Annotated in this window: 42 protein-coding genes and 9 pseudogenes (1 of these 51 running past the window's edge); 35 read left to right on the top strand and 16 right to left on the bottom strand. The window is 61.2% G+C overall.

Translation table 11 applies throughout. The annotated features are described in order from the left end of the window. Together KHO31_RS39525 and KHO31_RS39530 are read left to right on the top strand one after the other, a co-directional pair. Positions 1-392: pseudogene (locus tag KHO31_RS39525) on the top strand (hypothetical protein); the annotation flags it as partial. Positions 393-419: 27 nt separating this feature from the next. Beyond that, entirely contained in the window at positions 420-668 is a 249-nt protein-coding gene (locus tag KHO31_RS39530) for a hypothetical protein (RefSeq protein WP_236071548.1), read from the top strand. Between the two features lie 345 nt (positions 669-1,013). Here KHO31_RS39530 and KHO31_RS30795 read toward each other — a convergent pair whose 3' ends face one another. Beyond that, positions 1,014-1,529, bottom strand: coding sequence for a hypothetical protein (locus KHO31_RS30795; protein WP_201084359.1), 516 nt, complete (start codon positions 1,527-1,529; stop codon positions 1,014-1,016). Positions 1,530-1,862: 333 nt separating this feature from the next. On the opposite strand from KHO31_RS30795, the gene KHO31_RS30800 reads away from it, so the two are divergent. The 6 genes and pseudogenes from KHO31_RS30800 to KHO31_RS30825 all read left to right on the top strand — a co-directional run. Further along, on the top strand, positions 1,863-2,120 hold the full coding sequence (locus tag KHO31_RS30800) for a hypothetical protein (protein WP_201084360.1): 258 nt from the start codon (positions 1,863-1,865) through the stop codon (positions 2,118-2,120). Continuing rightward, positions 2,120-2,485, top strand: coding sequence for a plasmid mobilization protein (locus KHO31_RS30805; protein ID WP_201084361.1), 366 nt, complete (start codon positions 2,120-2,122; stop codon positions 2,483-2,485). The genes KHO31_RS30800 and KHO31_RS30805 overlap by 1 nt, the downstream gene beginning before the upstream one ends. Before the next feature lie 35 nt (positions 2,486-2,520). Further along, entirely contained in the window at positions 2,521-2,724 is a 204-nt protein-coding gene (locus KHO31_RS30810; RefSeq protein WP_211624840.1) for a hypothetical protein, read from the top strand. Positions 2,725-2,728: 4 nt separating this feature from the next. After that, complete coding sequence (locus KHO31_RS30815; RefSeq protein ID WP_211624843.1) at positions 2,729-5,995, top strand: LPD7 domain-containing protein; 3,267 nt, start codon at positions 2,729-2,731, stop codon at positions 5,993-5,995. Between the two features lie 586 nt (positions 5,996-6,581). Continuing rightward, positions 6,582-7,765, top strand: a protein-coding gene (locus tag KHO31_RS30820) for an IS3 family transposase (RefSeq protein ID WP_211624845.1) whose coding sequence is annotated in 2 segments (ribosomal slippage) — positions 6,582-6,840 and positions 6,840-7,765 — 1,185 coding nt in all. Because the reading frame shifts where the segments join, the coding sequence is not laid out codon by codon here. A gap of 31 nt (positions 7,766-7,796) precedes the next feature. Further along, positions 7,797-7,967, top strand: a pseudogene (locus KHO31_RS30825) (transposase); the annotation flags it as partial. Between the two features lie 146 nt (positions 7,968-8,113). Here KHO31_RS30825 and KHO31_RS30830 read toward each other — a convergent pair. The 6 genes and pseudogenes from KHO31_RS30830 to KHO31_RS30855 form a co-directional block, all read right to left on the bottom strand. Beyond that, positions 8,114-8,359: pseudogene (locus tag KHO31_RS30830) on the bottom strand (DDE-type integrase/transposase/recombinase); the annotation flags it as partial. Between the two features lie 47 nt (positions 8,360-8,406). Then, a complete protein-coding gene (locus tag KHO31_RS30835; protein ID WP_211624847.1) occupies positions 8,407-9,867 on the bottom strand; it encodes an ISKra4 family transposase in 1,461 nt (486 codons plus the stop codon). A 587-nt stretch (positions 9,868-10,454) separates the two neighbouring features. After that, positions 10,455-11,771, bottom strand: a complete 1,317-nt coding sequence (locus KHO31_RS30840) for an MFS transporter (protein ID WP_211624849.1) — start codon at positions 11,769-11,771, stop codon at positions 10,455-10,457. Positions 11,772-11,809: 38 nt separating this feature from the next. Then, on the bottom strand, positions 11,810-12,994 hold the full coding sequence (gene argE, locus KHO31_RS30845; RefSeq protein WP_211624851.1) for an acetylornithine deacetylase: 1,185 nt from the start codon (positions 12,992-12,994) through the stop codon (positions 11,810-11,812). Positions 12,995-13,111: 117 nt separating this feature from the next. Continuing rightward, complete coding sequence (locus KHO31_RS30850; RefSeq protein ID WP_211624853.1) at positions 13,112-14,299, bottom strand: pyridoxal phosphate-dependent aminotransferase; 1,188 nt, start codon at positions 14,297-14,299, stop codon at positions 13,112-13,114. A gap of 49 nt (positions 14,300-14,348) precedes the next feature. Beyond that, positions 14,349-15,143, bottom strand: coding sequence for an HpcH/HpaI aldolase family protein (locus KHO31_RS30855; RefSeq protein WP_211624855.1), 795 nt, complete (start codon positions 15,141-15,143; stop codon positions 14,349-14,351). Between the two features lie 171 nt (positions 15,144-15,314). On the opposite strand from KHO31_RS30855, the gene KHO31_RS30860 reads away from it, so the two are divergent. Next, the gene (locus tag KHO31_RS30860) at positions 15,315-15,794 is read left to right on the top strand and encodes an Lrp/AsnC family transcriptional regulator (protein ID WP_211624857.1); all 480 of its coding nucleotides are present in this window, start codon (positions 15,315-15,317) and stop codon (positions 15,792-15,794) included. Between the two features lie 238 nt (positions 15,795-16,032). On the opposite strand, the gene KHO31_RS40140 is transcribed toward KHO31_RS30860, so the two are convergent. Beyond that, positions 16,033-16,170: a CBU_0592 family membrane protein gene (locus KHO31_RS40140; protein ID WP_456238763.1), complete on the bottom strand. Its 138-nt coding sequence runs from the start codon at positions 16,168-16,170 to the stop codon at positions 16,033-16,035. Positions 16,171-16,270: 100 nt separating this feature from the next. Between KHO31_RS40140 and KHO31_RS30865 the strand changes: the two are divergent. Next, positions 16,271-16,501: pseudogene (locus KHO31_RS30865) on the top strand (hypothetical protein); the annotation flags it as partial. A 40-nt stretch (positions 16,502-16,541) separates the two neighbouring features. Continuing rightward, positions 16,542-17,984 (top strand): ISKra4 family transposase, encoded by a 1,443-nt coding sequence (locus tag KHO31_RS30870; protein ID WP_211624874.1) that lies wholly within the window; start codon positions 16,542-16,544, stop codon positions 17,982-17,984. A gap of 118 nt (positions 17,985-18,102) precedes the next feature. On the opposite strand, the gene KHO31_RS30875 is transcribed toward KHO31_RS30870, so the two are convergent. Continuing rightward, the gene (locus KHO31_RS30875; protein WP_211624876.1) at positions 18,103-18,996 is read right to left on the bottom strand and encodes a LysR substrate-binding domain-containing protein; all 894 of its coding nucleotides are present in this window, start codon (positions 18,994-18,996) and stop codon (positions 18,103-18,105) included. Between the two features lie 116 nt (positions 18,997-19,112). Here KHO31_RS30875 and psrA point away from each other — a divergent pair, with 116 nt between their 5' ends. From psrA to acs, 6 genes are all read left to right on the top strand, one after another. Continuing rightward, a complete protein-coding gene (psrA, locus tag KHO31_RS30880) occupies positions 19,113-20,204 on the top strand; it encodes an iron-containing alcohol dehydrogenase PsrA (protein ID WP_211624878.1) in 1,092 nt (363 codons plus the stop codon). 180 nt (positions 20,205-20,384) lie between these two features. Next, complete coding sequence (locus KHO31_RS30885; protein WP_236071552.1) at positions 20,385-21,689, top strand: MFS transporter; 1,305 nt, start codon at positions 20,385-20,387, stop codon at positions 21,687-21,689. A gap of 26 nt (positions 21,690-21,715) precedes the next feature. Continuing rightward, positions 21,716-23,011, top strand: a complete 1,296-nt coding sequence (phnA, locus tag KHO31_RS30890) for a phosphonoacetate hydrolase (protein ID WP_211624880.1) — start codon at positions 21,716-21,718, stop codon at positions 23,009-23,011. Beyond that, positions 23,008-24,459, top strand: coding sequence for a phosphonoacetaldehyde dehydrogenase (phnY, locus tag KHO31_RS30895; protein ID WP_211624882.1), 1,452 nt, complete (start codon positions 23,008-23,010; stop codon positions 24,457-24,459). Before phnA ends, phnY begins: the two co-directional genes overlap by 4 nt. Before the next feature lie 36 nt (positions 24,460-24,495). Then, entirely contained in the window at positions 24,496-25,182 is a 687-nt protein-coding gene (locus KHO31_RS30900; protein WP_211624884.1) for an MgtC/SapB family protein, read from the top strand. Positions 25,183-25,379: 197 nt separating this feature from the next. Next, positions 25,380-27,362 (top strand): acetate--CoA ligase, encoded by a 1,983-nt coding sequence (gene acs, locus KHO31_RS30905; RefSeq protein ID WP_211624886.1) that lies wholly within the window; start codon positions 25,380-25,382, stop codon positions 27,360-27,362. Positions 27,363-27,851: 489 nt separating this feature from the next. Here the strand turns inward: acs and KHO31_RS30910 are convergent, their stop codons facing one another. The 5 genes and pseudogenes from KHO31_RS30910 to KHO31_RS30930 all read right to left on the bottom strand — a co-directional run. Then, the gene (locus KHO31_RS30910; RefSeq protein ID WP_211624888.1) at positions 27,852-28,454 is read right to left on the bottom strand and encodes an HD domain-containing protein; all 603 of its coding nucleotides are present in this window, start codon (positions 28,452-28,454) and stop codon (positions 27,852-27,854) included. 829 nt (positions 28,455-29,283) lie between these two features. Further along, on the bottom strand, positions 29,284-30,432 hold the full coding sequence (locus KHO31_RS30915) for a branched-chain amino acid ABC transporter substrate-binding protein (RefSeq protein ID WP_211624890.1): 1,149 nt from the start codon (positions 30,430-30,432) through the stop codon (positions 29,284-29,286). Positions 30,433-31,200: 768 nt separating this feature from the next. After that, positions 31,201-31,407, bottom strand: a pseudogene (locus KHO31_RS30920) (IS3 family transposase); the annotation flags it as partial. A gap of 12 nt (positions 31,408-31,419) precedes the next feature. Continuing rightward, on the bottom strand, positions 31,420-32,469 hold the full coding sequence (locus tag KHO31_RS30925; protein WP_211624892.1) for an IS110 family RNA-guided transposase: 1,050 nt from the start codon (positions 32,467-32,469) through the stop codon (positions 31,420-31,422). 213 nt (positions 32,470-32,682) lie between these two features. Further along, a pseudogene (locus tag KHO31_RS30930) lies at positions 32,683-33,659 on the bottom strand (IS3 family transposase); the annotation flags it as partial. A gap of 176 nt (positions 33,660-33,835) precedes the next feature. On the opposite strand from KHO31_RS30930, the gene KHO31_RS30935 reads away from it, so the two are divergent. The 4 genes and pseudogenes from KHO31_RS30935 to KHO31_RS30950 all read left to right on the top strand — a co-directional run. After that, complete coding sequence (locus KHO31_RS30935) at positions 33,836-34,204, top strand: hypothetical protein (protein ID WP_211624894.1); 369 nt, start codon at positions 33,836-33,838, stop codon at positions 34,202-34,204. A gap of 72 nt (positions 34,205-34,276) precedes the next feature. Further along, positions 34,277-35,412 (top strand): IS3 family transposase gene (locus tag KHO31_RS30940; protein ID WP_407945971.1). Its coding sequence is split into 2 segments (ribosomal slippage): positions 34,277-34,541 and positions 34,541-35,412, totalling 1,137 coding nucleotides; the frame shifts between segments, so codons are not numbered across the junction. A gap of 196 nt (positions 35,413-35,608) precedes the next feature. Further along, positions 35,609-36,622: pseudogene (locus KHO31_RS30945) on the top strand (acetyl-CoA C-acyltransferase); the annotation flags it as partial. 315 nt (positions 36,623-36,937) lie between these two features. After that, positions 36,938-37,270, top strand: a pseudogene (locus tag KHO31_RS30950) (IS110 family transposase); the annotation flags it as partial. 30 nt (positions 37,271-37,300) lie between these two features. Here the strand turns inward: KHO31_RS30950 and KHO31_RS30955 are convergent. Next, on the bottom strand, positions 37,301-38,566 hold the full coding sequence (locus tag KHO31_RS30955) for an IS256 family transposase (RefSeq protein ID WP_211624898.1): 1,266 nt from the start codon (positions 38,564-38,566) through the stop codon (positions 37,301-37,303). 115 nt (positions 38,567-38,681) lie between these two features. On the opposite strand from KHO31_RS30955, the pseudogene KHO31_RS30960 reads away from it, so the two are divergent. From KHO31_RS30960 to KHO31_RS31000, 9 genes and pseudogenes are all read left to right on the top strand, one after another. Beyond that, positions 38,682-39,191 (top strand): annotated as a pseudogene (locus KHO31_RS30960) (transposase); the annotation flags it as partial. Between the two features lie 966 nt (positions 39,192-40,157). Continuing rightward, positions 40,158-41,354: an acyl-CoA dehydrogenase family protein gene (locus KHO31_RS30965; protein ID WP_211624900.1), complete on the top strand. Its 1,197-nt coding sequence runs from the start codon at positions 40,158-40,160 to the stop codon at positions 41,352-41,354. Between the two features lie 9 nt (positions 41,355-41,363). Further along, positions 41,364-42,491, top strand: a complete 1,128-nt coding sequence (locus KHO31_RS30970) for an acyl-CoA dehydrogenase family protein (protein ID WP_211624903.1) — start codon at positions 41,364-41,366, stop codon at positions 42,489-42,491. Between the two features lie 2 nt (positions 42,492-42,493). Next, entirely contained in the window at positions 42,494-43,273 is a 780-nt protein-coding gene (locus KHO31_RS30975) for an enoyl-CoA hydratase/isomerase family protein (RefSeq protein WP_211624905.1), read from the top strand. Positions 43,274-43,356: 83 nt separating this feature from the next. Next, on the top strand, positions 43,357-44,145 hold the full coding sequence (locus KHO31_RS30980; RefSeq protein ID WP_211624907.1) for a citryl-CoA lyase: 789 nt from the start codon (positions 43,357-43,359) through the stop codon (positions 44,143-44,145). Positions 44,146-44,275: 130 nt separating this feature from the next. After that, positions 44,276-45,124, top strand: a complete 849-nt coding sequence (locus KHO31_RS30985; protein WP_407945972.1) for an FAS1-like dehydratase domain-containing protein — start codon at positions 44,276-44,278, stop codon at positions 45,122-45,124. 25 nt (positions 45,125-45,149) lie between these two features. Continuing rightward, positions 45,150-46,313, top strand: a complete 1,164-nt coding sequence (locus tag KHO31_RS30990) for an acyl-CoA dehydrogenase family protein (RefSeq protein ID WP_211624909.1) — start codon at positions 45,150-45,152, stop codon at positions 46,311-46,313. 14 nt (positions 46,314-46,327) lie between these two features. Next, positions 46,328-47,506 (top strand): CaiB/BaiF CoA transferase family protein, encoded by a 1,179-nt coding sequence (locus tag KHO31_RS30995; protein ID WP_211624912.1) that lies wholly within the window; start codon positions 46,328-46,330, stop codon positions 47,504-47,506. 35 nt (positions 47,507-47,541) lie between these two features. Next, the gene (locus KHO31_RS31000; RefSeq protein WP_211624913.1) at positions 47,542-48,348 is read left to right on the top strand and encodes an HpcH/HpaI aldolase/citrate lyase family protein; all 807 of its coding nucleotides are present in this window, start codon (positions 47,542-47,544) and stop codon (positions 48,346-48,348) included. A gap of 6 nt (positions 48,349-48,354) precedes the next feature. On the opposite strand, the gene KHO31_RS31005 is transcribed toward KHO31_RS31000, so the two are convergent. Further along, a complete protein-coding gene (locus KHO31_RS31005; RefSeq protein WP_211624915.1) occupies positions 48,355-51,099 on the bottom strand; it encodes a LuxR C-terminal-related transcriptional regulator in 2,745 nt (914 codons plus the stop codon). A gap of 237 nt (positions 51,100-51,336) precedes the next feature. Here KHO31_RS31005 and KHO31_RS31010 point away from each other — a divergent pair, with 237 nt between their 5' ends. From KHO31_RS31010 to KHO31_RS31030, 5 genes are all read left to right on the top strand, one after another. Then, entirely contained in the window at positions 51,337-52,524 is a 1,188-nt protein-coding gene (locus KHO31_RS31010; protein ID WP_211624917.1) for a lipid-transfer protein, read from the top strand. After that, positions 52,521-53,228 carry a helix-turn-helix transcriptional regulator gene (locus KHO31_RS31015; RefSeq protein WP_211624919.1) on the top strand — a complete coding sequence of 236 codons (708 nt, stop codon included), beginning with the start codon at positions 52,521-52,523 and terminating at the stop codon, positions 53,226-53,228. Before KHO31_RS31010 ends, KHO31_RS31015 begins: the two co-directional genes overlap by 4 nt. A gap of 54 nt (positions 53,229-53,282) precedes the next feature. Next, positions 53,283-54,710 (top strand): aldehyde dehydrogenase family protein, encoded by a 1,428-nt coding sequence (locus tag KHO31_RS31020; protein WP_211624921.1) that lies wholly within the window; start codon positions 53,283-53,285, stop codon positions 54,708-54,710. A 76-nt stretch (positions 54,711-54,786) separates the two neighbouring features. Then, positions 54,787-56,496, top strand: coding sequence for a GMC family oxidoreductase (locus KHO31_RS31025; RefSeq protein ID WP_211624923.1), 1,710 nt, complete (start codon positions 54,787-54,789; stop codon positions 56,494-56,496). Positions 56,497-56,620: 124 nt separating this feature from the next. Then, on the top strand, positions 56,621-57,671 hold the 5' portion of the coding sequence (locus tag KHO31_RS31030; protein ID WP_211624925.1) for a porin. The gene runs 71 nt beyond the window's last position; 1,051 of the gene's 1,122 nt are visible here — the first part of the coding sequence; it begins with the start codon at positions 56,621-56,623; its stop codon lies off the right edge, out of view.

The following is a 57,671-nucleotide window of genomic DNA, read 5'->3' on the forward strand; positions in this document are numbered from 1 at the left end:
GACCGGGTTGGCATGCGCCAGCCTTATTGAGGCTTGAGCCGTATGCGGGGAAACTCGCACGTACGGTTCTTAGGGGAGGACGCGACGGCAACGTCGCGTCCTTACCCGACTTTTTCCACGCTATGTCGGCTCACCTGAAAAACGTTGAGGCAATACACCCAGGCCTGTGGCGCGCGTCACAGCTTGGGCGTGCGCTCGGCGTCACTGTCGATACCGGCTACCCTGCGCTGCTGCAACAGGACGTGGACGTGATGTCGAACCTGTTTGCATTCTGCGTGGCCGCGACGGGAGACAGCATCAGTCCCGTTGACCGGGCGCACCCGGTCAACGAAGTGGCGAACACGCTGGAACTGAACTTCACGCACTACTGGAAGCCAACGCGTGCAGGGTAATTCGAGCACGTCCCGAAAGATCGTATCGTGACCGTTGTAGGCGAGACAGTTTCGCCGCAGGCCGCAGGCGAACTGCGCGGGATGAGAAAGGGAGATGCCGCTGCTGCCGCCGAGCTTCGCATGGCGGACTCGGGCTGGTTGCCGGAAGTGCTGCGTAACCGTGAGTTGCCGAAACACGTCACGTACGGCCATTGGGAGGATGACGGGGAAAGCGACGCCGACAGCAAGCAGGATGAGTGCAACGACGGCGATGCGGAGGAAGCCGAAGCCGCCTGAGCCGTGATGCACTTTGCGTAAGTGCAGGCATGTCACATGCCGCCGTCCGGGCGAAAGTCCGGGCGGTTTTTTGCATTACGAGTACTGCACAGGAAAAAAGAAGCCGGTACGCAGATCGACTTTCCGAGGCTCCTGCCGCGTGCCTTTTTGGACCAGGCAGCTGCACGACGATTATGCCGGGCCGCGCGCGTGGCCAGCCCGCGTTTTGCCAAACAGAATGTAACTGCGTGGTGCGGACCAAGGTGACATGGCGCGCGCCGCGCGCCCGTATCGAGGGTCGTGGGGACCCATGCAGGATGCATGGGGAGCGGCCCGACCCGGCGCAGTGCGGCGGGGCGATGCGGCTCAGGGTTTCGCGTGCCGAGGATATTTTTTCTTGAGCGCGTCAATATCGGCATTGCTCACGCGAGGTTCGCCGTACTGTTCGGCGTAGAGGTGGTTCAACTGCATGCTTGAAAGGTGGGGATTTTCGGATTGCAATTGTTCGAAGGTTTTGATGCGAGTCTGGGCCGGTGCATTGGTCGTGGGAGGCGCAGGCTTGTGCGCTTCGAGAGGGGCTGTCGCCAGGGAGGCTGTGACGGGGGGCGGGGCGCCGGGGCGGGCGGCCGCAGCGCCTGATTTGCTTCCCGAACCGGGCGTAGAGGCGATCTTTCGAAGCCTGTACAGGGTTCCGTGAAACGTCCGAAGGGAGATATCGAGTCCCTGTTCGCGCAAGGTATTCAGGATATCAGCGGCGGGAACGCGAGCGGCGAGCGCCGCCTCGATGTCCGGAAGGAGGGCCTTGAGATGCGAAACCTTGCTGCGTTTCGGGCTTGTGCTGGCAAGGCGGCGCAGCGCGGAAGCAAGCTGTTCGTGATCCATTGGGAAAATGGCGAATAAATGTAGTATGGGCGTAGTATGAATGACGACAGCATGTAGGGGCAAGGTTGTATTGTGTAGTATTCCCATGCAATGCGTGATGTACTGGTGTAGTAGCGCCGAAGAATATGCGTAGGAAATAATGTGTGGCGAAAGCGGGGCGAGGCACGTCGAATATGTTTACGCAACGCTACGCGTTCCGTAAAATATTTCGTGCCAAAGGGGCGAGCCCCTTTGAAACCCCGACGCGATCTACTGCCGCGTCATTCCGGTCGGTGGCTCCGCCGCCGACATTCAGCACTGCCTGGTATGCGTAATGAATACGGAGGTGCAGTCATGATTCCGCGCAGCGAATGGGTGATCCAGCTTGTAGTGGGGCCGCGTGCCGATGAGCGCGGCAGCGAGCCGCGTTATTTGCCGTGGGCAGGCTATACGCGGCCAATGACGGGTGACCAGGCGATGCGCGCGCTGCGCGAGTGCGAGTTGCGGTGGCCGGAATACGAGTTTCGCGCGCATCCGATCGATGACGACGGCAGGCCGTTCGCAATGGTCGGCGCTGAGATCGACGGTGGTCGCTCGAAGGGGCTCTGGTGATGCCAAAGCAAAAAAGCAATGGCGGGGCAGGGCTGGGCAAACCGATCGCGTTCCGTCTGTCGGATGCGGATCGCGATGCGTACCTTGCAAAGGTGGCGCAAAGCGGGATGACGCAGTCGGAGTTTTTCCGGCATGCAGTGCTGACCAACCGTACGCAGGTGATCGCGCGGCCGGTGGCGAGCGGGGATCGCAAGCGGTTGCTGTACATCTTCAACAAGACCAGCAACAACCTGAATCAGATCGCGCACCGTGCGAATTCAGAGCACGTTCGCGGGAAGCTTTCGGAGGCGACTTACGAGCAACTGCTCACGCAGCTGCAGTTGATCGGGCAGTACCTCAAGGCAACACTGAACAAGGTCGACTGATAGCGATGGGAACGGATCCGAAACATGCAGCCATCATGGCGGTGATCGAACTTGAGACGAAGCTGCACTTCGATGGCGGCCACGACGGTGCGCACACGCTGACGCAGACAGACTGCGACAGTGCCCGCGCGTCGGTCTTTGCGGCTGGCCATCTGCTGCCGTCGATCGCGCACAGCACGCTGCTTTTCCACATCGAAAGGGCGGGGCGCTGGCTCGCCGGGCGCGGGACGCAGGGGTAGGACGATGCTCATACGCGTGCGCGGCTATCACGACGGGATCAAGGCGTATCTGGAAAAAGGCCAGAAGCAGGGTCGCGAGATGGAGCGCGACGAGATGGACGAGCGCGTGATCCTCGCCGGGGATCTCGATCTGACGAACGACATCATCCAGTCGATCGACACAGACGCTGAACGCTACCTGCATGTCACGCTGTCGTTCAAGGAAGACGAGGTCGACCGCGATCTGCTGGGTGAGATCGTGCGCGAGTTCGAGGCGTTTGCGTTTGCCGCGTACCGTCGGGACGAATACAACTTCTACGCCGAAGCGCATGTGCCGCGTATCAAGAGCTATGCGGACCGCAAGACGGGCGAGGCTGTCGAGCGCAAAGTTCACGTGCATGTCGTGATCCCGGAAATGAATCTCGTAACGGGCCGACGGCTTGATCCGTTCGGGAAGGTTGACCATAACGAGCGGTATCTGGAGGCCTTTCAGGAGCACATCAACGCGAAGTACGGACTCGCGAGCCCAAAGGACAACCGGCGTGTGCAGTTCACGGACGCGTCCGAAATGATCAGCCGGTACAAGGGCGATGTCTTCGAGGGCGCCAATCGCGAGCTGAAGGCCTCGATTCTTGAGGCAGTGATGACACGTGATGTGACCCGGTATGACGACTTCAGGGCCCTGATCACGGAGTTCGGCGAGACGCGCACACGCAATGCCGGCAGGGAGTCGGAGTACGAGAACGTCAAACCGGCCGGTGCCGCGAAGGGTGTGAACCTGAAGGAGTTCGTGTTCTCGCGCGAGTTCATCGAGCTGGATGCTACGGCCAAGCGTGAGGCGCTCGAATCGAATGTGCATGCGCAGTACGTCGCGCCATGCGTATCGCGCGATACGCCGCGGATCTATCTCGATTCGCTGGAGACGTGGCACGACACGCGCGCGCGAGAGATCAAGTATCTGAACAGCGGTAGCAGTTTTTACAGGACGTATCAGGCCGCGTCGCCGGCGGAGCAGCGGCGCATTCTCGATCACCGCGAACAGCGGTTCTACGATGCAACAGGAGGGCTCAATGAGCGCACACGAGAGCGAACGGAACAGCGCCACGATCGATCCGGATACTGGCGAGATTGGCAGCGAACTGGAGCCGCCGGAGCGGGAGGGCGGGCGCGAGAGCGCGGCGCCGGGCGGGAGCCGGAAAGGGCAGGGCAGTCGCAGCAATGGTGGAACGAGCTCGAACGCGCGCACCGCGAAATCACCGAGCGATGGCGAACCGGAGCGGATCACGACCTTGACGCTCGCTTCGATCGATCCGGCGCGCCGTCCCAATCCGCCCACCGTGTGCATGGCATGCCCGGCCGCGGTGTGGATGGCGACGCCGCGCGACGTCAAGTGCTTCTGCCGCCTGATGCATTACTGGAGCTGGGAAACGAGCAAGCCGAACGAATTGACGCATTGCGATGGTCTGGCGATCGCGAGCGAGCGGGAAGAGAACAGCTAGAAACATCGCTCCCCCGGCGGCGATCGCGCGAAGGTGCCGACGGCGACGTCGATGTGGGCCGCAGTGACGGTGAGATCGGGGATCACTGGCAATGGCCGGGCGGGCCCGATGTCGTTGACAGGTCCGCCGGCGAGCCTGAATGGAAAGCGATCGTCGATCGCATGTTTGTCGCGTGGGACCAGGCGGACGAGGCAGGGCGGACGCGTCTCACGCGCACCGCGGCTGGGAAGTTCATGCGGGCCGGAGGACCGTTCGGGTCACGCGAGCCTTTTAGTCTGAGCCATGCGTCTGGCGGTGGCCGTCTTGCCGCAGGGTTCGGACCGCGTGAGGAGATCCGCAGCCTTGCGGATGTGCAATCGTTCGATGCGATCGAATCGCTGCCTTTCGAGGCTCAAGCAGAGATCCGGCCAACTGATACGCCGCTGCCGACGGACGCGGCGTCGGTCGATTTCAATGCAGGTGCGCGCGCGTCGACGGGCCGGGCCGCCGATACCGTTCGCGACCAGTTTGCCCGTGACCTGTCCGAGGCTCGCACGGCGCGACGTGCCCGGGAGCGGGAGGAGTTCACCGAGATCCGCGTGACGCTCGACGCGGGCCGGCTGCTGGCCGCGCTCGCGCACTCGCACGGACTGTTCGTCGAAAAGTATTCGATCGGTAAAGGCGCGGACGGCGGTGACAGAGTCCAGGCCGGCTCGCGCAATCTGAATGTCTCTGACTTCCTCACCAAAGAGATGAACCTGTCATGGGAGGAGGCGGCGCAGCTGCTGCGCGAGACCTATCGTGCGCAGACAGGACGTGATCCGGAGCATGCACCGAGGCATACGCCTGAACGGGACCTATGGGGCGAGTTCCAGCAATGGCGATCGGCATTCCGGAACGAGCTACGTCGCGCGTGGGATGCGCAGGCCGATCATGAGAGTGAGCGGCGAAAGGCGGTCAAATCTGAGTTCTACAGTGCCCGCAGCGCGCTCATTGAACGCCCGCGCATGGACCTGTCAGGCGTGCAGCGCCGCGAGCAGCTGTCCGCAGCACGTGTTGCACGCCTTGAGGCAGAGGCCGCGCTGCGTGTGCAGATCGCGAAAGAGCGGGATGCGCTGAAGGGTGCCGTAAGCCGGCCGTTGACCGAGCAGTATCGTGACTTCCTGCAGGAGTGCGCTCAGAAAGGCGACGAAAGGTCGCTGCGTGAGTTGCGCCGGATGCGGCAGATCCGCCTGCGGACGAAACGTGCAGACGACGAACGCGCGGTCATTTTCAGTACGCCTTCCCGTGCTGTGGAGCGACCGGCAGCGCACGATCGCAACGAGATCATCTACGCCAGCCCGTCGATTACATACGAGGTGCGGGCCAGTGGTGAGGTCGACTACCGGAAGGACGGCGTGGCGTTCCTCGTCGACGAGGGTCGCACGCTACGGCTGTGGGATAGCGAGCGCGAGGCGGTCGAGATTGCGCTGCGCTTCGCGCAGCAGAAGTTCGGCAGCACGCTGTCACTGTCCGGACCTGATGACTTCCAGGCGGCCGCGGCGCGTGTGGCGGCCGACACACGCGTGCGCATCGTGTTTGAGCAGCCGGAACTGGAGAGTATCCGACAGGTCCGTGTAGCAGAACTCGATGCCAAGGCGCTGGAGCGTCGGGCGGCGCAGCGTGAGCGCGAGACATGGGAGCGCGACGAGTTGCGCGATGCCGTGCGCCATCCGTTGCCACCCACTCCGGAAGGTCCGTCCAATCCAGACCAGGATGCGGCATCGCCTGCTGATCCCGACGCACCCGGCAATGGACCAGATACTGACCGATGAATCATCAAACTGATTCTCGAGCGGTCCCCGTCGATAGGTCGAATTCGCAAACGGAGGGGCGCTTAGTCCGAGCTATCTACCCCTTCATTTGCGGACAACATGCGGATTCCGGAGAAAGCATGCCGCTAGAGACATCTGAAACAGCATTGCGGCACGCGGCTGTCGATTCCGGGCAGCGGCCAGCGGTCAGTCCGGGAAGGCGGGGCAGAGCAGCGGACACGCGCAAGTGACGCGGCCGGCTGCGCGACCCACCTCGCGGATGGCGCGGAGTCTGCAGCGCAGAACCATAGCCGTTGACCTGTCGTTGAGGCAGAAAACTTTGCACGTGCAAAGTCCTCCGGCAAAGCGAGTACCGCACATCCGATCCACGGAAGACGGGTGCCGACATAGGGGGTATCGTGAACCAGCGTAAATGTTTGCCGATTGCGTGGAGGCGCGCCGATCGGGTAGGGTGGGAATCTTCACAACCCGAACACGGACAAACTCATGAATAAGCAGGAACTGGTGGATGCAGTCGCCGCAATGAGCTTGCCCCCGAAAAACGAATCCCTTGCTGAGCAGGTAAACTCAAGCAAGGAGAAGAACAATGACAAGCAAGGCAAAGCGAGCGCAGTACACGCTCGAGTTCAAGCTGGAGGCGGTGAGGCTGGTCAAGGCCGGGCAAAGCATGGCGGCGGTGGCGGCGACACTGGGTGTGATTGAACAGACGCTGTACAACTGGGTAAAGGCTGACCGGGAAGGCAAGCTGGCGGGCGCCGGCGCAAAGCCGGTCAGTCCAGAACAGATGGAACTGGCGCGGTTGCGTGCGGAAGTGGCTCGCCTGAAGATGGAGCGAGATATTTTAGAAAAAGCCGCAGCGTACTTCGCGAAGGAGTCGATGTGAAGTGCGCGTTCATTGACCGGAATCGACACCATTGGCCAGTCTCAGTCCTTTGTGAAGCGCTGGAAATTAGCCCCAGCGGATATCATCAGCGCCAGCAGCGCACCGGCGGCGACAAGCCGCACAGAGGCCGCGTAAGCAACGATGCGTTGCTCGCGCACATCAAGGCCATTCACGCGCAGGTCAAGGGCGAATATGGCTGGCCGCGCATGTGGAAGGAACTGGTTGCACGAGCGGTACGCGTGGGCAAGGAGCGCGTTCGCAAGCTGATGGCGCAGCATGGCATCCGTGCACGGCACAAGCGCAAGTACATCGCGACAACGAACTCGAATCACAACCTGCCAGTTGCGCCGAACTTACTGGAGCGCAACTTCACCGCTACGGCGCCCAACCAGGTCTGGACCACCGATATCACGTACTGTGCAACGGCCGAAGGCTGGGTCTATCTGTCTGTCATCATCGACCTGTTTAGTCGGCAGGTGGTGGGCTGGTCGATGCAACCGCACATGAAAGCTGAGCTGGTCACCGACGCGCTGCGCATGGCGTGGTTCCGACGCCGCCCACAGGCCGGCGTCATCCTGCACAGCGACCGGGGTAGCCAGTATTGCAGCGGCCTGTTCCAGGACACGCTGAAGGCTTACGGCATGCGCTCGTCGATGAGCCGACGCGGCGACTGCTGGGATAATGCCCCGACGGAAAGTCTGTGGGGTTCGCTGAAGGTTGCCCGCCTGCACGGCCGGCACTTCGCAACACGGCGTGCGGCGATGGATGAAATCATCGACTGGCTTGGCTTCTATAATTCGCGCCGGCTACACTCAACGCTCGACTACGTCAGCCCCATGACATTCGAGCAAAACTGGTTCGCGGCTCAGCAGGGCGAAGCCGCATAACTCCCTCAGCTATGGGATTCGTGAAACAGGGGCAAGGTCACAGACGCGCCAGACCAACGGCTTCATCGAAGCCATCAACGGCCTGTTTCAGGCCGCCAAACGCAAAGCACGCGGGTACGCTCGCTTCGAAACCATGCGTACTGTCCTGTTCCTCATCGCCGGGAAACTCGACTTATCGCGCTTTAACGAGCATGCCCGATGAGCCCCGTTACCCACTCCGTTTTCAAAAGAGCCAATTTTTCAACTCACGTTCGTTCTAGACCATAAAATCCTCCGGCAGGGGGTACACATGGGGTTTTTTCGTGGTAAGGAGAGCGGAGGAACTTCGATCGCTATGCAAAGCACTGCTTATATTGCCAGGTCGTAGGATTGATCGGCGCCAGACGGATGAGTTCCGCGAGCACACTTCATGTGTCCTTTGGTGATCATGTGCATAAGCTCAATGCCGGCCAGAAGGATCCGGGCACAGCGAAAAGTCTTGAATCCCAGCATGGGTCGCGTGCGCCGCTTGATCGCCCGATGGTCCTGCTCAACCAAGTTGTTGAGGTATTTGGATTGGCGGATCTTGATGGGCGTTTCACGCTCATCATTGATGGTTTCGAGTGCGTAGAGGAGAGTGAACCAAACCGTGGGAGGTCAATTCACGCCGCTCGGCGCGCACTCGGCGAGTTTGCAGCTGCAGAAGTCTTGGTCAACACGGCAAGTTTCTCAACCGAGAATTCTTCGTTGAGAACAGCAACTCTGACCTGTGCCAGACAGTGCGCTCCCTCGTCCGTCCATCGCATTTGTTGCTTCTTCGCCATGCGATGGCTGACCACCAGGTTCACCGCGGACTCGGCAATGCTGCTGCTGATCGGTAGCCCCTTGTGATAGCGCATGCCATAGTTCACGAGCGTACCGGCGTTGTTCTCGATGTAGAAGTACAGGCGGCGCAGGTTCCAGTACAACGTCGAGTGCTCATAGCCTTCCTTCGCCAACAGCGTGGCATCCAGGGCCTTGATGCGGGACACCGATTGCCGGCCCTTTCCATGCCAAACCAGCCACCTGGCGTGATCGATCTCTGTCTCTACAACGATTCGCTCGTGGGGCTCCATCGTCTGGCTTCCTAACGCCGAGTTCCTGGCAGCCTTGAACTTCATCGCGATGTGAAACCAGTCCAGGATCCTTACCCTGGCGAGCTGGCTGCCGTCCACAGCCTTGCCGAATTCGCCAGCGTCATCGCTGATCACGGTGACTCGCTCGTATGGAGCCACGCCGCTTGCAAAGAGAAACTGGTCCAGCCGCGCGGGCGCCGATGGCACCAGCTTATGCACGTACGCGTAGAGGCGCGGAGTGCGATCAGCAAGAGTTGCACGGCCCGCAACGATGTTGACATGTCGATCCCGCGTCAACTTCTGCGCCCACGGCGATTTCAGCTCCGCAAGGTCGCGCTCCGCCTTGCGGCTCCTGGGGCTGCTGCTGAAGCTCAGCCACGCTGAGTCGACGCTCACGCAGCCGACGGTGGTCGATTCGCGAACCTGCTCTGCGCTGACCGCTTTTGGTCCAGACGCGATATCGCGCTCGATCTGCGCGTCCAGGGCGCTACCGACGGCGAGGATCCGACGGCGAGTACTACCGAAGGAAATCCCTTTGTCCAGCGGAAGGACCTCTCGAAGCAGCTCGGTGGCCTGACGGTAAGGTAGATGGGCGGCCCACTTGGCCTGCAGGTACTCCAGTTCCGGCGTCACACGCTGGTGAACGGCCTTGCACAGCGGACTCACGGAGCGGCGCGGCTGCCCTTGCTTTGCCGCGCAGTTGCACGCCCACAGCCTCGGACTCGGCACGTCGACCTTGCCAAACACGGTTCGCAGCACGATCGAACGGGCGTCCTTGTGCGCTAGCATCGAGCCACAACGGTCGCAAGCCAATTGGCTCTCCATCCACCCGGCAGTCTGCTCCGACACCAGCAACGATTGAATCTCAGCGAGCAAGGCGCGACCTTCGGCAATTGTGAGTCCCAGGTCGGCGACGCTCCGGTCTTTTCGTTCCACAACAGCAACGATCGTCGCTTCAGTCTCACTCGTTTCCCCATCCTCAAGGCGGGCCTCGATAATCAGTCGCATAGCAACTCCGATCGGTTGGCAACGTCGCCAGCGTAGCTGATATGGCCAGCGTGCCGGGCGCGCTCGCTGGGCTCTTCTCGTTAGAAACTTCGCAGATTCCAGGCGCCGTATCCCATCGGGTAAGGCGCCGTCACGCGGTCTATGACGGCGGTCAAGTCGACGGAAATGGCCTCCCACGGTTTGGTTCACTCTCATTGACACTTTCGCTCGGGGGTGGCACCGATGAGTTCGTTGCCTATCGCAACGTGCTCTGCGAGTTGACCGGCGTGCACAAGATCGAGGAGATCGACGTGCACTGAGCCGCGCGCAGGTCAGGAGTCGCACGATCGTCATTCTGGAGCGGCAATGGATACACCGGACCGCCGCCGCCAAGGCATTCGCCAAAAGGCGTTACCGGAGTGCTGCCGCGATCGTAAAGACCCGTCGACGCATTCTGCGACGAAGCCGCGTCGACCTCCGTCAGGGCCGCCAATATCCGGTGAGATGCGTTCACCGCGCGATCGGCAAGGCTCATGGATATTGAGTCGAACGGCAGACGGCACGAGGGGTGCTCGTGCCGCGGGGCCAGCCTTACATTCGGCGAAGCATTATCGCTGGCCGAACTTCCGGCGCGCCATCGTCAGCGACACCAGCGCCATGCCGGCGATTGCGAGCAGATAATAGCTGGGCGACAATTTGGAGCCCGTGCTGGCGATCAGCCACGTCAGGATGAACGGTGCGAATCCGCCAAAAACCGTCACTGCGATGTTGTACCCCAGAGACAGGCCAGTGGTACGCACTTGCACCGGGAAAATGGCAGACATCAATGCCGGCATTGGTGCGAAATAAGCCGTGGCCAACGTGCCGAGAGCGACCTGGACAATCATGAGGGTGCCGACTGTCGGGTGGTTGACGACCAGAGAGAACAAGGGGTAGCACAGCACGGCGGTCAGCGCGGCGGCAACGGTCATGACCCTGGCGGGCCCCTTGCGATCGGCAAGCGCGCCAAAGTACGGGGAAGCCAGGGCCATGATGACGCCGACCACCAAGGTCGCCATGAAACCAACGGTCGCGGGCAGGCCGAGCTGGCGGATCGAATATGTCGGCATGTACAGGGCCAGATAGTTGCCGACCGATCCTAACGCGACGAACCCCACGGTAACCAGTAAGCGCAGCTTCTGTCCCGAGAACATGTCGCTGAGCGGCGATTTCGAGGCTTCGGCCTCACTGAATTCGGGTGTTTCTTCCATGTGACGGCGAATGTAATATCCGACCGGCGCGATCAACAAACCAAAGATGAACGGCACGCGCCATCCCCAGCTCTCCAGTTGAACCTGGGTGAGCGTCGCGTTGAGCACCGCACCGAACAATGCAGCGAGAAGAATCGCGCCCCCCTGGCTGGCCACCTGCCAGCTTGCGTAATAGGCACGACGGTCCGGGGCGTACTCAATCAGGAAAGCGGTCGCACTGCCGAATTCACCACCAGCCGAAAACCCCTGGATGAGCCGGGCGATCAGAATGATCACCGACGCCGCGATGCCAATATGTGCATGGGTCGGCACTACCACGATGATCAAAGTGCCGATCATCATCAGGAAGATCGACATCGTCAGCGCCGCCTTGCGGCCGGCCCGGTCGGCATAGCTGCCCAGCACGATCGCGCCCAGCGGCCGCATCAGGAACGACACGCCAAAGGTGGCCAGCGCCAGCAGTAGCGACGCACTTTCGTTGGTCGTTGGGAAGAACAGTTTGGCAATGATCAGGGCGAAGGTGCCATAGGCGATCATGTCGAACCATTCGAGCGCGTTGCCAATCGACGCTGCGATCACCGCCCGGCGCACCTGCTTGCGCCGCAGCGCGGTGGCAGCCGCGTCGGTGCCGGCGGTCTCCGCGCCACGCAGTAAGGATTTTTCCGTGTAACCCATTTTTATCCTCTGTTTTCCTGGTTGTTGCTTCAACTGCTTTACTGCCCGGCGACGGCCAGGTGGTTCGCCAGCTTTTCCATGAACTGCTCACATTGATGAATTTGCGCCACGGCGACGTACTCGTCGGCACGATGCGCTTGCTCCAGGCTTCCCGGACCGCAAATAACCGCCGTCATGCCGGCCCTCTGGAACATGCCCGCTTCCGTGCAATACGCCACCTTCTGCGTGCCGCGAGCGCCTGTCAGCGCCTGCGCGAGTTGTGCAATCTCAGCGTGGGCGGCGGTGTCGAAGCCGGGCACCTCGGCCAGCGTTTCGAGCACGATGTCGGCTTGTGGATGCTCCGCTTTCATCCGATAGCGCAGCTCACCGGTGATATAGCGCCGCAATCCGCCGATGACATCGGGCGCAAGTACCCCCGGAATGGTTCGGAACTCAAAATCGAACTGACAGTGATCCGGAATCGTGTTGACCGACAGCCCGCCCGAGATGATTCCGGTGTTGGCGGTGGTAAAAGGCACCTCGAAGTCGCGGTCAAACGGGCCATCAATGCGGTGACCGTCGGCCATGTCCCGGATATGGCAGATAGCGCGTGCCGCATACTCAATGGCGTTGACACCGCGCGGTGTCAACGACGAATGCGCCGCGTGCCCGTGCACCGTGCAGCGATACAGGTTGCTGCTCTTGTGGGCGGAAATGACGCGCATTTCGGTGGGCTCGCCCACGATGCAACTGTCCGGACGAATGTCCAGCCGCGCCAGTTCGCGAAGCATGACGTCCGCCCCCAGGCAGCCGACCTCCTCGTCGTACGACAGCGCCAGATGCAGCGGCGCACGCAGACGCGTTGACGCGAACGTCGGCAGCATGGCCAAGGCCACGCCGAGAAAACCCTTCATGTCGCAGGTGCCGCGGCCATACAACCGGCCATCGCGGAGGGCGGGCTGGAAGGGATCGCTGCTCCACGCCTGCCCGTCCACGGGTACGACATCGGTGTGCCCGGACAACACGACTCCGCCCTGCGTCTCACCATCGTGCGCAGGCACGGTGACGAAGAGATTGGCTTTTTTTCCGCTTGCATCGTAAATCAGCAGTGGGGCATACCCTGCTGCGCTCAGGTGGTCGCGCACGGTTTCGATCAGTCCCAGATTGGACTCGCGGCTGGTGGTATCAAATCGCACCAGCCGTTCAATCCAGTCCAGAGAACGGGGCAATTCAAGATGACTCATCGGTTCCACTCCAAATCATGAAAATACGCAGCCAACCAGGCTTCGTATCCCCACGTCGACAACTCGAAAGCGCGCTGACTTGAATCCGGCGCAACACTACCGGACCCAAGTCGGTTTTTAAAGCTTCGTGGCCAGATAGCGAGACAAGCGATTCACGCCTTCGTCCAGTCGATCGTGCACGCTCGCGTAGCACCAGCGCAGATAACCTTCGCCTTCCGGCCCGAAAGCAATGCCGGGAGCCAGGCCCAGGCCGCCAGTCGCGGCGAGATCCTTGCAGAACGCCAGGCTGTCGGACACACCGTGAACGCGGAAAAACGTGTACATCGCGCCTGGCGACGATCCCGCCAGTTGGACTTGCGGCACCTCACCCAGACGCAGCGCCAGGTGGTCGCGCGCGAGGCGCAGCCGCGACACGGTCCGCGCGATCACAGGCTCACCTTGCTCAATCGCGCATTGCGCAGCGGCCTGCACAAATCCCGGCGTGCAGGTGTTGCTGTACTCGATCAGCTTGCCGATCTCGGGCAACAGCGCGCGTGGCACCACCAGCCAGCCCACCCGCCAGCCGGTCATCAGCCACGTCTTGGAGAAGGAGTTGCAGCTGACCACGCGGTCGTCTTCCTCGGCGATGTCCAGGAAAGTCGGCGCCACCGTACCTTCATAGTAGTAACGGTCGTACACATCGTCCGAAATAATCCAGATGCCGTGCTTACGGCAATGTGCGAGAACCACCCGCTGATCTTCAGCGGACATGACCCAACCAGTGGGGTTGTTCGGCGAATTCACCAGCAATGCGCGTACGCCGGGCTTCAATGCGGCCAGCAACGCGTCGACATCCAACCGCCAACCGGTTTTGGAGAACGTCAGGCCGACGGTGTTGACCTGTGCCCCGAGCACCTTCGGCATCTCGACCAGGTTGGGCCAAAGCGGCGTCACTGCAACCACATGATCGCCGTTCCCGACGATCGCCTGCACGGCGGTCATCAACGCCGACGTACCGGAACTGGTGACTGCGATGTTTTCGACGTCACGCCGACCATGCATGGCGCTCACATAGCCGGCGAGGCACTCGCGCAACGACGGGACACCCAAGGTCTGCACATAAAACGTCTTTCCTGCGGCGATCCCGGCGATCGCGGCGTCCCGGAAGGCTTGCGGTGTCGGCTCATCGGGCTCGCCGAACCAGAACGGCAACACATCGGCGCGGCCCATGGCCGCGTTAGCCACTTCGCGTATCTTGGAAGAGCGCAAGGCCTGCACGCTCGGGCGTGCACCCAGCCCCGACCAGTCGGGGGAATTGTTTGACATCATGTCTACGGCGCTCTGAGGGGGAGGAGGAAATCGATCGGCAAACGGCTTATCGGCATGCCGCGCTGAACTGCGCGCGCGCCTGACGGACACCGTGCGCCAGCCACATCACATCCGAGTGCAGGGCGATGAACTGCACGCCTTGCTTGCGATACGCAGCGGCTTCTTCGGCACTGCCGGCAAATATGCCGACCGCCTTGTTCTCGGCCTCGCAGGCCGCAATCACGACGGACACCGCCTCAAGGACGGCGGGATGACCGGTGTCGCCCAGGCGTCCGAGGCTGGCTGCCATATCGGCGGTTCCAATAAAGAGGCAATCGGCGCCCGGCAGCGCGGCGATTTCCTTGACGTTGCGCACCGCCTCGGCGGATTCGATTTGCAGGATCGCGCACGACTGCGCGTTCGCCCGGCTGACGTATTCGGGATTCTGTCCGTAGGTGCCGGCACGCACCAGACCAGCGACACCGCGCGTTCCGCCATTGCCGTTCGACGGGAAACGCATTGCGGCAATCGCGCGCTGTGCGTCTTCGACGGTATCGATATTGGGGAAGACCACCGTTTCGACGCCGCAGTCCATCGCGCGCTTGACCAGGATCGGGTCGTTGGCGCTCACGCGCACCGCCGGGTAGGTCGAAGCACCATTCGCGCGTGCGGCATCGATGGCCTGCAATTGCGCCGACAAGCTCACCACGTCGTTGGGCGCGTGCTCCATGTCGACCACCAGCCAATCAAAACCACAATGAGCGACAGTTTCCGCAACCGTCGGGCTCGCCAGCGTCAGCCAGCATCCTTCGGAAGGCGTCCGCGCCAACAATGCCTTCTTGATCGGGTTCGAAATTTCCACAGTGACTCCACGAATATTGACGAATAACAGGGGTATTTCGCGACCTGGTAATCGCTCACACCGTGCTCACAAAATTACAGGGACATAATGGAAAAAGCTTTGGAACTTCTCGCCCAAAAGTGTAATATTTTGGAACGAAATCACGGTAACTACCGAATTCCTGGAATAATCATGCAGAGTAAAAATTTCGATCGCACCGACATGGAAATTCTGGCCGCATTGCAGGGAAACGGACGACTCTCCAGCGCCGAACTCGCCGAGCGTGTCTCGCTCACGCCGTCGCCGTGCTGGCGGCGGGTGAAGCGCCTGGAAGATGAGGGGGTAATACGGGGCTACCGCACCGAGATCGATGTCAGGAAGCTCGGTTTTAACGTCACCGCCTTCGTGCTCATTTCACTCGATCAAAAGGCGGCGGAACGCGTCAAGGCGTTCGAGGATGCCGTCAAGCGCGTTCCCGAGGTCTTGTCGTGCCATTGCGTTTCGGGTCGCTACGATCATCAGCTCACGGTAATTGCTCGCGACCTCGATGCCTTCGGTGAGTTGACACGATACGTACTGGGTGCGCTACCCGGCGTCAAGGAGGTCTATACCTCGTTCGTGCTCAAGGAAGTCAAGGGCTCCGGGCACGCGATATCGTTGCCGGCGGAGTAAGCGCGGGTCGGGCGATCTGGGCGACGCCGATCCGGGCGTTCTCTTCGGCCTGTTCCACCCAAAGTCGGAGCAGATTTGCGTTCAACTTGTGGAGCAGGGCGATAGCTGCGAGCGACACGCCCGGTCCTGACAAGCCATAACAACCCGAGCCGACCATACACAAGCGGAACCTGACCGGCAACCGGTCACTCGGATTACGCCGGACGCAACGAGTCGGAACGAGTCACCAACCGCCGGGTTAGCCATTAAGCAAAGTACTCCGAGCCTGCCGCCGCGCGAGCCCCATCCTGGCCATACCGAGGCAACTCCACAGAAGCCACAACGCCTGGCTGACAGCGGCCGCAAAATTAAAGTGAAACATCAGCGAATAGAGCAGGCAACAAGGACGACGAGAATATCAATATCACTGAATCCCGGATTCAGGCGATCGAGGAAGACGCGCGAACCCGGCTCTTCGTCGGTGAGATGATGGAGAGGTCTGCGCCACGGCACTGGTCTGTCTTTGTACGGATGTAATGTATTCCAGCCAGCCTTTTGCGGTGGTCGAGAATCTCGTTGTCGATGAGAAAAATCGAGGAGATGGAATCGGACAAGCCTTGTTAACAGAGGTCGAGGCAATTTTGCCTGGCGCGGAACTGTTCGAAGATCATGTTGTTGAGTTGGGTGGAGTGCAGTTAAAACCGGAGGCAGCCGGTGAGGCAGAGTAGCGATATATTTGTTGCCTTACGATCAATTGCGGAGGCTATCATGCGGATGATCATCGAGGCACGAATTGACGACGGCGTTGGCGGCGGCGAGGCAATACGATTGGCTGAATTTGAACGGCTCGTCGGCGATCTGAAGCAACTGGGCCTAAACTTGGCTGAAGGCAGAAGTTTGGTACACGAGGCGCAGCGTGCATTGGTCTGCGCACAGACTCGTGTTGTTGTTTCGGCTTCCCTGAATTGCCCGCAGTGCGGCAGGGCATTATCGATCAAAGCGACCCATGCAATTCGATACCGAACGGTTTTCGGCAAAGTAACGATCGACAGCCCGCAGCTGTGCGTCTGCGAGTGCGTTCAAGACCAAAGCGCAAAATCGTTCAGCCCGCTCGCATTAGCGATGCCGCTGCGTGTCAGTCCTGAGCTCGAATACTTGCAAGTCAAGTGGGCAGCGCATCTTCCCTATGCGGTGGCGACGACGTTGCTAAAAGAGATTTTGCCGGTCGATCAAACGATCTCCACCTCAGGATTGAGGAATCGCGTATGGACGGTCGGCCAAGAACTCGACGATCACGCCGAAAGCGCGATTCGCGGTGAACGAGACTATCCGCCGACCGATAGCAACGTCAAGATAACCGCTCTTGCGGTGGATTCTGCATGGCTGCGCCACCGGCCTTCTCGTAAAGAACAGGATGAAGCCAAGCTCTGGCAGTACTACGCTTCGAAGCGCCCACCGCCTACCGGGCGACACGTGAACATCATCGCCGGCCGTGCGGTTCGCGACGATGGCCGTTGCAAAGTTTATGGATACGTCAATCGGGAGGTCACATCGGCCGCGACCCGACTTGATCATTTTCTCTCGGAGCAGGGCGTCGCGAATGATCAGAAAATCACGATCGTCTCTGACGGCGCAGGCGAATTTGAGAAAGCCGTCGATGGATCCAAGAGGTCGTTGAATCGGATTTTGGATTGGTTTCACATTGCCATGAAATTTCGCGCGATCGAGCAATCGGCACAAAAATTTCCTCACCTGTTGGCGCCAAACGGGCACCCTGTACAAGACGAAATCGCGTCGGCGAAATGGCTGACATGGCACGGCAAGGGTTCCAAAGCCGTCGAAAGACTCAAGCGCATCCATGACATGTTCGGACTCGTACCGGAAGACTCGGCGCACATGGCTTTGTGGTGGAATCTACGAGGGACGTATTGGTACCTGGAATCCAATTGCCAATACCTGGTCAAATACGGATGGCGCTATCGGCACGGCATGCCAATCAGCAGCAGTATCGCGGAATCGGCGGTCAATGAAGTCGTGAGCTTGCGCTGTGCGAAGAAGCGGCAGATGCGCTGGACCAACAAGGGCGCGCACCTGCTCGTTCAGGTTCGGGTCGCCGTGCTAAACGGGGATCTAAAAATGCGGGAAATGCCGGAACCACTGCAATTCTTCGCAGAGCGGAAACGTGATGATCGCTGCCAACGTGTTGCCTAGCGCTGCCTCCGGTTTTGACTGCACTCGTTAAATTCCCGCAGCGCTTGCAGCGCGCACCAGTAGATGATGGTGAAAGTGTGTGCGTAACGGCAGCAACGATCGCTGCATTAGCCGTGTGCTAAGCCGGTGGCCGTCCAGCGTCCTTTTCGATCAACACCTGATTGACCACCTCGAGGAAAGCCTGCACGAGCCGCGCAGCCTTACGCTCGGCGAGGCAGGCGACGTGTGCGTGGGTGACCACCTGCTCGCCCTGGATCGCCAGCTTGCGCAGTCGCGAGTCGTCAACATGTTCGCGCTCCGACACCGCCGCTATACCGAGCCCCAGTATGACCGCTTCGCGCACGGCCTCCCGGCTGCCCACTTCCAGCGAAAAGTTTGGCTCGATGCCGTGCTGGCGTAGTGCGTTTTCCAGCGCCTTGCGGGTGGTGGAACCCGGCTCGCGCATGATCGTGGGCTCATCGCGAAGCTCTTCCAGGCGGACGCTGCGCCGGCGCGCCAGCCGATGCGTCGCTGGAACGATGATGACCAGCGGGTGCTTGCGATAGGGCACGTAATGGAGCAGGGGGTTGGCGCCGTATTGCGCCAGCACGGCGACGTCCGTTTCATACGACAGCAGGCCACGCACGGTTTCCTCCGAGTTGCCGAGCCGGATCGATACGTGCAATCCCGGATAGCGAAGATGGAACGCCGCGACGATTTCCATTGCATGAAGTGGCCCGACGGCGCCCACGTGGATGATTCCGGTGCTCAGGCCCGCCGATTCCTTCAGAAAGTCGATGGCCTCCTGTTCGTTGCCGAACATCCGCTGGGCGATCGCGAACAGGGTTTCGCCGGCTGCAGTCAACACGATCCGGCGGCCGCTGCGATGGAACAGCTCCACCCCGTAGCTTTCCTCCAGATCCCGCACCTGCGTGGTAACCGTCGGCTGGCTGACGTGCAGCGCCCGCGCTGCGGCCGTCACGCTGCCGTGCTTGCCGACGGCATAAAACGAGCGCAATTGAGTGAGTCGCATAGATTGATTGAATACATCGACAGAAATATTTGTATTTTTACTATACACAGATATTTCCCATAATTCATCCGTAACGAACACTCACCTAATGAACACCCACCAAACGAGGGGAGACGATGAACGGTGTTTTCTGGAATCCTGTAGAAGTGAATTTCGGTCCCGGCTGTATCGAGCGGCTACCCGAGATTCTCAATGGCCGCCGCGCCGTGGTTGTGACGTTTCCGGAGGCGGCGCAGCTCGGGCTCGTGCAGCGTGTGCGCGAGTTGTGCGGTGACAGCGTGGTTGCGGTGATCGACGACGTACAGCCGAACCCGGACGTCACGCACCTTGCGGGGATGTACCGCGATTTCTGGCAAAAGCACGCGGAATGCCCTGTCGTCGTCGCGATCGGCGGCGGCAGCGTACTCGACACGGCGAAAGCGCTGATGGTCGGAACGCAAAGCAATGAGTTCGATGAATTACTGACCCTGCTCGACACGGGCAAGCCGTTCACACCGCCGCGCGTGAAGTCGCTGATCACGGTGCCGACGACCGCAGGCACCGGCAGCGAAGTGACGCCGTGGGCGACGATCTGGGATCGCACGATCAAGCAGCGCAAGTATTCGCTGCAGCTTCCGCAGACGTGGCCGGAAGCCGCGATCGTCGATCCGGATCTCACGCTGTCACTGCCACATTCGGTCACGGTGCAAAGTGGTCTCGATGCGCTGTCTCACGCGCTCGAAGCCATATGGAACGTCAACGCGAACCCGATCTCCGATGAATTCGCCGTGTCCGCCGCGCGCGACATGCTGGCCACGTTGCCGGCGCTCGCCGCGAATCTGCAGGACCGGAAGCTCCGCGAACAGGCTTCGCTCGCCGCGCTCAAGGCCGGGCTCGCGTTCTCGAATACGAAGACCGCCCTGGCTCATTCCATTTCGTATGAGATGACGATCCATCACGGGTTGCCTCACGGAATTGCCTGTTCATTCACGCTGCCGATGGTGCTGGACCTCGCGCTTGGAAAGAGCGCCGCGCGTGACGCGGTGCTCGCGAAAGTCTTCCCGTGTCCGCTGGCTGATGCGCGCGACTACCTGACCGGCTTTCTCGAAGCGCTCGGCGTGCGTACCTCGTTTTCAAGCTACGGCGTGAGCGCCGAGGAGTCGGACCGGATGATCGCGCATGCATTGAGCGGTCCGCGCGGACGAAATTTCATCGCGGCAGCGGCCTGACGTTCGGGCACCGGCGAGACAACGGGAACAGCATCGCCGTACGGTGAGAGAGGGGGAACAGAGACATCCGGTTTCGCGCCGGCGCATCTTGCAGCACAACAGAAGCCGCATGAACGGCAAGTGCAGGGGCAGCGGACGTCACACGGCGTCACGGGCCCGGCAACTATCAGGAGACAAGCAATGGAAGCAGTGGATATGGCAGGAGGCCCGGCAGCCAGCGTCGACACCAGGTCTGTGAAGTCGGTTGCCCTGGCCAGTCTGATCGGCACGACCGTCGAATGGTACGACTTTTTCCTCTACGGCACGATCACCGGACTCGTATTCGACAAGCTCTTCTTTCCGACCGGAAACGCTTTCGTTTCCACCATGCTGGCCTATACGGTGTACGCGGTCGGCTTTGCTACACGGCCGCTCGGTGGCGTGATCTTCGGCCATTTCGGCGACCGGTTCGGACGCAAGCCGTTGCTGGTGCTCACGCTTTCCATCATGGGCGTGTCCACGTTTCTGATCGGGATACTGCCAACCTATGCATCGATCGGCATCTGGGCACCGGCCTGTCTGTTGCTACTGCGTCTGCTGCAAGGCATCGGGCTGGGCGGCGAGTGGGGCGGTGCAGTGTTGATGGCGTTCGAGTACGCGCCTCGCAAACAGCGTGGTCTGTACGCGTCCTATCCGCAGATCGGGCTCGCAATCGGGCTGTGCCTGAGCAGCGGCGTGGTGGCCGCACTGACGACCTGGCTGACGCCTGACGCCTTCCTGCAATGGGGCTGGCGGGTCGCCTTCATGGCCAGCATCCTGCTCGTTGCCGTGGGCATGTTTATCCGTCTGCGCATCGTCGAAACACCCGCATTCACGAAGATCCGCGACACGCATGCGGTCGCCAAAGTACCGGCGCGCGAGGTATTCACCGACTACCGCGGCAATGTGCTACTGGGCTGGGGCGCGCGCTATATCGACGGTGTGATTTTCAACACGTATGCGGTGTTCTCGCTGAGCTACCTGATCGGCATCCACCACTATGCGAAGTCGGCGATCCTCGTGGCCGTGACGCTTGCCGCTTTTGTGCTGATGTTCATGATTCCGCTCGCGTCGCGTCTGTCGGACCGGATCGGCCGCCGCAAGGTGTTCGGCTGGGGTGCGCTGGCCTGTGGCCTGAGCGCGTGGCCGGCCTTTGCGGTCTTTCATTACTCCACCAGCCTCACTGCCGTGACGGCCACCATCGTGATCGTGATCGGTGTGATCTACGCGTTCGTCTACGGGCCCGAGGCTGCGCTGTTCTGCGAACTGTTCGATACGCGGGTGCGCTATAGCGGCATCTCGATCGTGTACCAGGTATCCGGCATTGTCTCCAGCTCGATCACACCGCTCGTCGCAACCGCGCTTCTGCACTACGGCAATCTGCAGCCGTGGTGGATTGTGCTCTACATCGCGTGTGTCGGGCTGCTCAGCTCGGTTTGTACGTACTTCATGCGGCGCACGTTCTGACTATCTGATCTCCAGGGGAATTTGACATGAATCCAGTTTCAACCATCGACGTCAACGGCCGAAGCTATCGCTTGCCGCGCCGGCCGACCGTTGTCGTGTGCATTGACGGCTGTGAGTACGACTATCTGTATCGGGCCGCCGCAGCGGGCGCCACGCCGTTCCTGCGCGAGGTGCTCGAAAATGGCACGGCGCTCTCCGCGAAATGTGTGATGCCCTCCTTCACCAACCCGAACAACCTGTCGATCGTGTGCGGCGCACCGCCGGCCGTGCATGGCATCTGCGGCAACTATTTCTACGACCGCGATGCCGACGAAGGCCGCGGCCGTGAGGTGCTGATGAACGATCCGCGCTATTTGCGGGCCGGCACCCTGCTGGCCGCTGCCGCCGAAGCGGGCTCCCGCGTCGCTGTGGTCACCGCGAAGGACAAGTTGCGCGCGCTGCTCGGCCACGGCCTGAATGGCATCTGTCTATCGGCAGAAAAGGCAAACGAGGCCACTGTCGAGGCGAACGGCATCGACCGGGTGTTGGAACGCGTGAACATGCCGCTGCCCGATGTGTACAGCGCGGCACTTTCCGAATTCGTCTTCGCGACCGGCGTATGGCTGCTCGAAAACGATCGCGTAGATCTGATGTATCTGTCGACGACCGACTACGTTCAGCACAAGTTTGCCCCGGGCACCGACGGCGCGAACGCGTTTTACGCGATGATGGACCGGTATCTGTCGCGCCTGCACGAGCTGGGCGCCGTCATTGGCATCACGGCGGATCACGGGATGAATGCCAAGCACGATCCGAAGACGGGCGAGCCGAACATCATCTATCTGCAGGACCTGCTGGACGACTGGTTTGGCCGCGGTGTCAAGGAGGGCGGCCCGCGTGTGATCCTGCCGATCACGGACCCGTACGTGCGCCACCACGGGGCGCTTGGCTCTTACGCGACGGTCTATCTGCCGGACGGAGACGACGGCGTCGCGCTGCGCAGGCGGCTGGCGGAATTACCGCATATCGAGGCGGTGTTGACCCGCGAAGAAGCGTGCACACGCTTCGAATTACCACCCGACCGGGTGGGCGATCTCGTCGTCATCAGCGACAAATCCTGGGTGCTCGGCAGCAGCGCCGCGGCGCACGATCTCTCGGGGCTGACGGTTCCCTTGCGCTCGCATGGCGGCTTGTCGGAGCAGACCGTGCCGCTGCTGTTCAACCGTCCACTTGCCGGCACGCTCGAAGGCCGGACCTTGAGGAATTTCGACGTATTCGATATCGCGTTGAATGCACTTCAGGAACAACCCGCCGTCGCACCTTTTCCGGAGCAGCACGCATGAACACCATCGATCTGAAATCGCAGCAGTTCCGTGAAGAAGCGCTGCGTATCGACGGCAAGAAACTGATACGCGACCGCGTGATCGAGGTGACCAACCCTTACACAGGGGACGTAGTGGGCACCGTGCCGAAGGCATCGGTCGACGACGTACGTGCGGCATACGACGCGGCGAAGCGTTACAAGCCGACGTTGTCACGCTTCGAGCGCGCGTCGATCCTCAACCGTGCCGCGGAACTCCTGCGCAGCCGCACCGAAGAGGCCGCCACGCTCATCACGCTCGAATCGGGTCTGTGCATGAAAGACTCGCGCTACGAGATCGGGCGCGTGGCCGATGTGTTCAACTTCTCCGCGAACGAGGCGTTGCGCGACGACGGCCAGGTGTTTTCCTGCGATCTCACGCCACACGGAAAGAAGCGCCGCGTGGTCACGCAACGCGAGCCGTTGCTGGGTGTCATCACTGCCATCACACCGTTCAATCACCCGATGAACCAGGTGGCGCACAAGATCGCGCCGGCGATCGCCACCAACAACCGTACCGTGCTGAAGCCGTCGGAAAAGGTGCCGCTATCCGCGTACTACCTGGCGGATTTGCTCTATGAAGCAGGCCTGCCGCCGCCGATGCTGCAGGTCGTGACCGGTGATCCTACGGAGATTGCCGACGAGCTGATCACGAACCCGAACGTCGCGCTGGTGACGTTCACGGGTGGCGTCGCCATCGGCAAATACATTGCCGAGCATGCAGGCTATCGACGCGTAATTCTCGAGCTGGGCGGCAACGATCCGCTGATCGTGATGGACGACGCCGATCTCGACCGCGCGTCGGACCTTGCGGTGCTCGGTTCGTACAAAAACTCCGGGCAACGCTGCACGGCCATCAAACGGATTCTGGTGCACCGGACGGTGGCGGATCAGTTCACTGACCTGGTGGTCGAGAAGACCCGGGCGTGGAAATGCGGTGATCCAGTTGACGCGAACACTGACATGGGTACGGTCATCGACAAAGCGGCCGCATCGCTGTTCGAAGCGCGTGTGAATCAGGCAATCGCGCAGGGCGCACGCCTGTTGATCGGCAACGAGCGCCAGGGCGCGCTCTTCCCACCGACGGTGCTGGATCGCGTTACGCCCGAGATGGAACTCGTTGCACAGGAGACGTTCGGTCCGGTCTCGCCAATCATTGCCTTCAACGACCTTGACGACGCCATCCGGATAGCCAACGGTACCGCGTATGGCCTGTCGTCCGGCGTCTGCACGGACAGTCTCGAGAACGTCACGCGTTTTGCGAATGAACTCAATGTGGGGACCGTCAACGTCTGGGAAGTTCCCGGCTACCGGATCGAGCTGACGCCGTTCGGCGGCATCAAGGATTCGGGACTGGGCCATAAGGAGGGTGTCCAGGAGGCGATGAAGAGCTTCACGAACGTGAAGACCTTTACGCTGCCTTGGGGCTGACAACAAGCGATAACGAGGGACAACGGGGAGAATGCGATGCCGGACAATATCGAACTGATCGCAAGGCTGCTGTTTGCCGCGGTGCTGGGCGGCGCCATCGGCTTCGAGCGGGAGCGGTTTGCGTTTCCGGCCGGACTGCGCACACATATGCTGGTGTGCGTGGCGTCCTCGCTAGTGATGATCGTCTCGGCGTTCGGCTTCGAGGACACCCGCTCGATGCCGAACATCGCCCTCGATCCCTCACGTGTCGCCGCGCAGGTGGTGTCGGGAATCGGCTTTCTCGGCGCCGGTGCGATCCTGCTGCGCGGTGAGGTGGTGCGAGGGCTGACCACGGCGGCGAGTGTCTGGGCCGTCGCGGGCATCGGACTTGCGGCGGGTGGTGGACTGTACGTGCTAGCGCTGGCGGCAACGGTGATCATTCTGACGACACTCGCGTGGGTCAAGCCTGTCGCACGCCAGTTGCGTACGAAAGGGAAACTGCGCCGGGAGCTACGGCTTCAGGTCGATCGGGGGGCGATCACGCTGCCGGTGTTGTGCCGGGTGTTCGGTGACGACGGGCCGCGTATCCGACAGATCAGTGTAAGCGCCGACGACGAAAACGAACAGCAGGAACTGATCACAATTTCGCTGTCGCGCATGTCCACCGACGAATTTGCTGCCTATCGGAACATGCTCTGTGAGCTGATCGGCGTGCGCGAGGTCGAGGAGATCGAGGTGCACTGACGGGGGACTCCTCCCTCGCGGCTCAAGGGGGATGTGGTTGATGGGCTGGGGGCGGCCCGACGTGGATCCCGACAATTCTCGCGCGGACGGGTCGCTACTGGTGCCGCGTCGGGGACTTCAATGCGGTCAATACGACGAAACACGTGGCCTGCGCGCTGATGCAGGTTTTACGTTCGATTTTCGCCAAGGGGTTGTCGATGTCTGCGATTGAATCTGTTCTTCACGAACGCCGTGTTTTCCCGCCCTCCGCTGAAGCAGCGGCAGGTGCGACGATCTCCGGCATGGACGCGTACCGGGCGCTTGCCGCCGAAGCGGAGCGTGATTACGAAGGTTTCTGGGGGCGCCTCGCTCGCGAGACGCTAAGCTGGAACAAGCCCTTCAGCAAGGTGCTCGACGAATCGAAGGCGCCTTTCTACACATGGTTCGAAGACGGCCAGCTGAACGCGTCGTATAACAGCATCGACCGTCATGTCGAAGCGGGCAACGGCGAGCGCGTCGCGATCATTTTCGAAGCCGACGACGGCACTGTCACCAACGTCACTTATAACGATCTCCTGCAACGTGTATCGCGCTTTGCGAACGCGCTGAAAAAACGCGGCGTAAAGAAGGGCGATCGCGTCGTGATCTATATGCCGATGTCGATCGAAGGCATTGTCGCGATGCAGGCGTGCGCGCGCATTGGCGCCACGCATTCGGTGGTGTTCGGCGGCTTTTCGTCGAAGTCGCTCAACGAGCGGTTGGTGGATGTGGGCGCGGTCGCGCTCGTCACCTCCGACGAACAGATGCGCGGCGGCAAGGCCTTGCCGCTGAAGAACATCGCAGACGAAGCCATTGCCATGGGCGGCTGCGATGCGGTGAAGAGCGTGATCGTCTACAAGCGCACCGGCGGCAAGATCGCGTGGAACGAAAGCCGCGATCTGTGGATGCACGAACTCACGCAGTCCGAATCGGATCAATGCGCGCCTGAGTGGGTCGGCGCCGAGCATCCGCTTTTCATCCTCTATACGTCCGGTTCGACCGGCAAGCCGAAGGGCGTGCAGCACAGCACCGGCGGCTATCTGCTGTGGGCCGCGCAGACCATGAAGTGGACCTTCGACTGGAAGTCCACGGATGTGTTCTGGTGTACCGCCGACATCGGCTGGATCACCGGCCATAGCTACATCACGTATGGCCCGTTGACGCTCGGCGGCACCCAGGTGGTGTTCGAAGGCGTGCCGACCAATCCGAACGCAGGCCGCTTCTGGGAGATGATCGCCAAGCATAAGGTCACGTTGTTCTACACCGCGCCGACGGCGATCCGCTCGCTGATCAAATACGCCGAAGCGGACGAGAAAGTGCATCCGAAAAGCTACGATCTGTCGACGCTGCGCATCATCGGCACTGTCGGCGAGCCGATTAATCCGGAAGCGTGGGTCTGGTATCACGAGAATGTCGGCGGCGGCCGTTGCCCGATCGTCGATACGTGGTGGCAAACCGAAACCGGCGGCCACATGATCACGCCGCTGCCGGGCGCCACACCGCTGGTGCCGGGTTCGTGCACGCTGCCGCTGCCGGGCATCATGGCGGCGGTGGTCGATGAAACCGGCCAGGACGTGCCGAACGGGCAGGGCGGCATTCTGGTCGTGAAGCGCCCGTGGCCGGCGATGCTGCGCAATGTTTGGGGCGATCCGGAGCGCTACAAGAAGAGCTACTTCCCCGAAGAACTCGGCGGCACGCTGTACCTCGCCGGCGACGGCGCGGTGCGCGACAAGGAAACCGGCTACTTCACGATCATGGGCCGCATCGACGACGTGCTCAACGTGTCCGGCCATCGCCTCGGCACCATGGAGATCGAGTCGGCGCTGGTGTCGAACCCGATCGTGGCAGAAGCGGCTGTGGTTGGCCGTCCTGACGATACGACCGGCGAAGCCGTGTGCGCATTCGTGGTGCTCAAACGCGCGCGTCCTGAAGGCGAAGAAGCGGTGAAGCTCGCCAACGAACTGCGCAGCTGGGTCGCCAGGGAAATCGGTCCGATTGCCAAGCCGAAGGACATCCGCTTCGGCGAGAACCTGCCGAAGACGCGTTCGGGCAAGATCATGCGCCGCCTGTTGCGCTCGCTCGCGAAGGGCGAGGAAATCACTCAGGACGTGTCTACCCTGGAGAACCCGGCGATTCTCGATCAGCTCGGCCACGCAGTTTAAGGCTACGCTGAAGAAGCCGCCGCTTTCGCCGACGGCTTGCTGCTGAATTTCGGAATGCGAGATCAGCGACGCGATGGGTTCGATCTGCTGGCCCTGAAGGGCCTTATAAGCGGGTCTCTCGACCCACTTTGGTCGCTCATCCTGGCGCAAAATCATGCGTCAGATAGGTGGCCAAGCGGGTTCGCAGTTTCGTGAAATCGCGATCCGGATATCGATTTGCATTCGTCCCTGCCTCGGCTATCGCTTCGGCGATGCTCGCAACCAACCCTTGCGAAGGCGGATCGGGATGCATTGCAATGTTTCGCATGTATCCGACTGAAGGCGCAGTCGTGAATATAGTAGCTCTTTCATGAGGCAAAGCGCCGATCCAGCGTTACGCTGAATGTATGAACGAACCGTCGTTGCTCGGCCCGCGTCGAGCTCAGTCCGACCTGGAGCAGCGTTCGACCTGCCGCGATGGCAATCACCGCTTACGAGGTACAGCCGCCATTAGCTGCTCCCAGCCGCAGCAAAAAATTCGCTAACGCGCTTGCTTGCTACTTCCCACAGGGTCGCTGAGCCACGCGCGATTACGGCGCCGTACCGCTCCATAACTTGCCGCTGTGTGACACCGTTCTCGGTCCATGTTCCACCATTCGATAGTGTATTAATCAACAGTGGCTGCAATCGATCCAGTGTTTTTGCAAAGATCGCCTCGGGTGTCTCCGCTGCCTCAAACTCGCGCCAGAGTTCAAACATTTCACGCCCCTGGTGTTGGGGCAGTAGCCCAAAGATTCGCTCGGCGGCCTGTTGTTCAGCCTCTGAGATCAGTGCATCGTGCCCGCTGGTCGAATGTATCGGATGATCGCCGGCGTCGATCTCAACAATGTCGTGGACGAGCAGAAGTTTGACGACGTGCAGGGTGTCTACTACATCCTTTGCGTGCGCTGAGAGGACGAGCGCAAACATACTCAGGTGCCAGGAATGCTCCGCCGAGTTTTCTTTTCGGCTCTGATTGATCAGTGGAGATTGCCGCATAATCGACTTCAGTCTATCCAGTTCCACGAGAAAGGCAAGCTGTTGTGCGATCTGATCAGTGGGCAAACAAGTCATATATTGCGTTCCTTTTCGTCCGAGTACTGCCTCGGTCCCAAGCGAGAATCGGCGAGATTTCTGGCGAGCGATCACGACTAATTGCGAGCGATGATCAGCATCGCGGACGACACGTAGATTGGTACAGATGGGAAGAGCTTACCGATCTTCTTCGTTGTATGCTGCGATTCAGGCAACTGCTGATGCCTTCTCACGAGGACGACATCGCGGTGTAGATGCGGTATCGATTCGAACGTGCGGACTTGAGCCAGAAGCCCCTCCATATGCAAAGCCATCTTGAAGCATGAATCTTGACCTTGTCGCGCGCAGTTGTAAATTGATACGACCCGCAGATTGACTATCAGGCCATTAGCGCGAAGAAAAACGCGCCGCGCTGGATCAAGCAACTGAAGGTCATAGGCCAATGGCCCGATAACGCATCGACGTCTGCTACCACGTAGAGATCGCTACAACGAGGGGTCGGGCCTGGCGACATGGTTAAACTCGCGGCAATGCGAGCGGAAAACGCTTGCGCCCGCGCTACCCAGCTTTCACGGTAAGGAAGTGGCTTAGACGGAGGCGCAGGATATAGCTGCCGACTACTTGCCGGTTGGCCGGACCCCGGGCGACATCCACAACGGCAGTGACCGTCAAAAGCTTCGGTCGAATGGAAATCACCGCGGCCTGTCAGCAACGATTGCGCGCACGGTAGGCTCTTGACACCGTCGCCCACGAATACAATCTTCGAAACCTGGGTTAGAAAACAATCATCAAGGAAGCAAAATGCGGACAAGCGCGGCGCCTGGGAGGCACCGCGCCGATCGCCCGCCCGGAAGAGGGCGGCCTGCGGTCAGAGGCCGCTTACCGTCTTGACCGTCACCCACTGGCCGTTCTTCACCTGATAGACCGTGGACGAACCGTTCTTCAGCGAACCGTTCGCGTTGAACTCGATATGGCCGGTGATGCCGTCGAAGCTGATGCTTTGCAGCTTCGCGCGATAATCGTCGGGCTTTGTCGAATTGGCTGCCTGCATCGCCTTGATCGCGGTCCACGCCGCGTCATAGCCGAACGGCGCGTACGACAGAACCTCCTCGCCGAACTTCTGCTTGAAGCGTTCGGCGAACTTCGCGCCCACCGGCGTGCTGTCGAGCGGACGGCCGTATTCCCATGCCATTGCGCCTTCGGACACGCCGCCCGCGAGCTTGATGAAGTCGATGTCCTTCACGCCACCTCCGCCCACGTACTGCGCTTTAATGCCGAGCTGGTTCATCTGCTTCATGATGCCGGCCGCCTGCGGATTGAGGGCACCCACGAATATCAGATCGGGGCTCTTTCCCTTGATGTTCGTGAGCTGCGTCTTGAAGTCGGTCGCCTGGTTCGTCGTGTATTCGCGGTCGATGATGTCGCCGCCATGCGCTTTGACCGCTTTCACGAACTCGTCGGCTTCGCCTTGGCCGAACGCCGTGCGGTCGTCGATGACGGCGATGCGCTTGGCCTTCGTCGTCGTGACTGCATAGGTGCCCGCGGTGCCCGCGTTTTGCGCGTCGCTCGAAATTACCATGAAGATGTTCTTGAAGCCGCGGCCGCTGATGACCGGGTTCGTGGCGGCCGGATCGATGTCGGGCAGCCCCGCCTTTTCGTAGAGATCGGAAGCGGGGATGGTCGTGCCCGAGTTGAAGTGGCCGACGACAACCGACACGCCTTCGTCCACAAGTTTCTGCGCGACTTGCACGCCGACGCGCGGGTCAGCCTGATCGTCTTCGGCGACGAGTTGGAACGAGACGGGCTGGCCATTGATTTTGACGCCTTGCGCCTTGGCGTCATCGAGCGCCAATTTGACGCCGTTCTCCAGATCTTTGCCGTAACTGGCGTTAGGTCCGGTGAGCGGCGCGGCAAAACCGATCTTTACGACGGTATCTGCGCGACTGGCGAGTGGTGCAACAGCGAGAAGTGCTCCAGCTGCAACTGCGATAGGGGTGAAAGTCTTTGCAAAACGCATATTGTTTCCTTCGTCGGTGAGCATGAGTTCACTGCCATGGCGCGCATGCCGGCTTTGCGCCCCCGGTTCTCGCGCTCTGCGCGGTCGGAGCGGCGGCCGGTGCACGGCTCTTGTTTGTATCGACTGCGTGTGGAACTCCTCCTAATAGGCGTGGTATTGATCGAACCGCTCCGAATGAAAATTCCGCGGCGACCGCTGGGAGCCACAATAGCAGGCCAATATCGCTCCGTCTTGACGTTTGCCGGGGGTTCCTATGCGCATTACGGCACAGCGGGGTTAATCGAAGCAATCAGGACAAATACGCCCGTCTGTGCGCGTTTCAGAGAAGAGGGCGGAGCCGGCACAGCGAGTTGCTCATGTAGCCGATATCTACAGCGCGCACCTGCGCGGACGATCGCAGGTTAAAAGTTCGCAGCTGAATTCACGAGGTGGAACTTCGGGTGATCGGCCCGATGCCAGATGTCGCGGCGGACCGACATGAAATTTGGTTTCGCCGGTCAGCGCAACGAGGCCGCCTGCGCGATTACGCGGGAAGCGCTCGAAGCGCCGTGTCTGATTTGACGGGATAGTCGACTTCTGGGTATCAGCAAGTGCGGCGAAGGGCGGCAGCATTATGTGAATCAAGTCAGAGCGTTTCGTTGCAGGGATGGGCCTTGGGACAGGCCAGCGCCGCTGCCCTAAATCAGCATACTTTCCATAACGACGGACTTCCCATAGGATCGCTGTACTGACCTTGCCCCTGTTTCGCGAATCCCATAGCTGAGAGATTTATGCGGCTCGTCCCTGTTGAGTGGCGAACCAATTTTTCTCGAACGTCATGGGGCTGACGTAGTCGAGCGTCGAGTGTAGCCGGCGGGAATTATAAAAGCCAAGCCAGTCGACGATTTCATCCATTGCCGCACGCCGGGTCGCGAAGTGCCGGCCATGCAGGCGTGCAACTTTCAACGAACCCCACAGGCTTTCGGTCGGTACATTGACGCTCCTATGTCAAGAAACTGTCGTCGAATCGGCCAGATCAGCCAGGATGAGCGGGTACAGTTCCCGGACGATATAGCGCTTGAGGCAGCGGTGGATCTCCTTGTTCGACATGCCTTCCTTCGTCCGACGCTCCACGTAGACCCGGGTGCGTGGATCACTGCGCATCCGAACCATGGCAATGGTCCATAGGGCGTTGTTCGCGGACCGGTCCCCACCCCTGTTCAAGCGATGCCGGACCGTCTTGCCGGATGACGCCTGCAATGGACTAGTGCCGCAGAGCGCGGCAAGGGCAGCTTCGCTTTTCAGGCGTTCGGGATTGTCACCCGCCACAGCAACCAATACTGCAGCGGTCTGAGGGCCGACGCCGAATCGCTCACGAAGTCGCCTGGCATGCTGGCTGGTCAGGCTGTCAAGCATGTCGTCGAGTACTTTGAGCTCATCAGCCAACGTCAACCAGCGCTTCGCCAGCAACCGCAGTGTGGTCGTGAGCGTTTGCAACATCGGCGTTTTGCCCAACGAGCGGAGGCGCGCGCAATCTTTAACGCATTCCGCGGTTTTCACTTTCAGAAGGCGCTCGCGGATGTCCTGAGGTGCGCTTACGAGCAAAGCCCGCAACTGGTTGACAGCCTGTGTCTTGGCCTTGACTGCACTGCGTCTGGCAACGGAGACGGCACGCATCGCCTCTGCCGCACCGGACTGCTCCTTTGGAATAGCGGTAGCTCTTCCGGAGAGCACCGCACGTGCGGCATTTTCGGCATCGGTGGGATCGGACTTCCCTTTAGATCGGCGCATCGCGCGATCGGGGCGATTGACTTCAAGCACCTCAATCTCATGATCGCGAAGCACGCGGGCCAATCCCGCTCCGTACGTGCCAGTCCCTTCAACTCCGGCGCGCTGTAGCTCGCCGAACGAATTTGCCCACGTCAGCAACTCGAAATAGCCTGCCGTGTCGGTCGATACCGATAGCGTTCCGAGAAGCCTGCCTGTATGGCTGATCACCGCCCCAACATGCGTATCCAGATGCGTGTCAACACCCAGGATCACTTCGTTTTGTTCCATGCGTATATCCGTTGTAGTGGGCGCATCGCCAACCCCACTCGCAGGACAGGACACTCACGGTGCAGAACAAAGCTCCTATCAGGTCACAGACGGTGAGCCCGGCAACGCTCGGGGAACGCCGGAATCCGATCGACAGGTCAATGCAAAGGCAGCTTGGCCAATCCCAGCACGGGTCAGATCGGTCCGACGTTCAGAAGCGATCTTAGACTGAGTGTCCCAGCAGTCGCCGCGCCGACTCATCGACGAGCGCATGCCGTAGGCCTTCAGCGTGTCCTGGAACAGCCCGCTGCAATACTGGCTACCCCGGTCGCTATGTACGATGACGCCAGCCTCTGGACGGCGCCGGAACCATGCCATACGCAGCGCATCCGTGACCAGTTCCGCTTTCATGTGTGGCTGCATCGACCAGCCCACCACCTGCCTACTGAACAGGTCGATGATGACCGCCAGATAAACCCAGCCTTCAGCCGTCGCACAGTACGTGATGTCGCTCGTCCAGACCTGGTTCGGCGCCGTTGCTGTGAAGTTACGCTCCAACAAGTTCGGCGCCACCGGCAGGTTGTGATTCGAATTCGTCGTCGCGATGTACTTGCGCTTGTGTCGGGCACGGATGCCATGCTGCGCCATCAGCTTGCGAACACGCTCCTTGCCCACGCGCACGCCGCGCGCAACGAGCTCTTTCCACATGCGCGGCCAACCATATTCGCCCTTGACCTGCACGTGAATCGCCTTGATGTGCGCGAGCAGGGCATCGTTGCTGATACGGCATCTGTGCGGCTTGTCATCGCCGCTGCGCTGCTGACGTTGATGATACCCGCTGGGACTGATTTCCAGTGCTTCGCACAGCATTGAGACTGGCCAGCGGTGTCGATTCCGGTCAATGAACGCGCACTTCACATCAACTCCTTTGCGAAGTACGCCGCCGCTTTTTTTGTGATGTCGAGCTCCATCTTCAGGCGAGACACTTCCGCTCTCAACCGCGCCAGTTCCATCTGCTCGGGACTGACCGGCTTCGCTCCGGCTCCGACCAGTTTGCCTTCCCTGTCAGCCTTGACCCAGTTGTGAAGGGTCTGCTGCGCCACGCCCAGCGTCGCCGACACCGCAGCCAGACTCTGGCCGTTCTTCACCAGCCGGACTGCTTCCAGTTTGAATTCGAGCGTGTACTGCGCCCGCTTTGCCTTGACCGTCATCGTTTCTTCTCCTTGCTTGAGTTTACACACTCAGCAAGGGATTCGTTTTTCGGGGGCAAGGTCACATTGCCTCTTTCGGTGACGTCCATCCGATCCATATCACCAACTACGTTCAAGCCCAGAAGGATAGTGGCCATGTGAGGGGTACGCTAGCCAATAAATTCTGCGCACTGGAGATGCTCTACGCGTTTCGCGACCAGCATCCCGATGGGTTGCGATTCCACCCATGGCCCAATTCGTCCGCTGGCGAGATGGCGGGACGCGTTGGGCAGGCAAGGAAGGATAGTGAAAAGGACAGCAAGACGCCCTTGATTCCGGCTGCGGTGGCACAAGGCCTCTTCATTCATGCAGAAAACATTCTGAAGAACGCCCGCGGCATTTTAGACGAGCGGGATGCCGGCAGGCGCTCTGCGTGGCAGGATGCGGAGGTTACCGCTATCCGCAACGCGTGCTTCTACCTTCTCGGCGTGCTGACCGGTATGCGAAGTTCTGAATTGTCTGGTATTGAAGTTGGTGCCGGGCGTACCGAGAGGTGGCTCCGATAATTTGGACAGTTCGTTGAGTGGAAAAGCTGGGGCGTGAGTCGGTCATAATGGCCGGCGACAAGGAACCAGAAGATGACGAAACGAAACCGACGGACCCACTCACCGGCGTTCAAGGCAAAGGTGGCACTCGCGGCGCTCAAGGGCGACAAGACGCTGGCGGAGCTGGCCCAGCAATTTGATGTCCATCCGAACCAGATCACGGACTGGAAGAAGCAGCTGCAGGAGCGGGTTGCCGATGTGTTCGAAGCGGGCAACGCGGCGCCGGCTGCACCGCCAGTCGACGTGAAGGTGCTGCACGCGAAGATCGGGCAGTTGACGTTGGAGAATGATTTTTTAGAAAGCGCGCTCAGCAAGGCGGGACTGCTGGGCGTAAGGCGATGATCGATCGTGATCACGCTCTGCCGGTGACACAGCAGGCCCGGCTGGTAGGCCTCAGCCGATCGAGTGTCTATTACCAATCGCGTGGGGTCAGCGAAGCGGATCTGAAATTGATGCGCCGGATTGACGAGCTTCACCTCGAGCATCCATTTGCAGGGGCGCGAATGCTGGCACGGCTGCTGCGTCGCGAAGGCACCAAGGTCGGGCGCAGACACGTCAGCACCTTGATGAAGCGCATGGGCGTCGAGGCGTTGTATCGCAAGCCAAACACGAGCCGCAAGCATGCAGCCCACAGGATCTGGCCGTACCTGCTGCGCAACCGCAAGATCGACCGGGCCAATCAGGTCTGGGCGCTCGACACGAGCTATATCCCGATGGCGCGCGGCTTCGTCTATCTGACGGCCGTCGTGGACTGGGCGAGCCGTCGGGTGCTGGCACACCGGGTGGCGATCACGCTGGAGAGCTGCCATGCTGTCGAGGCGCTGGAGGAAGCGTTTGCGAAATACGGCCTGCCTGAGATCGTCAACACAGATCAAGGCAGCCAGTTCACCGCAACCGAATTCACCGACGCGGTGCTCAGCCGGAAGGTTCTTCTGTCCATGGATGGAAAGGGTGCCTGGCGTGACAACGTGTTCGTCGAACGGGTGTGGCGCAGCGTCAAATATGAAGAGGTCTATTTGAAAGCGTACGACTCGGTCAGCCACGCGCGCCGCTCAATCGGCAATTACCTGAGCTGGTATAACCAGCATCGGCCTCATTCCAGGCTGGCCGATCAGACACCGGATGAAGCATACTTCGCCACGCTGCCAGCGATAAAATCGGCAGCTTGATTGCCCCAGCAATTCCACTTAAAAACTCGCAGATCCTGTCCGAACGAACGAGGCCACCTCTTAGCTCGCTGCCTCGTGGCAGGGGCGCACGCTCCATAGATCAGGAGCTTTCCATTAATCTTCGTCCCGAAACTGTCGTGCGAAACACGCAAAAATGGGTGTTGACGAGTTTACTTCGTTTTTGGTGACGAATTTACTTCGCTCTACGGCTGGGATCGCCGACTCGGCGGGATGTACAACCGTCAACAAGATGTGCGGCTCGGGCATGAAGGCCACGATGTTCGCGCATGACCTTCTTTTAGCCGGAACCAACCGCGTGATGGTGGCGGGTGGCATGGAAAGCATGTCTAACGCTCCCTATCTTCTGGACAAGGCGCGCAGCGGCTATCGCATGGGCCACGGCAAGCTCTCCGATCACATGTTTCTGGACGGACTGGAAGATGCGTATGACCGGGGGCGCCTGATGGGCACGTTCGCAGAGGACACCGCCCAGAGCTATGGCTTCACTCGCGAGGCGCAAGATGCTTTCGCTGTGACCTCGCTTACCAGAGCGCTGAAGGCCTGTACTGATGGCACCTTCGCTGGGGAGATTGCACCTGTGACCCTCAAGGGGCGAAAGGGCGATTCGATCGTTGCGGTGGACGAACAACCCAGCAAGGCGCAGCCGGAGAAAATACCAACGTTCAAACCGGCCTTCCGGGAGGGCGGCACAGTGACTGCTGCCAATTCATCCTCTATTTCCGATGGTGCCGCAGCGCTGGTGATGATGCGTCGTTCCGAGGCAGAGAAGCGCGGTCTCACTCCCGTTGCCACTGTTGTTGGACATAACACTTTCGCCCAGTTACCGTCGCTATTTACGACCGCTCCGGTGGGGGCAATCAAGGGCTTGCTGGAAAAGGTCAACTGGGATGCGGCTCAAGTAGACCTATGGGAAATCAATGAGGCGTTTGCCGTGGTCGCGATGATGGCAATGCGTGAGCTTCGGTTGTCCCACGACAAGGTCAATGTGCATGGGGGCGCATGTGCGCTCGGCCACCCTATCGGCGCATCCGGCGCACGGATTATCGTCACCCTTTTGGCCGCGCTAAAGAAGTATGGTCAGAAAAGGGGAATCGCGTCCCTGTGCGTTGGCGGAGGCGAAGCCACTGCGATTGCTTTTGAACTCGTGTTATTGCGGGCACGGACGGCTACTGGGAGAATCGCGCGTTAGCGTCATGAAGGTTGGCGTGTTGCGTTCAAGCTTTCCGAGTGACGGTGGCTTGAGCGTTGAGTATCTATCGACCGTTGAATGGCGGCTTTGGGCTTGGCAGCGGACCTCCTTTGTCGGATAGCGAAGGACAGCTTGGGTATGCTACTGCCTCATGCATTGGGGCTTATGCGCTTCGATCGCTCCTCAAGCGAAGTGAACGATATGAACGACCCCCACCCATCGCTACATGCCGCGTCAGCGGTACATCGGTGGCCGCCGATCGCTACCGAACAGAAATCGGTGATCATATTGGCCTACTCAGCTGGAGGATCCATCATGACGCGTACGATCGTGGGTGTGGACATCGCAAAAAACGTAGTGCAGGTGCACTGGGTCGATCCAGAAACCGGCGAGATCGTGAACAGGCCTGTCAAACGGGCGGCGCTTCTCGAATATTTCGCCAATGGCCGTCCTTGTCTTATCGGTATGGAGTCTTGTAGCGGATCCCAACACTGAGCGCGGCGATTGATCGAGATGGGCCACTAGGTGAAGTCGATGCCAGCGAAATTCGTCAAGGCATTCAACATCCGCAACAAGAACGATGCGGCCGGTGCACGAGCAATCTGGATAGCCACGCAGATGGACAGCAAGGGAGATAACGTCAAGAGTGGTGTATGAGCAGTTTGATGGCCATCGATTTCAAGCGGCGAGTTTCTGCTGAGCCGGTCGATCGCCTTGCACCGGTTCGCCGTCCTCGAAGGCGATGCCCTCAAGCAACAGCTTGATCTTTTCTGGGCCGTTAATGCGGCGCCAAGTCTTCTCAGCTTCGTCGATCAGCTTGAATGCCAAGCCAAGGAAGGTCGGGCGCGACACGCAATTGCGCGTACGTGTTGTGCGGTGTCGCACCGTCGCGAAGGTCGACTCGATCGCGTTAGTCGTGCGCAAATGCTGCCAGTGCTCGGATGGAAAGTCATAGAACGCCAACAAGTTCTCTCGATCCTTTTTCAGCGTCTCGGCGGCCTTCGGATATTTCGCTGCATAGATCGACACGAAACGATCGAACGCGGCATGTGCCTCGGCGCGCGTGGCGGCCATCCAGATCGCCTGCATATCCGCCTTCGCGCGCCCCTGTTGCGACTTCGGCAGCGCATTGAGCACGTTGCCCATCTTGTGAAACCAGCAGCGCTGGCCACGCGTCGCCGGAAACACTTCTTCCAGGGCCGCCCAGAAGCCCATTGCGCCGTCGCCAACAGCCAGCAATGGCCCCGCCTGCAAGCCACGCGCTTTCAGGTCCAGCAGCAGCTCCAGCCACGACGCCTTCGTCTCACGGTAGCCGTCGCCGATCGCCACGCGCTCTTTGCTCCCATCCGGCCTCACGCCGATGATCACCAGCAGGCATTGACCGTCCGAATTCTCGCTGCGCAGCCCGGTGTGAATGCCGTCGACCCACCAGTACACATAGCGCGATTTCGACAAGTCTCGCTTGCTCCAGGCCACTTGTTCTTCGGTCCATTGCGCCTTTAGCCGGCTCACCACATTCGCCGACAAACCCTTGGCATCCTCGCCCAACAGCACGCTCAATGCTTCGCTCATGTCGCCCGTCGAGATGCCCTTCAGATACAGCCACGGCAACGCGGCGCTCACGCGGGGCGACTTCCTCACGTACGGCGGCACGATCGACGAATTGAACTTCACGCCTGATCCCGATCGATCGCGCACCTTCGGCACTTTCACCGGAATCGGCCCGGCCGCCGTCAATATCTCGCGTTCCGGCAAGTAGCCGTTGCGCACCACGGCGCGTTGCCCCTGCATGGTCTTGACGTTCGCGAACCGCTCCATTAGCTCTGCCAGCTCCGCTTCAATCGCTTGTTGAATCACCTGCCGTGCTCCTTGGCGGACCAACTCGTCCAGGCCGAGACCGGCACCCGATAGACCGATGACTTCTTTTTCCGTAAACTTGCTCATGGTGGATGGTTTGTTGTTTGCTGGTTTCCGACTTCGACAATCAGATTCTCAGCTGAAACCTCCACCGCCTTCAACCTTCCGCCTCAACTCCCCCGTACACCACTTCCGACTTTAGCTCACAGCAAGGAAGTTCGACACGTTGCGTGAGCAATGGAAAGGTCTGGATAAGCTGCATCGGCAGATCTGCCAGATAGAGCGGCGGTTACAGGAGTGGATGAAGAACGATCAGGCTGCCAAAGCAATAGCAGTGATTCCGGGCGTGGGCCTGCTTACCGCGACAGCGGCAGTGGCAACGATGGGGCACGCCAAAGCCTTAAAAACCGGCCGCGAGTTTGCTGCGTGGCTCGGTCTCGTGCCGGGGCAGACGGGTTCCGGCGCCAAGATAGAGCTACAGGGAATCAGTAAACGAGGTGATACCTATCTCAGGACTTTGCTCGCTTACGGCGTGCGGAGCATCATCTATCGTGTGAAAGAGCCAGGTCCATCGGTGACGCAGATGAAACAGCGGCGTCCGTTGAACGTCCTCATCGTCGCGATGGCCAACAAGCTTGCCCGAATAATCCGGGCAATGCTGGCACATCAACGGCCCTACCGGAAAGACTACGAAAGCGTTAAACGGGCTTGATTTCTCTGGTCTATCGGAAGGTTGTGCTGAAGGGATGGACCGTCAAAAGTTGCGGTGGCATTCGAGTGTGATGGCACCCATTAGCGAGCCGGTGTCAAGTGAGCAAACAATACCCACGACTGCGCAAGCAGCCGATTTGGAATTTCAATATCCGACCGCAGTAGCTGAGCGCGCCAGCGAAGCATCGGCATGCCGCTGGATTTGACGACTGCGGCGCACTGGTCGCGCTGTCGGCGCAAGGTGGCTATCTGAAAGCGAAACTGAATCTCAGAAAGTGACACAGGCGAACTGAGAAAAACTGTCTTAGTCAAGCATTCGGGGCCCGGTGTCGCGGACGCGACAGAACGCGGTTGAAATCACGCTATCTACCCGATGCATTCGCGCGAAGGCGCTCACGCAGACCGGCGAAATCGGATCTCTCACGCCGGACTGAGCTGCGTCAACGAAGAAGCGATTCTTCAGTTTGCGTCGCCCGCGCAGAGATCTCTATACGTCTGTGGCGCTTCTAGTTCGTTTGAACTATTCATCAAACCCTGCAAGTTCACTCCTTCGGTCCACGACAGGCAGCCCTGCTCGACCCTAAAGTCGATGCAGTTCCAGTCCGATCAGGCACGGAGCGCGGCAGCGACCTATTCGATGCGCCCTGAGCCAGCTCAACGGACGGAGGTTTTCACACTGCCCTTCGTTAGCGGCTTCGGCGGGTCTTCAAGTGTGAACCGCCTGAAGCCGTGCCGAGAGTGCCAATCCGTCGCGCAGACCATTCTCGAAGGTAGAGGCGCCTGGCTCGACGGGTCCCGCGGATTTCGCTCTGCTCGGGCAGCAGTGGCGCCGGGAGGTCGGCATCGACAGATTGAAAGTTTGCGTCGTTGCAACGGCACAAGCTGCGCGCGGGCGATGTGCTTGTGGTCATGCTGTACGAACGTCACTCATCACAGACGATCAGATTTCGACAAAGAGGACAGGCAGATGGATTTACGCTTTACCGAAGAGGAGCAGGCTTTCCGGGAAGAAGTCAGGGCCTTCGTGCAAGCCAGTCTTCCGGTCGATATTCGCGGCAAGGTGCTCAGCCACCAGCGCATCGAGAAGGACGACTACGTGCGCTGGCATCGTATCCTGCACGCTCACGGTTGGGGCGCGCCGACCTGGCCGAAGGAGTTCGGTGGTACTGGCTGGAATGCGATGCAGCGGCTCATCTTCGACATCGAGACGGGACGCGCGGGCGCGCCGCGCTTGCTGCCGTTCGGTCTCACGATGATCGGGCCGGTGCTGATGAAATACGCGAGCCCGGAACTTCAGGCACGCTTTTTGCCGCGTATCCCGGCCGTCGACGACTTCTGGTGCCAGGGTTATTCGGAGCCCGGTTCAGGCTCGGATCTCGCTTCGCTCAAAACGCGCGCGGTGAGAAAGGGGGATCGCTACATCGTGAATGGCCAGAAGACCTGGACCACGATGGCGCATCACGCTGACTGGATCTTCTGCCTCGTGCGCACCGACGGAGAATCGCGGCCGCAGGAAGGCATTTCGATGCTGCTGATCGACATGAAGTCGGCTGGCGTGACGGTGCGTCCCATCGTGACGCTCGACGGTGGCCACGATGTCAATGAAACGTGGTTCGAAGACGTCGAGGTTCCCGTAGCGAATCTGGTCGGCGAGGAGAATCGCGGCTGGACCTACGCGAAGTATCTGCTCGGACATGAGCGTACGGGCATCGCCGGCATCGGCCACTGCTATCGCGAGTTGCGTCTGTTGAAGCATCACGCCGCGCAAGCGTCCGATGGTGCAGGCGGCACGATGATCGATAACGTGCGCATGCGCGACAAGATCGCACGCGTCGAAATGGACCTGATGGCGCTGGAGATGCTGTTGTTGCGCGTGGCCACTGCCGGCGCTGGAAAGGGGCCAGGGCCGGAGGCCTCGATTGTGAAGATCCGCGGCTCGGAACTCCAGCAGGATCTCGCCATGCTGCAGCAGGAGGTCGCGGGACCGCACGGCTGGCCCTTCTCGCCGCAATGGCTTGAGCCTGGCGCCGAGCAGCCGGTCAGCGGACCGGCGTGGGCTGCGCCTTCGGCGTCCACCTATTTCGACATGCGTAAGACGTCGATCTACGGCGGAGCAACCGAAGTGCAGAAAAACATCATCTCCAAGATGATCCTCGGCTTCTAGGAAACAACCATGGACTTCACTTACAGCGAAGAGCAGCAGATGCTCGCGGACAGTCTGCGCCGTTTTGTCGACACAGAATACACTTTTGAAAAGCGGCGCAGGAGCGCACGCGAAGGCGCGAGCTTCGATCCGAAAGTCTGGAAGATGCTCGCGGAGATGGGTGTCATCGGGCTCACGGTGCCGGACAACTATGGCGGCTTTGGCGAAGGTTCCGCCACCCGTCTCGTCGTGCAGCGCGAACTAGGCCGAGCACTCGTGCACGAGCCGGTCATTCCGGGCGGTGTCATCGCGACGGAAGTGTTGAATGCGTTTGGCAGTCCGGCGCAGAAAGATACGTGGCTTCCGGCCATCGCAAGCGGCGAACGCATCATGACCACGGCCTGGCTCGAACCCGGCTCGCGCTACCGACCGGAAAGCGTGTGCACGGTCGCAGCGCAGACGCAGGATGGCTATGTCCTGAATGGCATCAAATCGCTGGCGTGGCACGGCGAAGTGGTCGATGCGATTCTGCTCACCGCGAAGCTCGATGGCGGCGACAATATTGGACTCTTTATCGTGCCGCGCGAGGCACCTGGGCTGACGGTGACGGGCTACCCGACCATCGATGGTCAACGCGCTGCGGACCTGAAGCTGGAAGGCGTCGTGATCGGCAAAGAAGCGATCGTCGGCCTGCCGGGTCAAGGGCTCACCGCGCTCGAGCATGGTCTCGATCACGGCATTGCAGCCATGTGCGCCGAGGCGGCAGGGGCGATGGAAAAATTGATCGAGATCACCGCAGAGTATTTGCGTACCCGTCGCCAGTTCGGCCAGCCGTTGGGCGCTTTTCAGGCGCTGCAGCACCGCATGGCCGCCATGCTCGTGCAGAAGGAACTGGCGCTGTCGATGGCCTATGTCGCAGCCCAGGCGCTCGACGAAACAGATCCGGCACAGCGTCGTCGTATGGTGTCGGCTGCCAAGGTCGCGGTCGCGAAAGCGGGGCGCTTTGTCGGGCAACAGGCGGTGCAACTGCATGGCGGCATGGGCGTGACGGACGAACTGGAGGTCGGCGACTACCTGAAGCGCCTGACGATGTTCGACCCGTTACTTGGAGATAGCGACTACCACGTCGCGCGTTATTGCGAAGTCATGCAAGGCTGACCATGTCGATGATCGAGGTGTCCGTCGAGAGCGGCGTCGCTACGCTTGTGCTCGCGAATCCCGGGCGCAAGAACGCAATCAATCCCGCCTTGATGCGCGAACTGGAAGTCGTGCTCGAAGCGCTGCGTCGCGATGAGTCTGTCAAGGCGCTTGTGCTGACGGGCGCGGGCGATGATTTTAGCGCCGGGGGCGATATCTCATCCTCGCCGGGCGGAACCGACGCTGTCACGATCCGCGCACGCCTGCTCGACTACCATCGCGTGTTGAAAACGCTGGTCGATTTCGATCGTCCGGTCATCGCGGTGGTCGACGGCGTGGCCTATGGCGCCGGTTTTGGTCTGGCGTTGCTCGCGGACTTCGTCGTGGCGTCCGACCGCGCGCGCTTCTGTTTCGCTTTCTCCCGGATTGGTCTCGTACCCGATTTCGGCGTGGCCTACACACTGCCGCGAATGATCGGCATCCAGCGAGCGCGGGCACTGATTTATTCCGCCCGCCAGATCTCCGCCTCAGAAGCGCTCGCGCTCGGGATCGTGCTGGAGGTGCATCCGCCTGCGACGCTCGCCTCGCGCGCACGCGAACTGGCTTTGGCCACGGCTTCGCTATCCCCCGAGGGATTCGCGCTGACGAAGCGTCTATTGGCGCAAACCTGGGAGCTGGATTTCGCATCGCTACTGGATGCCGAAGCGAACGCCCAGGCCCTAGCGACGACCTCGCCCTATGTGGCCGACGCAGTCGGTCGTTTCATGCGCAAGGAAGCGCCGGTATTCCAGTGGCCGGAGTAGCCATCTGACAGGACCACGGGCCGGCGTGATCGGCGACACACCCGCTTTCCGCGCGGCCCCAATAAAACTGAGGAGTTCAACCCATGGCTCGGATACCTAAACCCATCATCCGTTCCGACATTGCATACAGCAGGCCGGATCGTATCGTCGTACGCGGCAAGGATCTGCCCAACGAGATTCTGGGACATATGAATCTCGGCGATTTTGCGTATCTGCAATTGACGGGGAAAACCGCGACGCGCGAGCAGTCGGCGATGTTCAACGCCATTCTCATTACACTCGTCGAGCACGGCATGACGCCAAGCGCGATTGCCGCGCGCATGACGTATGCGGGCGCGCCGGAGTCGCTACAGGCCGCCGTCGCCGCAGGGCTTTGCGGGCTCGGCTCCGTGTTCGTCGGCAGCATGGAAGGGGCGGCGCGTATGCTGTCCGAGGCGTTGCCGAAAGGGGGCGACGGTGCCGACCTCGAAAAGATTGCGCGTGATACCGTAGCCGCGTATCGGGCGCGTGGGGCCACCGTGCCGGGCCTCGGCCATCCGCTGCACAAGCCGGTGGATCCGCGCACGCCGCGTCTGTTCGAACTTGCCGCGCAAAATGGCATGGCGGGAGACTACGTGCGGTTGATGAAGCTGATCGGTGAAGAAGCCGAGCGCGTGTCCGGCAAGTCGCTGCCGATCAACGCGACGGGCGCGGCTGGCGCGATCTGTTGTGAGTTCGGGTTTCCCTGGACCATCGTGCGCGGCTTCGGTGTCATGGCGCGAGCGATCGGCCTCGTCGGGCATCTGATGGAAGAAACGCAAAAGCCGATGGCGGTTGAAATCTGGCAGCGTATCGAGGACGAGGCGTCTGCCCATCTGCACGGCGATGCGTGAGCGGATGTCTCGGGCAGTAGTACCTGGAATCGGGGTGAACCCGGCTCTGCGTCCGGCGTTGTGAAATGCGCGAGCCGCTACGTGCGGCGCGCGTCTGGAATCATTCGAATACGCAACTGGAGCACCCTCCGTGAGTGATCTCGCGTTGAATCTCGATGACTGGGCCGGCCGCGTCGAGATGGCCGAAGACGAACTCTCGGCGTTTCCCCGTCTGGCGATGGCGTCGACACTCGATGTCGAAGACGCCATTGCGGGCGCCGCGCTGCCGCCCCTTTGGCACTGGCTGTACTTTCTGCCGGTGACGCCGCTTTCACAGGTCGGTGTCGACGGGCATCCGCGGCGCGGCGGCTTTCTGCCGCCCGCGCCTTTGCCGCGTCGCATGTGGGCAGGCGGACGGTTGAGCTTTCATGCTCCGCTCGTCATCGGCGAGCGCGCGAGCCGAACCTCGACGATCGTGCGCATTGAACAGAAGGCGGGCCGCAGCGGACAACTTGTATTCGTCACTGTGCGACACCGAATCGAAGCAAACGGCGAGCTGAAGATCGAAGAAGAGCAGGACATCGTCTATCGTGACGCGCCGCAAGCGGGGGCGCCTGTCAAGGCACCCGAGGCAGCGCCGACAGACGAACTGTGGCAGCGCACGATCACCGCCGACCCGGTGCTGCTGTTTCGCTATTCGGCGCTGACCTTCAACGGCCACCGGATTCATTACGATGCCCCCTATGCGACGCGTGAAGAGGGCTACCCGGACCTCGTCGTACACGGTCCGCTGATCGCCACGATGCTGGCCGGTCTCGTCCGCGAGGAACGGCCGGACGCGGGGCTTCGCAGCTTCTCGTTCGCGGCAGTGCATCCCACTTTTGCGGGCAATCCTTTCACGCTATGCGGCAAGCCTTCCGATGATGGCAAGCAGGTGGACCTCTGGGCGCGCGACCACCATGGCCATCTAACGATGCGTGCGGCCGCGACGCTCGACTGAACTTCACATCCTCTTTTTCACGCCCATGCAGACTATTCAGCAAGATTTTTATCAGGACATCCGCGAAGCCGTTCGCGATCTGTGCCAGCAATTTTCCGGCGAATACTTCCGCGAGATCGATGAAGCACGCGGCTATCCTGAAGCGTTTGTCGACGCCCTCACGAAAGCCGGCTGGCTGGCTGCGCTGATACCGCTGGATTTAGGCGGCTCGGGGTTGGGGCTCACGGAGGCGTCGGTCATCATGGAAGAAATCAATCGCGCCGGCGGCAACTCGGGCGCGTGTCACGGCCAGATGTACAACATGGGCACGCTGTTGCGCCATGGCTCCGAGGAACAGAAGCGCAAGTACTTGCCTAAAATCGCGTGCGGCGACTTGCGTCTGCAATCGATGGGCGTGACGGAGCCGACCACCGGCACCGACACCACGAAGATCAAGACGACTGCCGAGCGGCGAGGTGACCGCTATGTCATCAATGGCCAGAAGGTGTGGATCTCGCGCGTCCAGCATTCCGACCTGATGATTCTGCTCGCCCGCACGACGCCGCTCGCGGATGTGAAAAAGAAGTCCGAAGGCATGTCGATTTTCATCGTCGATCTGCGAGAAGCGATTGGCAACGGCATGACCGTGCAGCCGATCCGGAACATGGTCAATCACGAGACTAATGAGCTGTTCTTCGACAACCTTGAAATCCCGGCCGAAAATCTTATTGGCGAGGAAGGGCAGGGCTTCAAATACATTCTCGACGGTTTGAATGCGGAGCGCACGCTGATCGCCGCGGAGTGTATCGGCGACGGTTACTGGTTCGTCGATAAGGTCACGGAATATGCAAAAGAGCGTGTCGTGTTCGGTCGTCCGATCGGCCAGAATCAGGGCGTGCAGTTTCCGATCGCGCGTTCGTTCATCAACGTGGAGGCGGCGAGCCTGATGCGGTTCGAAGCGGCACGCCGCTTCGACGCGCATGAGCCGTGCGGCGCGCAGGCCAACATGGCGAAGCTGCTGGCAGCGGACGCCTCGTGGGAAGCCGCCAACGCCTGCCTGCAATTTCACGGCGGCTTTGGCTTTGCTTGCGAATACGACGTGGAGCGCAAGTTCCGCGAGACACGTCTTTACCAGGTGGCGCCCATTTCGACTAACCTGATCCTATCGTACGTGGCAGAACATATTCTCGGCTTGCCGCGTTCATTCTGATGCCGGAGACAACCATGCGACCACTCGACGGCATCAAGGTCATCACGCTCGAACACGCCATCGCGGCACCGTTCTGTACTCGCCAGCTCGCCGATCTCGGTGCCCGTGTCATCAAGATCGAACGGCCCGGAAGCGGCGATTTCGCTCGCGCCTATGATGAGCGGGTGCATGGTCTTTCGTCGCACTTCGTCTGGGTGAACCGCTCGAAAGAAAGCCTGTCGCTGGACGTCAAGGCGCCCGAGGCAGCAGCGATTCTGAACGCGTTGCTGGCCGACGCGGACGTGCTCGTGCAGAATCTCGCGCCGGGTTCCGCCGACCGCCTGGGTCTCGGCTACGACACACTGCGCGAGAAATATCCGCGTCTGATCGTTTGCGATATTTCGGGCTATGGTGCGGATGGCCCTCATCGTGACCGGAAAGCCTACGATCTGCTGATCCAGAGCGAATCCGGCTTTCTGTCGATCACGGGTTCGCCCGGCGAGCCGGCCAAGGCGGGCTGTTCTATCGCCGACATCGCTGCGGGCATGTACGCCTATACCAGCATCCTGAGCGCGTTGCTCATGCGCGGACGAACGGGAGTTGGCTCCCATATCGACGTATCGATGCTCGAAAGCATGATCGAGTGGATGAGTTACCCGCTCTATTACGCGATCGACGGCCAGAGCCCACCGGCGCTCTCAGGCGCCTCTCACGCGACCATCTATCCGTACGGACCCTTCCCGGCAGGCGACGGCAAGATGGTCATGCTGGGTCTGCAGAACGAGCGTGAATGGAAGCTTTTCTGCGAGCGCGTCATGGTGCAACCCGCGCTTGTTATCGACGCGCGTTTTGACAGCAACACAAACCGTGTGGCGGCGCGCGATGCGTTGCGAGAGCTGATCGTCGCTGCCTTTGCAAAGCTGGACGCTGCGCAAGTGATGGCGCGACTCGATGCGGCGGGAATTGCGAACGCACAAATGAATTCGCTCGCGGATGTGTGGGCGCATCCGCAACTCGTGGCTCGGGATCGCTGGCGCACAGTGAAGACCGCGGCCGGCACCGTGCCCGCGTTGCTTCCGCCTGGCTTGCCGGACGGTGTGAGGCCGCGTATGGACCCGGTACCGGCGCTAGGCGAACATACCGACACGATCCTGAGTGAGATCGGCTACGACGCGGCGCAGATCGCTGCGCTTCGCGCTGCAAACTCGATCTGACGCGTCCTGATGCTATTTTTCCCTAAGATCGCCGTATGAACGCCTCTGCCCCTCGATCGTATCTTTTCGTACCGGGGAGCCGTCCCGAACGCTTTGAAAAGGCCCGCGCGGCCGGTGCCGACGCGGTCATTTTCGACCTCGAAGACGCGGTTCAAGCTGACGAAAAACTGCCGGCACGCGACGCGGTTTTTGCGCAGCTAGACGCGAACCGTCCGGCATGGGTGCGGTTCAATGCGTTCGATACACCGTGGTTTGCCGATGAGGTCGCCGCGTTCGCTTCGCATCCCGGCACGGCCGGCGTCGTGTTGCCGAAGTGTGAGACGCGCGAAGCGATCGACGCGGTGCTCGCGCACGCCCAGCCGCTCCTGGCCATCATGCCGCTCGTGGAAACGGCACGCGGCATTGCGAACCTGGATGCGCTGTGCAGCGCGCCGCGCGTCCAACGCATTGTGTTCGGCACACTCGATTTCCAGCTCGACCTCGGTATCGAGTGCGAACGGGAAGCTCTGGACATGTTTCGCTCGCGGATCGTGCTGGCCTCCCGGCTTGCCGGGATCGATGCGCCGGTCGACGGCGTGTCGACCACGTTAGACGACGCGCAAGCCATCGAGGCGCACGCCCGCCGTGGGCGCAGCTTCGGCTTCGGCGGAAAATTGTGTATTCATCCGAAGCAGCTCGACGCCATCCATCGCGCGTACGCCTGGACTGATGCCGAGCGCGATTGGGCCAGCCGCGTGCTGCGGGCGGCGGAGCAAAGTGGTGGCGCGGCCGTGGCGGTCGACGGACGAATGGTCGATATGCCGGTGATTCTGAAGGCCCGACGGATCATGGGTACGGCCTGACTGCCGCTACTGGATCAACCCGCGCGTGCGTCCAATCGCTACCGCCTGCGTACGGTTTTGCGCGCCTAGCTTTGCGTTGATCTTGCGCAGATGAGACTTCACGGTCAGCTCTGAAATAAACAGCTTTTCCGCGATGATGCGGTTGCGATGCCCCGACGACAGCATCCGTAGCACGTCCAGTTCACGCGTGGTCAACGCATCGGCGGCGTTGTACGTGCCATCTTCGACAATGGCCTGGGTTTCGGGCGGCTGCGGCTGGAACGCAGCGAGCAGGCGTTCGACGAAACCCGGCATGATGCCGAGCGCACCAGAGCGCCCTTGATGATGCGCGGCCCAGCGGCGAATCAGTTCGCCGGCGGCGCCACCCTCGTCGACGAAAGTACGCAAGAACCCCTCGTGGCTCGCCGTGCGCAACGCTTCGGTCAGGATGGCGAACGACTGCTGTTCGTCGCCCATGCCTGCCAGCGCCATGGCTTGCAGCAGCCGAAGCTTCAGCACGCGCTGATAGCGCTGCCTGGCAAGCGCCTGTTCCACTGCCTCATGCAGTTCACCCGCAGCTTTCTCATAGTGCCCCTGTGCGATGTCGAGCCGGCAACCCGTGAGCGCGGGATAGTCCATATCGTTCGCGTGAAACGAGACATCGGGGCTGTCCCACCCGCGGTGCATGGCGGCGCTGCGTAATGCCTGTCCGGCGACGTCATAGCGCCCTTCAAGTGTTGCGACGCGCGCACGTTCAAGCCACGCCGAGCACATCAGCCGGGCCGATGCGACGGTACGGCCCAACAGTTCCAGATCGGTGAGCAATTGCATCGCGCGCTCGTTCTCGCCGCGCGTATAAGCGATGCGCGAAGCGATCAGATGCGAGGAGATCAGCGCATCGGGCGGACTGTTGCCTCTGGCATAAGGCAGCGCGCCCAGCAGCAATCGGTTTGCTTCATCCACCGCGTTGGTTTCGTACAGCACGGAAGCCCTGGAAATGTCGATGCTGGTCTTGCCGCCGGACATGCCGCCATAAAGGTCGTTCCAGTTGCGCGACGATGCCGTTTCGAGCCGTGCGAGCGCGGTGCCCAGGCGTCCCTGTACCAGGTCGATCATGGATTCGAGCGACTCCGTGACAGCCCGCATCAGAATGAACGGATGATCGTGCGTGCGCAGCAGGGCTCGCGACATTACCGCTCGCGCTTCGTCATAACGGTGCATGCTCACGAGGCTATAGACCAGTGAGTTGGCAAGACTGCAGTACGGAAAGATGGCGTCCGGCGGCAGCCGGTCGATCACCGGCAGACCGGCTGCGATGCAGTCGTCCACCTGATCGTTGAGGGCGAGCAGCACGGAGCGAATTGCGTCCGCCTCGATCGTCAGATTTTCATGCTCGGCGTTGCTTTCGTTTTCCGCCAGGATGCGCTGGACCGTTTGCGTTGCGTCGGCGTAGCGGCGGTTGAGCAACAGCATCCAGGCGTAGGTGATCCCAATGCGCGGACGGGTGGCCAGCACCTCGGCCGGAATCCGGTCGAGCCAGCGCACCATCAGCCTGATGCGGCCAGCGCCCAGCACCGCACCCGCATGCTGGGCAATCTGCGTGAGCGCCTCGTCGAAGAGCCGCGCTTCCACGAGATGGTCGATAGCGGGTACAGGGCGGCCTGCTTCGACATACCAGTGCGCTGCCGCGGCCTGCAACTGCCGCTCGCGGGCCGGGTCGGCAACGTGCAGTCGGTGTCGCAGGAAACTGTTGAAGAGCCGATAATAGCGATACCAGTTGCGCTCGCCGTCCAGCGCGACCAGAAACAGATTCGAGCGCTCCAGATAGTCAAGCATCTCGCGGCCGTCGTCACGACCGGTGATGGCATTGCACAGCGGCGCGGACAACTGGGTCAGGACACTCGTGTCGAGCAGGAACGTGCGACACGATTCGCTTTGCCGCGCGAGGATGTCTTCGGCCAGATACTCGGCCAGTTCGAGGTTGGTCCCTGAAAACGAGGCCACAAAAGCGGCGTGATCCGAACGCGTGCGCAGCGACAGCGTCGCCAGATAGATCGCGGTGGCCCAGCCTTCCGTGCAGCGGTGCAGCGTGGCAATTTCCTTCTCGCCCAACGGCAGCGCACATTTATTGCGAATGAACGCGGTGGCCTCGTCGAGTGTGAAGCGTAGCGCCGCCGGATGGATATCCACCAGTTCGCCGCGTGCGCGAATGCGTCCGAGACCGAGTTCGGGCGTAGCGCGCGATGCGATCACGAGCAGCCCGCCGGGCGGCAGCGTCGCGATCAGGCGTTGTACGAAGTTGAGCACCGCGGTGCTCTGGATCGCCTCGAAGTCGTCGAGCAGGATCGAAAACGGTTCAGTGCAGCAGGCCACACGTTCGAGCACACGGTCGGGGAGGCGCTCGTCGACCCGAGGGGCCGCCGTGCCGCCGCGGCGCGGATAGCTCGACGCAGGCAGGGCTTCGACGCCGGCTTCAAGATGGGTCAGGAAGCGCAGCAGATCGTTGTCGGCGGCGTCGACGCGCATCCAGACGACGCTTTGCTGCACATCCCGGCATCGCGCCGCGTACTGCTGCATCAGCGTGGTTTTGCCGAAGCCTGCCGCCGCGCGCACCAGCACAAGGCGCGCATTGCGGGCGCCCAGTATGGTTTCGACGAGTTGCGGCCGGGCGAGATGGGTCGGGCTGTCCGCTGGCGGCATCAGCTTCGAGGCCAGAACGCCTGGCAGGGTGCTGTCGTTGCCGAAGTAGTCGTCGGCGCCAACGTTATTCATCAACGGAAGTCTCCAGTCTGCGTTGCCTCTCCGGGACGGCTATCGCGATTGTTTCACACCGGGCAGACGCCGTCGTAGTTCTTTCGAACGATTTCCCCCGCCTGCAATTTCCTTCCTTTGGCGCACGACAGCGCTGGACGCGCGCCCTAAAGTCAGTCCCAGTGGCGCTCTCGCCGCCGTAGCGCGGCCTCCGCGCTTTCCGGGCGAGCCGCCACAGGTCATTTCTTCGGGATTCATATGAGTAACAAAGTGGTGGTCGCCGGCGTGGGGATGATTCCTTTCACGAAGCCTGGCGCGAGCGACAACTACCCGACGATGGGCGCGAATGCAGCGCGCGCCGCGCTGGCCGACGCCGGCCTCGACTATGCGCTGGTCGAGCAGGCCTACGCAGGCTACGTATTCGGCGATTCGACCTCGGGACAGGCCGCCATTTATGGCGTCGGGCTGACCGGCATTCCTGTCATCAACGTCAACAACAACGGCGCGACGGGCTCGACGGCGCTTTTTCTCGCTCGCCAGGCGGTCGAAAGCAGCTCGGTTGAGTGCGCGCTCGCGCTCGGCTTCGAGCAGACGGCGCCAGACGCGCTGAAGAGCGCTTATTTCGACCGGCCGGGCCCGATGGAGCGGTTCGTCAAGACAATGGGCCACGTGCAGGGGACCGACAACGACGCGCCGCGCGCAGCACAATTCTTCGGCGGGGCAGCCCGCGCTTACCTGCGGGAATACGGGATCCTGCCCGATACCTTGGGCCGGATCGCCGTGAAAGCGCGACAGCACGCGGCGAACAATCCGTTCGCGGTATTTCGTGACCCCGTCACGCTCGACGAAGTCATGGCCTCGCCGATGGTATTCGATCCACTCACGCGCCTGCAGTGCTGTCCGCCCACCTGTGGCGCGGCGGCGGCGATCGTCTGTTCGGACGCGTTCGCCCGGCGGCACGGTCTCGATCCGCGTGTCGCGATCCTCGCCCAGTCGATGACCACCGACCGCAACAGCACGTTCGACGAAGCCGACATGCGCAAAGTGGTCGGTCTCGACATGACCCGGGCGGCGGCGCGCCAGGTGTACGAGAAAGCGGGTGTCGACCCGGTCGATATCGACGTGGTCGAACTGCACGACTGCTTCACGGCAAACGAATTGCTCAGCTACGAAGGACTCGGTCTGACGCCTGAAGGCACCGCCGAACGATTCATTCGGGACGGTGAGAACACCTACGGCGGGCGGGTCGTGACCAACCCTTCCGGCGGCCTGTTGTCGAAGGGGCATCCGCTTGGCGCAACCGGGCTTGCGCAATGCGCCGAACTCGTCTGGCAACTGCGCGGTACGGCGCAACAGCGTCAGGTGGAAGGGGCGCGGCTCGCGCTGCAACACAATCTCGGTCTCGGCGGCGCCTGCGTCGTGACGTTGTATGAGCGCCTGTCATGAAGAGCTGCCAAACCGCTCATCACGACTACGGCGCGGCGATGCGCGCGGGTGAACCACTGCGCTTGCACAACCTGAGGCTTCCGTTCGCGGTCAGGCTGACCGCACACATGGGCCGCCACCGCCTCGCCGGCGACCGGCGCGCGGGCGTGCTGGACGAAGGGGCGTCGCTCGATCTGCCGGCCTACCGGACCTTGCATTACGAAGGCCCGGTGATCGCGGATGCGCGCGCCGGACACCGCCTGCATTTACTCATCGATGAATACACGGCACCGGCGCAGCGATCTCCCGCTGACGACCTGCGAATCAAGCTTGCGATCCGTCTGGCGCGAGCGGTTTTTCGCGATCCAGCCTCGGACTGGTCGCTCAGCATGGCCTCGCAGCACATGGGCATGACGCGACACGCATTGGCCACGCAACTCTTTCGGGAAGGCAGTGCGCTGACACCGATCGTGCGTGAACAGCGACTCATGCGCGCGCTGCTGGCTGCGCTCGCCGCGTCACCGGGACACATGCAGATGGCAAAGCTCGCGGTTCAAACCGGGTTTGTGTCGGTCAAGCGCTTCGACATGATGTTTTCGCGGCATTTCGGCTGTGGCGTGGGGCAACTCGAGAAGCGCGCATGGAGTCCCGCGCTGACATGGTCGGCGGTCAACCACGGGTCGCCGGGGCGAGGAGGTGCCCCGTCATGCTTAAACGCAATCTGAACACCTGGCGCGGACAACGGCTCCGCGTTCCAGTCTCAACGGAGATTCAAGCTCGTGCATAACCTCGACACTTTTTACATCGGTGGCCAATGGGTCGCGCCGGTCAACGCCGGCGAAGTTTTCCAGATGGTCAGTCCTGTTTCAGAAGCCGTGACGGGCACCGTCGCCATGGGCAGTGCCGACGATGTCGACCGCGCCGTTGCCGCCGCACGCGCGGCGTTTCCGGCCTGGTCCGCCACCCGCGTCGAAGAGCGTATGAGCGTACTCAAACGCATCGCTGAACTTTACGCGGCGCGCATCGGCGACATGGCAGACGCCATCCGCGAGGAAATCGGCGCACCGCAATGGCTGTGCAACGAGTATCAGGCGAAGGTCGGTCTCGCCCAGATCCACACGGCGATTGCCGCGCTGAAGGATTTCGCCTTCGTGACGAAGCAGGGCGCCACCGACATCGTGCGCGAGCCGATCGGTGTAGTCGGTCTCATCACGCCGTGGAACTGGCCGGTTAATCAGGTGATGGCGAAAGTGGCGCCGGCGTTGGCGGCTGGCTGCACGATCGTACTGAAGCCGTCGGAAATCACGCCGCTCGACGCGCGCATCGTCGCGGAAATCATTCACGAGGCGGGCGTGCCTGCCGGCGTGTTCAATCTGCTCTACGGCGACGGCAAGTCCGTTGGCGCGGCGCTGTCGCGCCATCCGGACGTCGCGATGATTTCGATCACGGGCTCCACGCGCGCCGGCATCGAAGTCGCGATCAACGCGGCTGCAACGGTCAAGCGTGTGGCGCAGGAACTCGGCGGCAAGTCGGCTAACGTCATTCTCGACGACGCGGATCTGAAGGCCGCCGTCTCGGCCGGTGTGATCAGCTGCATGTTGAATTCCGGTCAGACCTGCATCGCCCCCACGCGCATGCTGGTGCCGCGCGCGCACTACGAAGCCGCGGTGGAGATTGCGCGTGCCACCGCGTCCGCGTTGAAGGTCGGCGACCCGCTCTCGCCCGATACGAAACTCGGGCCGATTTCGAATCGCGCGCAATACGAGAAAGTGCAGCGCATGATCGCAATCGGCATTGAAGAGGGCGCACGGCTGGTTGCGGGTGGGCCTGGCCGTCCCGAGCCTCTGTCGCGCGGGTTCTACGCGCGGGCCACGGTTTTTGCCGATGTCACCCCCGACATGACGATCGCACGCGAAGAGATCTTCGGGCCGGTGCTCTCGATGATCGCGTACGACAACGAAGCGGAAGCGATCGCCATCGCCAATGGTACGGAGTACGGACTTGCCGCTTACGTCTGGTCGGGCGACCCCGCGCGTGCGCGACGCGTGGCCGGTCAGTTGCACGCGGGCAGCGTGCAGATCAACGGCGCGAAGATGGATTTCACGGCGCCGTTCGGCGGCGTCAAGACCTCGGGCAACGGTCGTGAGCACGGCGCTTATGGTCTTGCCGAGTTCCTCGAATACAAGTCCGTGGCGGGCTGCGCCTGAGGCGCTTTCACAGTGCAACGAACAGGGGCGCGGGCCGCCCCGGCTGCATGACTATCTGAATCTGGAAAAGCCTCGCATGAAGCAACTACCCTACGTAAGCGCCGAGCAACTTGCGGCGCTCGAATTCGATTATGTGGTCGTCGGCGCCGGCTCCGCCGGCTGTGCGATTGCGTCAAGGCTCGCGGAAGACCCCTCTGTCACTGTGGCGTTGCTGGAGTCCGGGCCGCCCGACCATCACTTCAGTGTCACGGCGCCGCTGGGGCTCGCACTGCTCGCGACGCGCAGGGGACCACGCAACTACGGCTACTTCAGCGTGCCGCAACCGGCGTTGCACGGCAGACGCTCGTATCAGCCGCGCGGGCGCGGCTTGGGCGGCAGTTCCTCGATCAACGGCATGGTCTACGTTCGTGGCCATCGCAATGACTATGACGAGTGGGCGGTGGCCGGTTGCCACGGCTGGAGCTATCGCGACGTGCTGCCCTATTTCCGGCGCAGCGAGTGCAACGAGTTGCACGCCGGCAGCGACGACAACCCATGGCACGGTGGGCACGGGCCGCTGCATGTCAGCAACCTGCGCTCGCCGAATCCGTTCTCACAACGGTTTATCGAGGCAGCGTTGCAGGCGGGCTTCCCGCTCAACCACGACTTCAACGGTGAAAAGCAGGAGGGTGTGGGCCTTTATCAGGTAACCCAACGCAACGGTGAGCGCTGGAACACGCCTCGCGCATTTCTGCACGGCGGCGACCCGACCGACGCGAACATGAATGGCGGACGTTCGCGGCTCACCGTGCTGACAAACAGCCAGGCGCTCAGAGTCGTGTTCGACGGGCGGCGCGCGCGAGGCGTGTCGATCGTGCGCGACGGCATGAAACAGACCGTGCGGGCAAGGCGTGAGGTCGTTCTCAGCGCGGGCGCATACGGTTCGCCGCAACTGCTGATGGCCTCGGGTATCGGACCGGCCGTGCACCTGCGGGAGTTCGGTATCGAGGTCGTCCACGACTTGGCCGGTGTGGGCCAAAACCTGCAGGACCACGCCGACGTCCTCGTCAACAAGCAGCTTGATACGACTGATCTGTTCGGCCGCTCGGTGCGCGGCGGCATGCGCCTGCTCAGCGAAATCCTCCGCTACCGGCGTCATCGCACGGGCATGGTCACGTCCAATTTCGCCGAGGCCGGGGCTTTCGTCAGGAGCCGCGCGGAGCTCGATATTCCCGATCTGCAACTGCATTTCGTCCCTGGGATGATCGGCGGTCGCGGCGGCAGACAGCGGGTGCGTGGCCACGGCTATTCGTGCCACGTCTGCGTGCTGCGTCCGCACAGCCGCGGCGAAGTCCGGCTGCGAACGCCCGACATGCGCGACGCGCCGTCCATCGACGCGCGCCTGCTCTCCGACAAGCGCGATCTCGACAGCCTCGTCGAGGGCGTGCGGATCGTGCGCCGCATCTTTGCGCAACGGTCCCTCGCCGGCATGGGCGGCCGCGAACTCTTCACCGAATCCTTGGGTGACGGCGACGGCAGCGACGACGCGATCCGCGAATTCGTTCGTAGCCATGCGGACACCGTTTTTCATCCCGTTGGCACCTGCAGCATGGGGACGGGGCCGATGGCGGTAGTCGATCCATCGCTGCGGGTGATCGGTGTCGAAGGATTGCGCGTGGTCGATGCTTCGGTGATGCCGACGCTCGTCGGCGGCAACACCAACGCACCCTCGATCATGATCGCGGAGAAAGCCGCCGACATGATGCGGCGCGAGTGGGCGGGCGCGCGCCTCGTCGCCGCTGTGTGACGTGTTTTCAATGCCGCATGCACTCAATACATACAACTCAGGCGTGCGGCAACAGAGGTTTCATCTGCAGGACAGAAGTGCAACCAGATCCGCTTTCCGGCGGAGACAAAATGAGGAGACATGCATGCGTTTCAGCGACATCAGCAAGGGTATTTGCGGCGCTACCCTGATTGCCGCGGCTGGCACCGCAGTGGCGGACACGAACGTGACGCTCTATGGTGTCGTCGATGTGTTCGGGCAGTATCTGGATAACGGGGGCACCCATTCCTTTTCGGAGCGCAGTGGTGGCTCTTCGGGTTCGCTGTTCGGCTTCAAGGGCAGTGAGGATCTGGGCGGCGGTCTGAAGGCGGATTTCGATATCGAGAATGGCTTCAACGTCAACAATGGCACCGCCTTTGCCGATACAACGGCTCTTTTCTTCCGCCAGGCATGGGTTGGACTGTCGCATGACAGGTACGGCTCGGTGAGCTTCGGTCGCCAGTATCAGCCGAGTTTTCGCGTCGTCTATCCCGCTGATCCGTTTCGCGCCAACGAGATCATGTCGCCGCTCTCCGCGGCGGTGCTCGCGGTTGATCGCAGCACGCTCGCGACGCAATACGCCACCGGCCGGACCAGCAACTCGATGCTGTACCAGTCGCCGAATCTTCGTGGCGTGCAATTCTCGGCGATGTACGGCTTCTCGGCGACCGTGACGCAGCCCGTGCCCGAGACGACCGGCAACATGGTCGACGTGGGGCTCTCCTACACCGGTTACGGCCTCTATGCGGGGATCGGCTATCAGAATCAGCATGCTGCGGTGGAAACGTTCCCTGGCCTGCCAGCGAACCTCAATCTGCTCGGCACGGAGCATTTCATCGGTGCGCTCGCGTATCGGCTCGGTATCGTCAACTTCCAGTTCAACTACTCGTACACGCGTCCCAAGGATGCGCCGGCCAGATCGCTTGCTGCGCTGCTGAACGCGGGTCATTCGGTCAGCATCATGGAGTTCGGTGTGACGATCCAGGCGACGCCCGCGGATACGATCGAGGTGGCGGGCATCGAGCGGGATGTACGTGGCGTCCATGACAACACGCCAGGCGTCGAGCTGGGCTACGACCACAACCTCTCGAAGCGGACCAGCCTCTACATGCGCGCGGGCTACATGAAAAACAATGGCTCTGCGACGACGAGTTGGC

The organism is Paraburkholderia domus (genome assembly GCF_905220705.1).
Lineage (GTDB): Bacteria > Pseudomonadota > Gammaproteobacteria > Burkholderiales > Burkholderiaceae > Paraburkholderia > Paraburkholderia domus.

Excerpts from the sequence above, each read along its gene's own strand:
- KHO31_RS30910 (WP_211624888.1), bottom strand. The coding sequence starts at position 28,454 with ATGACTTGTTTGCCCACTGATCAGATCGCACAACAGCTTGCCTTTCTC.
- KHO31_RS30955 (WP_211624898.1), bottom strand. The coding sequence starts at position 38,566 with ATGAGCAAGTTTACGGAAAAAGAAGTCATCGGTCTATCGGGTGCCGGT.
- KHO31_RS31005 (WP_211624915.1), bottom strand. The coding sequence starts at position 51,099 with ATGAATAACGTTGGCGCCGACGACTACTTCGGCAACGACAGCACCCTG.
- KHO31_RS30990 (WP_211624909.1), top strand. The coding sequence starts at position 45,150 with ATGCAGACTATTCAGCAAGATTTTTATCAGGACATCCGCGAAGCCGTT.
- KHO31_RS30815 (WP_211624843.1), top strand. The coding sequence starts at position 2,729 with ATGCTCATACGCGTGCGCGGCTATCACGACGGGATCAAGGCGTATCTG.
- KHO31_RS30875 (WP_211624876.1), bottom strand. The coding sequence starts at position 18,996 with ATGCGACTCACTCAATTGCGCTCGTTTTATGCCGTCGGCAAGCACGGC.
- KHO31_RS30860 (WP_211624857.1), top strand. The coding sequence starts at position 15,315 with ATGCAGAGTAAAAATTTCGATCGCACCGACATGGAAATTCTGGCCGCA.
- KHO31_RS31015 (WP_211624919.1), top strand. The coding sequence starts at position 52,521 with ATGAAGAGCTGCCAAACCGCTCATCACGACTACGGCGCGGCGATGCGC.
- KHO31_RS31010 (WP_211624917.1), top strand. The coding sequence starts at position 51,337 with ATGAGTAACAAAGTGGTGGTCGCCGGCGTGGGGATGATTCCTTTCACG.
- KHO31_RS30885 (WP_236071552.1), top strand. The coding sequence starts at position 20,385 with ATGGAAGCAGTGGATATGGCAGGAGGCCCGGCAGCCAGCGTCGACACC.
- KHO31_RS30835 (WP_211624847.1), bottom strand. The coding sequence starts at position 9,867 with ATGCGACTGATTATCGAGGCCCGCCTTGAGGATGGGGAAACGAGTGAG.
- KHO31_RS30925 (WP_211624892.1), bottom strand. The coding sequence starts at position 32,469 with ATGGAACAAAACGAAGTGATCCTGGGTGTTGACACGCATCTGGATACG.
- KHO31_RS31025 (WP_211624923.1), top strand. The coding sequence starts at position 54,787 with ATGAAGCAACTACCCTACGTAAGCGCCGAGCAACTTGCGGCGCTCGAA.
- KHO31_RS30965 (WP_211624900.1), top strand. The coding sequence starts at position 40,158 with ATGGATTTACGCTTTACCGAAGAGGAGCAGGCTTTCCGGGAAGAAGTC.
- KHO31_RS30995 (WP_211624912.1), top strand. The coding sequence starts at position 46,328 with ATGCGACCACTCGACGGCATCAAGGTCATCACGCTCGAACACGCCATC.
- KHO31_RS30900 (WP_211624884.1), top strand. The coding sequence starts at position 24,496 with ATGCCGGACAATATCGAACTGATCGCAAGGCTGCTGTTTGCCGCGGTG.
- phnA (WP_211624880.1), top strand. The coding sequence starts at position 21,716 with ATGAATCCAGTTTCAACCATCGACGTCAACGGCCGAAGCTATCGCTTG.
- argE (WP_211624851.1), bottom strand. The coding sequence starts at position 12,994 with ATGAGTCATCTTGAATTGCCCCGTTCTCTGGACTGGATTGAACGGCTG.
- KHO31_RS30870 (WP_211624874.1), top strand. The coding sequence starts at position 16,542 with ATGCGGATGATCATCGAGGCACGAATTGACGACGGCGTTGGCGGCGGC.
- KHO31_RS30810 (WP_211624840.1), top strand. The coding sequence starts at position 2,521 with ATGGCGGTGATCGAACTTGAGACGAAGCTGCACTTCGATGGCGGCCAC.
- KHO31_RS30970 (WP_211624903.1), top strand. The coding sequence starts at position 41,364 with ATGGACTTCACTTACAGCGAAGAGCAGCAGATGCTCGCGGACAGTCTG.
- phnY (WP_211624882.1), top strand. The coding sequence starts at position 23,008 with ATGAACACCATCGATCTGAAATCGCAGCAGTTCCGTGAAGAAGCGCTG.
- KHO31_RS31000 (WP_211624913.1), top strand. The coding sequence starts at position 47,542 with ATGAACGCCTCTGCCCCTCGATCGTATCTTTTCGTACCGGGGAGCCGT.
- KHO31_RS30915 (WP_211624890.1), bottom strand. The coding sequence starts at position 30,432 with ATGCGTTTTGCAAAGACTTTCACCCCTATCGCAGTTGCAGCTGGAGCA.
- psrA (WP_211624878.1), top strand. The coding sequence starts at position 19,113 with ATGAACGGTGTTTTCTGGAATCCTGTAGAAGTGAATTTCGGTCCCGGC.
- KHO31_RS30980 (WP_211624907.1), top strand. The coding sequence starts at position 43,357 with ATGGCTCGGATACCTAAACCCATCATCCGTTCCGACATTGCATACAGC.
- KHO31_RS30800 (WP_201084360.1), top strand. The coding sequence starts at position 1,863 with ATGATTCCGCGCAGCGAATGGGTGATCCAGCTTGTAGTGGGGCCGCGT.
- KHO31_RS30795 (WP_201084359.1), bottom strand. The coding sequence starts at position 1,529 with ATGGATCACGAACAGCTTGCTTCCGCGCTGCGCCGCCTTGCCAGCACA.
- KHO31_RS30805 (WP_201084361.1), top strand. The coding sequence starts at position 2,120 with ATGCCAAAGCAAAAAAGCAATGGCGGGGCAGGGCTGGGCAAACCGATC.
- KHO31_RS30935 (WP_211624894.1), top strand. The coding sequence starts at position 33,836 with ATGCTCTACGCGTTTCGCGACCAGCATCCCGATGGGTTGCGATTCCAC.
- KHO31_RS30840 (WP_211624849.1), bottom strand. The coding sequence starts at position 11,771 with ATGGGTTACACGGAAAAATCCTTACTGCGTGGCGCGGAGACCGCCGGC.
- KHO31_RS30850 (WP_211624853.1), bottom strand. The coding sequence starts at position 14,299 with ATGTCAAACAATTCCCCCGACTGGTCGGGGCTGGGTGCACGCCCGAGC.
- acs (WP_211624886.1), top strand. The coding sequence starts at position 25,380 with ATGTCTGCGATTGAATCTGTTCTTCACGAACGCCGTGTTTTCCCGCCC.
- KHO31_RS30975 (WP_211624905.1), top strand. The coding sequence starts at position 42,494 with ATGTCGATGATCGAGGTGTCCGTCGAGAGCGGCGTCGCTACGCTTGTG.